Genomic DNA, 57,671 nt, shown 5'->3' on the forward strand with positions numbered 1-57,671 from the left:
GCGGCGGAGGTTGCGCGCGCGCGTCTGGAGATTGTCCGCGCCGAAGATCAGATGGCACAGCTTGTCGCCAACCGTCAGATGGCGCTGTCGCAGCTCGCCTATCTCATCGGGCGCGATCCCGGCGGGGTCGCCGACATTCCCGCGCTCGGTTTCGCGGAGATTTACAAGGACGCCGCGCGACTGAAGACAGCCGTGCGTATTTCCCCTGATTATATTGCCGCCCGCGCTGCGGCGGACGAGGCCGAAGCCGGTGTCGAGACCGCAAAAGCCGCGCGTTTCCCGACGATCTCGCTTCAGGCGCAGGGGCGTGTCGATCTCGATGGTGGCAACAGCCGCACGGCGGTCGGGATTGCGACCAGCATGAATCTGAGTTCGAGCGGTCTGGGGCGGCGCGAAGTTCAGGCGGCGGAGCTGGAGCTGGCCGCGGCCCGGTCGACGATGAGCGGGGTCGAGAAGGATCTGACCAATGCCGCGACCACCGCGCTGGTCAGCCTTGAGATGCTGCGTCGGAGCGAAATGTCCCGCGCAGCGCAACTGACGGAATCCCAGCGGGTCCTCGACACCTATGAACAGCAGTTCATCGGCGGTCAGCGCGAATTGATTGATCTGCTGACCACGGGGCGCGATCTCTACGATGCCGAGATTGAACAGATCGACAGTTATGATGAACGCAAACGCACGGAATACGAGACCGCGCGCGACCTTGGTGTGCTGGGGACATTGATCCTGTCGTCATCGGTCGGACAATGAGGGCTGGGAGAGGATTGGACCTTTGAAACAAGAACAATTCATATCAGACCCACTTGTCCTCGGGTTGATCGAGCTATGCCGGGTTCAGGGCGTTTCCACATCTCTGGCGCAACTCACCGACGGTCTGCCGGCGAAGGCCGGGGAGCGTATGAGCCCCGATCTGGCGCCGAGCGCGCTGCGGCGCGCCAATATGAGCTGCCGGATCAGTCATGAAAGCCTCAGTGCCTTCCCGACACACAGCCTGCCGGTTCTGCTGTTTCTGAAAGAGGGGCACATTGTCGTTCTCGAGGCCCTGTCCGACACCGAGGCCAAGGTCATCCTGCCGGAAGCCGGCGGTGGGCGCGCGATCTGGGATCGGGCGACGCTCGAAGAGCGTTTTGACGGGCGCATCCTGATCTCGAAGCCGCTCGATATCGTGTCCAATCGACTGGACCAGAAGAAGAAGGACGGGCGTCACTGGATTTTCGGCCCGGTGATGGAAAACTGGTGGGTGTACCGCGATGTGATGCTGGCCTCTCTGGCGGCCAATATTCTGGCGATCGCGACGGCGCTGTTTTCCATGCAGGTCTACGACCGGGTGGTGCCGAACAACGCCTTCGACACGCTGTGGATTCTCGCCAGCGGCGTCGGCATCGCCATTGTGCTCGAAGTGGCGCTTCGGATCGTGCGCGCCTCTCTGGTCGACGTGTCCGGGCGTGATCTCGATCTGCGGCTCTCGGCGCAATTGTTCAACAAGGTCGCCAATATGCGTCTGGCGCATCAGCCCGGCTCGTCTGGCGTCTTTGCCAATCAGGTGCGTGATTTCGCGACGGTGCGGGAGTTTTTCACCTCCTCCACCGTGACCGCGATCTGCGATCTGCCTTTCGTGCTGATCTTTGTCGGCATCATCGCCTTCATCGGCGGGCCGATTGCCCTTGTCGTTCTGGCCGGTGTCATCCTGACCGTTCTGCCGGGGATTTTCCTGCAAAAACGTCTGGCGGCAGCCTCGCGCGAAAATACCCGTGAAGGGGCGGCGCTCAACGGACTGTTGCTGGAAACCATCTCGAACCTCGAAACCGTCAAGGCCGCGCGCGCCGAGGGCCGGTTGCAACGCGCCCATGCGCAGTTGACGGCCACCATGGCGACCACCGCCGTGCGCACCCGCGAGATCACCTCGCTGATGACCAACATGGTCAGCGCGGTGCAAAAGGTCGCCTATGCCGGGGTGATCATCACTGGCGTTTATCTGATCAGTGCCGGGGAACTGACCGTTGGCTCGCTGATCGCCTGTACGCTTCTGTCGAGCCGGACTATGTCGCCGATGGGGCAGGTCTCCGGGCTTCTGGCGCGTTGGCAGCATGTGCGGGCCGCGATGGAAGGGCTCGACAAGATCATGTCGCTTCCGGTCGAGCGCCCGTCCGACCGCCATTTCGTGCGTGCGCCGAACCTCTCGGGGGCGTTTGCTCTCGAAGAGGTGACCTATCGTCACGATCCCTCCGCGCCGCCGGTGATCTCCATTCCCGCGCTCGAGATCAAGGCCGGGGAGCATGTCGCGCTCCTGGGCGGCAACGGGGCGGGCAAGTCGACCCTGCTGCGTCTTCTGTCCGGTCTGACCGATCCGGCCACCGGCAGCGTTCTTCTGGACAATCTCGCGATGAGCCAGATCGACCCGATCGACCGGCGCCGCCAGATCGGCTATCTGCCGCAGAGCGTGGCCCTGTTCCAGGGGACGCTGCGCGACAACCTCCTGCTCGACCACGGCACCCATAGCGATGACGAGCTGCTTGAGGCGCTGGATGCCGTCGGGCTGGGCGAGTTCGTGCGACGCCATGTGCGCGGGCTCGATTTGCAACTCACCGGCAACAGCAATGTTTCCGGCGGGCAAAGACAGTCGATCGGTCTGGCCCGTATCCTGTTGCAGGACCCGAAGATCGTTCTGCTCGACGAGCCGACCTCCGCCTTCGATCACGTCACCGAAGCCAAGGTGATTGCGCATCTCAAGGAATGGCTGCAAGGGCGCACGACGATCATTTCGACCCATAAACGGGAATTGCTGAGCCTGACCGAGCGGGCGATCGTCCTCAAGGAGGGCCGTGTGGCACGAGATGGCGATCTCTTGAAAATCCTCAATGCCGCCCGTGCGACTTCCGTACAGAAACATCCGGTTAAAGCTGTGACATGAGCACCAGTCATACAGACCTGATCGAAACCAGCTACATTGACGGCAGCTATCGCCGTCAGACGCTGAAAAAGGCCCGGCTTACGATCAAACTGATCGTGCTGTCGATTGCGATTGCGATCGGCTGGGCCGCTTTGGCACAGGTCAACGAAATCACCCGCGGTGACGGTCGGGTCATCCCGCTGCGCCGGATGCAGACCATTCAGAGCCTCGAAGGCGGGATCCTCGCCGAGCTTCTGGTGCAGGAAGGGGACATCGTCGATGAAGGGCAGGTTCTGGTGCGGCTCGACCCGACGCGTTCCGAGTCCGCCTTTCTTGCAACCCAGTCGGAAATCGTGGCCCTGAGCGCCGAAGTGGCGCGTCTGGAGGCGGAGGTGCTGGAACGTCCGGTGCTCGATTTCGGGGACGACCCGAATGAGGCGGAGGCGACCGAATTGCGCCTGTTCGAGGCGCGGCGCACCAAGCTGGAGGCGTCTCTTTCGGCGCTTGAGGCGGAACGGGCGACGATCCGGCAACAGATCGACATCACCAGCCCGCTCACGGCGCAGGGGGCGGTCAGCCGCATCGACCTTTTGCAGCTCGAACAGAAATTCGCGGAGCTGGACGGCAAGATCAACGAGACCCGCAATGTCTATGTGCAGGACGCTTACAAGGATCTGGCACAGCGGCGCGCCAAGCTGATGTCTCTGGAACAGGACCTGGTTCAGAAGCGCGATGAATATCAGCGCACGGAACTGCGCTCTCCGGTGGCCGGGCGGGTGAACAATATCGAGGTCACCACGCTGGGCGGCGTGATCAAACCGGGCGAACCGATCATGGAGATCACGCCCACGGACGATCAGCTTCTGATCGAGACCAAGGTTCTGCCACGGGATGTCGCCTTCGTGGCGCCGGGCATGCCCGCGAGCGTGAAGATCACCGCCTATGATTTTTCCACCTATGGCGATCTGCGTGGCACGGTGACGCAAATTTCCGAGGACACGGTGGAAGAAGACACCGCGCAGGGGCCGCAGGATTTCTACCGGGTCATGGTGCGGACGGAACGCAGTTATCTCGAACGCTACGGCGAGCACTACGCCATCCGCCCCGGCATGCTCGCGCAGGTGGACATTGAAAGCGGTAAGCGCTCGGTTCTGAGCTATTTGACCCGTCCTCTGATCAAGGCGCGTCTGCGGTAAGCGCCATTCCTGACATCTGACGAAGAGAGTTCCCAACGTGTTGCAGTTCAAACAAGGCCTTCGCTTTGGCCGTCCCGGTTCTTTCGGTGCGCTTGCCACCTGCTGCGCGGTGCTCAGCGGCACCGTGTTGTCCGGCCTGCCGGCCTGGTCGAACGTGGCTCAGGTCGTCGAGGTGCGGGGGGCGGAATTCATTCCCGCCGACGACATTCAGGCCACCTGTGGCGTTGAGGCCGGGGTGGCCTATTCCGCGCTTGAGTTGCGTGCCATCGAGGGCTGTCTGATGTCGACCGGGGTGTTCGAAACTGTGCGCCTTTATACCGAGGCGCAGACGCTGGTGATCGAGGTGCAGGAACTCAACACTCGTCCGGGCAAGATCGAAGCCATGCTGGCTTACGACTCGCAGGACGGGCTTCTGGGGAGCCTCGCTTTCGAGCAGTACAATTTCCTGCCGAAAACCTTCGCGACGCTGAGCCTCGATTACAATGACGAGGTGGAGCGGATTTCCGGTGCGCTCTATCGTGCGGATGCTTTTGACGCTCACACCGATCTGGGGCTGCGCTTCTCGGCGATGCGGCGCGAGTATGACGATGTCAGCTACACGCAGGAGCAAATCCTGGGCGAGGTCTTTGTCGCCTGGACGCCATCCGATGCGCTTCGGATCGAGACCGGGATCGGCTATCGCGACTATCGGCTTTTCGATGTCGAGGCCGGGGCGAGCGCGCTGTTGGTTCAGGAGGAGACGGACAGCATTTCCGAGCCTTTCCTGCATATGTCGCTGTCCTACGGTGAGCCGATCTTCGGCGGGCAGGGGGCCTATCGCCTTCGGCTCGACCAGTACCTCTGGAATTACGGTTCCGATGAGCGCCTGCTCGACACCCGGGTTCAGGCCAATGCCACGCTGCCGCTCGCGGACGGGTTGAGCCTTCTGGTCGGGCTGAACGGCGGCAAGGTTCATGGGCTGGACGACAATGACACGCGGGGGATCGACCGCTATTTCCCCGGCGCGAACACCTTTCGCGGCTTTGCGCCGCGCGGGATCGGGCCGCGCGACAGCGGCGATGCCCTAGGCGGCAATCAGTTCTTTGTCGGGTCTCTGGAGCTGCAACAGGAATTCGGCGATGTCTGGAATGCCCCTCTGCGCGGCGGCGTCTTCCTCGACAGCGGGGCGGCCTGGGGGCTGGACAATACCCTGTCGGGAGGCATCGACGACGGTTGGCATCGGCGCACGAGTGTGGGGCTGACCCTGACGCTCGATGTCGGAAACACGCCCGTGTCGCTTTATCTGGCCAAGCCACTGGAACAGGAAGACGGGGACGAGACCCAGGCCTTCGGGTTCAGCATCAGCACCCGTTTCTAACCTGCCGAACGGGCGCGCCGGTTGTCCATCGCGAGGCGGAAGAGCCGCATGTAGCGCGGGGCGACGGCGGCCAGGCTGTAGGCCTGTCGGGCCAATTGGCGCGCCGCGGTGCCATAGCGGTAGCGGCGTGCCGGGTCGTCCATCAGGGCAAGGATTTCCGCGATCCACGCCGCATCGTCATCTGGCAGAAGCCGTCCGTTGACGTCATCCTGAATGAGCTCGGCGGCATAGCCGCGATCCGGGGCGATCACACAGCCGCCCCGTCCGAGGATTTCCACCAGCCCCCAATTCGCCACACCGTATTTGAGCGGATAGAGAAACAGGTCGATCCCGGAGATTTCGCGGACGAACTCATCGTAAGGCAGCTTGCCGGGGAAGCGGATCTTCTCTGCCGCATGAGGGTAGACGCGCAAAAGGTGATCGCGGAACGAGGCCACGGCCCCGTCGTAGTGACGCGCGACCCATTGCGCTTCAAAGCCGTAGGTTGTGGCCTCGGCGTCTCCCAGAGCGATGAACTCGGCCTCGACGCCGCGCGCGACAAGCTGGTCCACGAGGCGCACATAGGTCTCGAAGCCTTTCGCGCTCGACAGATCGCGCGCGGAAAAGCCGATGGTGAAGGGGCGCGGGGCGTCCGCAGGCTCCGGTGTCGGATCGGAGGCGAAATCGAACCCTTCGAGCTGCACTTCGATATTCGATCGCAGGGCCTGCGGGAACATGGATTTGGCATGATGGCTCGGGCAGATCACCAGATCGCTGCACAGCGCCTGGTGGAAATGCAGCATTTCCATGTTGCGATCGCCGATCCGTTGCGCCTCGTCTGGCGGGTAGGACGGGTCCCAGCCATGCGCACGATAGCTCGGGAATTCGATATAACTGACAATCGCGGCGTCGATCTCATCGTAAAGGAAATGCGGTGCGCCCCACAGCGAATGTGTGACCACGACGTCGATCTTCTTATGTGTCTCGAAGGTTTTGAGCGCCTTCAGGAGCCCGCGTGAAATACGCGCGGAACGCTCGACCTTTGCCGAATAGTAATAGCTTTGCGGTCCGACGATTTTGCCGTCGGGGGTAAAGCCCAGAATATGCGGCCCGTGGTGCAGATTCTTGTTTCGATACCCCGGTGTGGTCAGGAAATAGCTGTCTGCCAGGCCATTGCTGCGCAGATAATCGCAGAGCCCGCCGAATTGCCCGGGGTAGACGGAGCCGGCGAAGACGATTGTGGGCTTGGTCATGTCTGTTCTCTTTATGTGGCGGCTTCCAGAAAAGCCTGTTGGCAGAAAATATGCCACCCCAAAAGAGAAAAAAGTATACATACTTAAGATATAGACCTAACCTAAAGACATGATTTAGATGCGTGTGATTCGTCCCTGTCACGAACGAGAGAAATGAGATCCGGTATGTACCAGCCCCAGATTGTCATCCCGTCCGTCACCCAAGGCGCGCTTTTTGCGAAGGCGCCGAAAGAACGTCTCATGCTGGTTTTGGCAGACTGGCTGCATCTGCCCTATGAATTGAGCCATCCCGGCACCGGGTGGAAAGCATGCCTTTTACGGTCGCAAGAAGAGAGCAGAGCCCTGACTATGGTGCGCCAATTTGCAGGATGTCTTGAGGCGCTGGTGATTGATGAAGATTTCTTCGGGTCGCCAGAAGACACTGCGGACGTATGTTACCAAATTCGCCGGATGGTGCCCGGCATTCGTATTTTGGCCATCGCAACGGAAATGTGGGTGGATGGTGCCCGGCTTCAGGATCTCGGAGCCAGTGACGACACCCTCCTCAGCCGTTGCCCGATGGGCATACTCGAGACGTTGCAAGCCGATGATGATTCATCTCACCACTGAACAGGTCAGGCCCCCAGCCCGCAAAAGTTCGCCCCTCCGTGAACTTTAAGCCTGATCGTTTCCCCCTCATCGGCTTGCAACGGCCTGTGCCAGCAAACAAAATCGTCCGCTGAGGCTCAGCCTCCGCGGACGATCCCTGTTAGATCCTTGTCTGGCTGCGGTGTCAGATCAGGTTCATGTCGCGCGCCACAATCACCGCCTGTGTCCGGTTGTTGGCGCCCAGTTTCGAACAGATGGATTTGACGTGCATCTTCACGGTGGCTTCCGCGATGCCCAGAGTTTCGCCGATGTCACGGTTCTGCTTGCCCTCGGACAGAAGATCGAGCACTGCCATTTCGCGGTCGGACAGGGTGGCATTGCCGGTTTCGCGCGATTTGACTCTTTTCTGGTCGATCAGTTCGACGGGAACATAGCGTCCACCGGCGGCCATGAAGCGGATTTCATTGGCCAGGTCTTTCAGAGAGGCCGTCTTGAGGATCACACCGGCGCCGCCCAGAGACAGGATTTCCGAAACGACATGCGAGGAAGGGTTGCTGGTCAGGAGGCCGACGGGTTTGCCCGCGTTGTGTTCCAGAGCTTTCCCCAAGCCGGACACTCCGTTCATGCCGGGCATGTTGAGATCGACAAGCACGAGATCGAAAGCGCCATTGCGGTCGATTTCCGCCACGGCTGCATCGAGATCCGGCGCTGTGTGAGCTTCCATATCCGGCAGGTTTGAGAGGTATTGCTTGAACATCTCAAGGACCATTGCGTGATCGTCGGCAATCAGAATGCGAAGTTTGGTGGGTTCAGATTGTGTCATATCTCTCTGCGATGGGGTTGGGGCGCTGTTGCTGATATTATTTTTTTCACCAGGGGCGTGCGCAAGATCTCCCGGCAGAGAGAGTGCGCCGTGCTTTGTGTCAATGTTCAAAAATGTATTCACCCTTGTGCTTGTGGTCGTGAGCTTATTTCCTCAATCGCCTGAAAAGTCGAGTCCAAAGCGTTTTCAAAGGAAGCAGCCAGTGCGTTAAGATTAGAATGCCTTTCGTCGACGGCAAGTTCCAGGGCCCGCAAGTTTTTTTCTATGGCGGCCAGTCCGGTCAGACCACAGGCCCCCGTTGCCGCATGAAGGCGCCGACCGGTGTCCGCTGTGATGCCGTCTTCCCGAATGCTTTCGAGAATTGCGCGGGCTTCCTCATGCGCCCTGAGCATAAAGGATTTGGTGCCTTCAACCCCGAGTTGATCCGTCAGGTCGTGAACCGTATCCAGAGCCAGAATGCCACAGGTGGAGGGCGGGCTGCTCTCCTGTGTCGGGACGGCAGGGGGGCATGTTCCGGTCTGAGATTTCGTGCTTTCGGTGACGTCCTTGAGGGCTTTCAGAAGTAGCTGTGGACGAATGGGCTTGTCGAGAACACGGACAATTCCGGCCTCCTGACAGGCTTTTCGGATGCGCGCGTCGATATGGGCCGTCAGCCCCACAATCGAGCCGGACCACTTTAGGCGACCGCTCCGGAGTTTTTCCCGGATGCGCCGGGCCAGTTCGACGCCGCTCATGAACGGCAGGGTCATGTCGGTGAGAATGAGATCAATGTCTTTCTGACGCTCTTCCTGGGCCAGCAGGGCCAGCGCCTCCATGCCATTGCCCGCAGCGTAGACGGTCGCGCCGCCCTTGCGCAAAATATGCGTGAGCCAGTCACGGCTTGAGGGGCTGTCCTCGACCAGCAGGACGGAGATGCCCCGCAGAAGTGTCGTGGTCGCGCCGGCCTTCTCGGGTTCGGTTTTGAGCCGCGGTTCAGCCCAGTTGAGATCGAAGCTCGCCGTGATCGTCGTGCCGATGATCTCCGCATGTTCGGCGGAATCTTCCGTTGCGTTCCGGTAGCGGTCCCGCACGGTGATGCGCCCTCCCAGTTGATGCAGGGCATGGGCGAGAACATTCAGGCCGGCAGAGGTGCGTTCCGGGGGCGTGCTGGGCGGTTCGCCGGTTTCCTCTTGGCCTTTCAGATCAATGCTTTTCGGGCCGAGCGCGCGACGCAAGCGAAGCTTTTGGTCATCCGGCAGGCCGCCACCCAAATCCTGGACGTCCAGAACGATGCGCCAGCCCGTCTGGGCATCGGGGGCGGGCGTGGCAAAAAGGGCCTCGCAGCGGACCGTGATCTCGACGCGTGGCCCGCCATGTTTGACGGCATTGTCGAAGATGTTCTGACACAGGGCGCGGACGAAACGCACGGGCCCATTGACCCATATATCCTCCGCCGGTTCAAATCGCACCCGGATTTCCGTCTGCTTGGTTTTGGCGATCGGAAAGATCATCGCAAGAATGGCGCGGATCTCTTCCATGAGGCAAAAATCTTCGTCCTGCTGCAACCCGCTCGCGCTTTGTTCGCCCCGGATGACCGCAAGCACATTATTGATGTGATCGAGGGCGCGTTCCGCCGAGGCATGGAGCTGCGCACGGGTGGTGCCGATGTCCTGCCGCGGGCTGTCTCCGGTCGTATCGAGGACCGCATCTGCCGTTGCGAGAAGAGATTGGATGGGCGTGCGCAAGTCATGTGCAACCCGCAGCAGGGTCGCGGCGCGTGCCCGGTTCTCAAGCCAGGTGGATTCCTGCTCCGTTTCCGCCAGACGCAACAGAAAGCCGTTCGCCCCGTTGAGCGGAAGGTGCACGAGTTCCCCGGCGTGAGAGGTGGCGTCGACCTTGAGCGAAAGGGCGACACTGCCCGCCCGCAGGGCCTGCTGACACAGCAGAGGCCAGTCGAGTTTGTGCCGCAGGACATCTTCGCTCAGGCCAAGTTGCCTGGCGGCGGCGTTGGCGAGAAGCAGTTTGGCCGTCTCCGACAGCAAAGCCGCGGGCCGGCGGTCGGTTGCGATCATGCGGGCGATGGTCTGAAGAACGGGACGCGTGGCATTTTGTGCCGCGAGCTGGGCCTCGTTCGTGTCCCGGAGTGCAGCGGCGGGTGTTTCCGGGGGTGTCTGGCCTTTGTCCGGCGCGGGGGAATCGGTCACGATGGGCGCCCTCTTCTTGATGTCTCGATCCGTGTGATCTGCGTTGGGGAGCTTGTTCGGGGGATTGGAGAGAAACGCTTTTGGCAAACATTTCGCCGCAATCGTTTCGCAGGGGTGAACAGTCGCATATCTTCTTTAGTATTGGCGCAGAGCCTAGCCCGAAACAAGCTTGTGCCGTGGTTTTGCTACAACATTTTTCTAAGACTTTCTGTATAATATATCCTTACGTATATTGATCGAACTAAAGTATAGTGTATGACCATAGCCAAAGGGGTGTAATGCTCCCCCGTGATCTTTCGGCCGTTTCCGGCCCGAACCACCAGAGGACGTTAAAATGGCCAAAACCGTTGTTAAGGCAAACGCTGCTGTCGATGTGATGATCGGCGCTGAGAAGGGCGACATCAGCCGCTACATCAAATCCGGGGACGATCTCGTCGTCGAACTGAAAGGCGGAGACCGGATTACGGTCAGCGACTTTTACATGCCTGCGGCCGATGGCAGCGCCCACCGGCTGATGCTGGCGGACGGGTCCTTCAGCGGGGTCGAAGGAATTTTTGACGGTGAAGAAGAGGCTGTTGGCCTCGGTGCGGGGATCATTCCGGATGATGTCGGTGCCGTTGCGGCCGCGTTCGGCGCCGCACTTTTGGCGGGGGGCGCGAGTCTCGGAGGCGGAAACGATGATGACGATGACGACAATCCGACCGATGAGCCGGGGCCGACGGATGAACCCGGCCCGACGGATGAGCCGGGCCCGACGGACGAACCGGATCCGACGGATACGGCGGAAGCTGGCGTGCTCGATTCCCTGGTCGGAGACGAGGGCCTTCTTGGTGGCTTGACCGGCAACGAGGGCACCCTCGGGGCGATCACCGGCTCCGAAGGGCTTTTGGGCGATCTGATCGGCAACGACGGTCTTCTGAGCGCCATCACCGGCGCCGGTGGCCTGCTCGGTGCTTTGACGGGCAGTGGCCTTCTGGGCGACGGCTCCTCGGTCAGCGACGACCCGCTGTCCAGCGTGACCTCGGTCCTGACGGACAGCAGCGGCCTGCTGGGAGGTCTGCTCGGCTCCACCGGCCTCACCTCCGCGCTGTTGGGCGACACCGGTCTTGTCGGTGGCCTGCTGACCGAAGACGGTCTTGTCGGTGGTCTGCTTGCAGAAGACGGTCTTGTCGGTGGCCTGCTTGACGAAAATGGTCTCGTTGGCGGTCTCTTGGCTCCGAGCGGCCTCGTGGGCGGGCTGCTGTCCGGGATTACCGGCCCCGGCGGTCTTTTGGACGGTCTGCTCGGCGACAACTCCCTGGTGGGTGGCCTGTTGGGCGACGAGGGCCTTGTCGGCGGTCTGCTTGACGGCGTGATCGGTGAGGACGGCCTCGTCGGTGGCCTCCTTGGTGAAGACGGGCTTCTGGGCGGCGTGACCGGTGATGACGGTCTGCTCGGCGGTCTTCTCGGGGGCGAAGATGGTCTGCTTGGCGGGCTGACCGGCGAAGATGGCCTTGTGGGAGGTCTTCTTGGTGGCGATGACGGCCTGCTGGGTGGCCTTCTGGGCGGCGAAGATGGCTTGCTTGGCGGATTGACCGGTGACGATGGCCTTCTCGGTGGGCTCCTTGGTGGCGATGACGGCCTGCTCGGTGGCCTTCTGGGCGGCGAGGATGGCTTGCTTGGCGGATTGACCGGGGATGATGGCCTTCTTGGCGGGCTCCTTGGTGGCGAAGATGGTCTGCTTGGTGGCCTGACCGGTGACGATGGTCTCCTCGGAGGTCTGCTTGGCGGCGAGGACGGGCTTCTGGGCGGTGTTTCCGGCATCGTGGACGGTGTGCTCGAGACCGCAGGTGCCGAAGATGGCCTGTTGGACCCGGTGATTGCCGATGGCGGTCTTCTCGGGGACGTGACCGGGAATTCCGGCCTGCTGGGCGATGTGACGGGCTCCGAAGGATTGCTGGGCGATGTGATCGGTGACGAGGGTCTGCTTGGCGATGTTACCGGGGCGGACGGGCTTGTGGGCGATCTTCTTGGCGTCGGCCTTCTCGGCGATGGCACCGAAGGCGATGGTCTTCTGGGCGGTCTGACCGATGGCTTGCTTGGGGACGATGGTCTTGTCGGCGGTCTGCTCGGTGGCGAGGACGGCTTGCTTGGCGGTCTGCTCGGGGATGATGGCCTTTTGTCCGGCCTCGATCTTACAGACGATGGGCTGATCTGATCCGCGACCACGCGGTAAACTCAAAGGCTCCGTCGGTGACGGGGCCTTTTTTTATGGCGGAAACCGCCGGACGAAAATGGAAACAATGCGTTCTCTGTCAAAAATTGCAATTATTCGTTTGACTAGGTCTTTTGGAGTAAGGATATATACTTTAGATGTAACTAATGCTTTTGTTTGGGCAATGGGAGCCCGGCAAGAATGAGGAGACAGACACATGGCCACCAGCTCCATTCAAGCGGGACAGGAAATCGGCATTCACCTTGATGTGCTGCGCGAAGATGTGCTTCGCTACACCCGCAAAGGGGATGATCTGATCATTGATCTGAAGAGCGGGGGGCAGATTCTGGTCAATGATTTCTATACTCCGGCAGAGAATGACTCCCTGCACAGTCTGGTTTTCGCAGACGGAACGGTGATGGGGGCCGAAGGCGCGATCGCTGCGGCCGGGTTGGGGACGGGCATGTCCGATCAGGCTCTGGCCGCGGCGGCATTTGGCGCACTCGGCCTTGGTCTGCTGGCTTCCGGTGGCGGTGGCGGTGGGGATAACCCGACGGACAGCACCGACCCGACGGACAGCACCGATCCGACGGACAGCACCGACCCGACGGACAGCACCGACCCGACGGACAGCACCGATCCGACGGACAGCACCGACCCGACGGACAGCACCGACCCGACGGACAGCACCGACCGACGGACAGCACCGACCCGACGGACAGCACCGACCCGACGGATAGCACCGACCCGACGGATAGCACCGATCCGACGGACAGCACCGACCCGACGGACAGCACCGACCCGACGGACAGCACCGACCCGACGGACAGCACCGACCCGACGGATAGCACCGACCCGACGGATAGCACCGATCCGACGGACAGCACCGACCCGACGGACAGCACCGACCCGACGGATAGCACCGATCCGACGGACAGCACCGACCCGACGGACAGCACCGATCCGACGGATAGCACCGACCCGACGGATGGGGCGCAGCAGGGCTTCCTGGATCCGCTGATCGGGGATGAAGGTCTCCTGGGGGATTTGACGGGCAATAACGGTTTGCTGGGCGATATCACGGGGTCCGAAGGACTGCTGGGCGATCTCGTCGGCGCCGACGGGCTGCTCGGCGACCTCGGGACCGCGCTTTTGGGGCAACCGATTCTCGGCGATGGCATTGTGAGCGAGGACACAGGGCTGCTGGATGCGTTGGTGTCCGATACCGGTCTGCTCGGTGGGCTGACGGGCAACAGCGGCTTGCTTGGCGATGTAACGGGCTCCGAAGGGCTTCTGGGCGATCTGGTCGGCAATAATGGTTTGCTCGGGGATGTCACCGGGGCGGATGGGCTTGTGGGCGATTTGATCGGCACCGGCCTGCTCGGCGCAACCGATGAAACCGGCGGCAGCGAAGGTGGGCTTCTGGGCGGGGTCCTGGGGGATGAGGGTCTGCTCGGCGGCCTGACTGGTGACGATGGTTTGCTGGGCGGTCTGCTTGGCGGGACCGACCTGCTTGGCGGCCTGACCGGTGATGACGGCTTGCTGGGCGGTGTGCTCGGAGGGGCGACGGACGGCCTTCTGGGCGGTCTCACCGGCGAAGACGGCCTCGTGGATGGCCTTCTCGATACCGTGCTTGGCGACGATGGTTTGCTGGGCGGTCTGCTTGGCGGGACCGATCTGCTTGGCGGCCTGACCGGTGATGACGGCTTGCTTGGCGGCCTGACCGGTGATGACGGCTTGCTGGGCGGTGTGCTCGGAGGGGCGACGGACGGCCTTCTGGGCGGTCTCACCGGCGAAGACGGCCTCGTGGATGGCCTTCTCGATACCGTGCTTGGCGACGATGGTTTGCTGGGCGGTCTGCTTGGCGGGACCGATCTGCTTGGCGGCCTGACCGGTGATGACGGCTTGCTTGGCGGCCTGACCGGTGATGACGGCTTGCTGGGCGGTGTGCTCGGAGGGGCGACGGACGGCCTTCTGGGCGGTCTCACCGGCGAAGACGGCCTCGTGGGTGGTCTGCTCGATACCGTGTTGGGCGACGAGGGGCTGGTCGGCGGGCTTCTCGGGGGAGCGACCGATGGGTTGCTGGGAGGCCTGACGGGGGGCGACGATCTTCTTGGCGGGCTTCTCGACAATTCCGGTGAGGCGTAACCACGTTGCCGGACGACCTTCGCAAACAGGAAAATGAGCTTCGGCTCATTTTCCGAACCTCTGTTCTGGACGGCATTCTCTTGCATGTCCGGTCCAGTGCCTTCTGGGGGAGAGCGTGTCGGGGGACTGTGGTCCGTCGCGACGATGACTCTTCCGCAGACCCGAAACCCGGTTCCGGAGTTTGAAGACGCATTCCGACATGTGCTTCGGGACCTCACGCGTGACCCAACCGTGGATGGACGAGCCTCATGAAACAGGCGCAACCGTCAAAATTCGATGAGAATGCCCATACGAGAGGTCTGAGGGCCTTCCAGTATGAGTTGCTGACGGCAGCGTCGGTGGCCGCTGCGGATGGGTTCGAAGGGGTGGCGCGGGCGTTTCTTTGTCTCGCCGAAAGTGGGTCTGTCAAACCAAACTCCGCTTTCGAAGAGACGGTGGATCGCAGACCGAAGAACGCTCCTTGAGGCGGTGCTGATCCGCAGGTGCGGGGGCGGATGGCATCGCAGAAGCGGCGGCTCTTCTGTCCGGGGCGGGACGCGTTCGGATTGCTCTGACCCGCCCTTTCTCTTTTCGTTTGCCATGATCTGAAGGCTGGCCCGCCAGCCGGAGCGACGATGCCGGTAAAAACTCACCGGCCCCGTTTCATGCGCTGTCGCCGTTCCTGTGCCCGTATGAGCACCGCTCAGGACTTGCGGCGCAGCTCGTGGCGCAGGACGAGGGCGGTGCCAAGCGCCACCACGACGGCCAGCGAGAACCACGTCAGCGCATAGCTCAGATGGGCGTTGCGGAAGCTCACCACGGTCTGTCCGCCGCGGGGCCAGCCGGTGGGGTCGGTCAGCTCCTGATCGACGAAATAGGGGGCGGCTTGCGTGAAGCCTTTCGCTGCGGCGATCGAGGCGATGTCGCGGCGATACCAGCGGTTGTTTTCAGGATCGTTGTCCTGCGAGAACAGCCAGCCCTTGTCCTCAGTGATCCGCAAAAGCCCGGTGACGGTGGTTTCGCCGTCGACATGGCTGAACTCGCCGGACAGGGCGCGGTCCTGTGGCACCACACCCCGGTTGACCATGACGATGGCGCCATCCGCCAATTGCAGCGGCGTCAGCACCCACATCCCGGGGCCGAAATCCGAAGGTGTATAGATCAGCACCTCGTCCTCGTTGAGAAAGGTGCCGGTGAGGGTGACGCGGGTGTATTCGTCTGTCTCGCGGGCGATCGTAGGCCAAAGGTTCGGGCCGGGGGCAGGGACGGGGGCGGCATGGATACGGGCCTCGACCCGCTCGATCAGGTCGAGCTTCCAGTGAAGGCGGTTGACCTGCCAGATGCCGAGGCTTGAGAACCCGGCGATGCCGAGGGCGGCGAGGATCAGGACGATGAGAAGGCGCAGGCGCATGAAGGGTCCCCTTGATAGCAAGCCGGGGCCACGCGGGCCCCGGCGAAAGTTTATGTCAGAGAAGATCAGCCCTGCTGGGACTGAAGGCTCTTCATCTGTTCGAGCTGCTGCTCCATGTCGTGTTTCGGCATCATGTTCTCGTTCATGTTGTGCATGACCCAGAGCGAGCCTGCCAGAACGATGAACAGGATGATCACGGCGAGCACGGTCGCCATGAAGGTGCTGCCCTCTTCCGAGGAGGTGTTCAGATGCAGGAAGAACACCAGATGCACGATGATCTGCACGGCGGCAAAGGCCATGATGATGCCGATCAGCGTGGTGCGGCTCATTTCCACCTCGCCCATGACGAGACCGAAGGGCACGATGGTCAGGATCGCGGCCAGCGCGAAACCGATCATCAGTTGCGACATGGTGCCGTGGCCGGAGCCGTGGTCGTCATGCCCGTGATCGTGCCCGTGTGCGGAATGCGTATCGTGACCCATCAGACCAACCTCACCAGATAGACAAAGGAGAAGACACCGATCCACACGAGATCGAGGAAGTGCCAGAACATCGACAGCGCACCGAGGCGGCGCATGTTTGCCGTGCCCAGACCGTGTTTCGCGATCTGCACCATCAGGGTGACGAGCCAGATGATCCCGCCCGTGACGTGCAGCCCGTGGGTGCCGACGAGGGCGAAGAAGGACGACAGGAAGGCCGACCGGCTCGGACCCGCGCCGATGTGGATCAGGTGATTGAACTCATAGAGTTCCATCGCGATGAAGCCAGCCCCGAACAGGCCGGTGATCGCCAGCCACATCAGCGTGCCGCTCTGGTCCTTCTTGTCGGCGCGCAGCATGGCGAGACCGAAGGTGATCGAGGAGATCAGCAGAAGCGCGGTTTCGATGGCCACGAAGCCCGCTTCGAACAGATCCTTCGGGCCGGGTCCGCCAGCAAAGCTGCCGCCGAGAACCGCGTAGGTGGCGAAGAGCGAACCGAAAATGATGCAGTCGCTCATCAGGTAGATCCAGAACCCGATGGGGGTGGGGCTCTGGTGGTGAACGTCGTGGTCGACGACGCTCACACTTGCGGGGGCGGAGTGGCTCATGCCGCTGCTCCTTTTGCTTCCGTCGCGCTCACTTCCTCAGCGGGAATGTAGTAGTCGCGTTTGTAGTTGAAGGTGTGGAAAATCCCGAGGCCGATCATGCCGACAAAGGCGAGGATCGCGAGCCACCAGATGTACCAGACCATGGCAAAGCCGAACACCAGCGCCAGACCGGCGATCAGCACACCGAAGGCGGTGCCTTTCGGCATATGGATCGGTTTGTAACCGGTGGTCGGCCAGGTGAAGCCCTGTTGCTTCATCGTCCAGAATGCCTCGCGCCCGGTGATCTGAAGATCGAACGGGAAGTTATACGGCGCGGGCGGGGACTGGGTCGCCCATTCCAGCGTGCGCGCATCCCACGGATCGGTGCCACAGGCGAGCTGTTTGCGATCGCGGATCGAGACGTAGAAGTTGATGAAGGTCGAGACGATGCCCAGAAGGATCAGCACCGCACCGAAGGCCGCGACGATGAAATAGGGCTGCCAGCCCGCATCCGGGTATGTGGCGGTCCGGCGGGTCACACCCATCAGGCCAAGCGCATAGAGCGGCATGAAGGCGACATAGAAACCGGTGAACCAGAACCAGAAGCTGCGGCGACCCCATTTGTCGTTCATGCGGAAGCCGAAGGCTTTCGGCCACCAGTAGGAGACCGCCGCATAGACCGCAAACACCACGCCGCCGATGATCACGTTATGGAAGTGCGCAATCAGGAAGAGCGTGTTGTGAAGCTGGAAGTCGACCGGCGGCACGGCCAGCAGCACACCCGTCATCCCACCGATGGTGAAGGTGATCAGGAAGCCAATGGTCCAGAGCATCGGAACCTCAAGCCGCACGCGGCCCTTGTACATGGTGAAGAGCCAGTTGAAGATCTTCACACCGGTCGGCACGGCGATGATCATCGTGGTGATGCCGAAGAAGGTGTTGACGTTGGCGCCGGAGCCCATGGTGAAGAAGTGGTGCAGCCACACCACGAAGGACAGTACCATGATGCAGGCCGTGGCCCAGACCATCGTCTTGTAGCCGAAGATCGGTTTGCCTGAGAAGGTCGACACGATTTCCGAGAACACGCCGAAGCAGGGGATGATGAGGATATAGACCTCGGGGTGACCCCAGATCCAGATCAGGTTGATATACATCATCGCGTTGCCACCAAAGTCATTGGTGAAGAAGCGGAAGTCGAAATAGCGGTCGAGCGTCAGCAGCGACAGGGTGGCGGTCAGCACCGGGAAGGCCACGACGATCAGCACGTTGGTGATCAGCGTCGTCCAGGTGAAGATCGGCATGTCCATGAGCTTCATGCCCGGCGCACGCATCTTGAGCACGGTGGCGATCATGTTGATGCCCGACAGCGTCGTCCCGACCCCTGCGATCTGTAGCGCCCAGAGGTAGTAATCCATCCCCGGTCCGGTACTGTAACTTGCCCCCGACAGAGGCGGGAAGGCCAGCCAGCCGACCCGGGCGAATTCGCCCACGAAGAGCGAGATGTTCACCAGAAGCGCGCCCGACACCGTCATCCAGAACGAGAAGTTGTTCAGGAACGGAAAGGCCACGTCGCGCGCGCCGATCTGCATCGGCATGACATAGTTCATGATCCCGGTGATGAACACCATGGCCACGAAGAAGATCATGATCACGCCGTGAGCGGTGAACACCTGATCGAAGTGGTGCGGCGGCAGATAACCTTCGGCCCCGCCTGCGGCCATCGCCTGTTGTGCCCGCATCATCAGCGCATCGGCAAAGCCGCGGATCAGCATGATGAAGCCCAGCACCATATACATGATGCCGATCTTCTTGTGGTCGACCGTCGTCACCCAGTCCCGCCACAGCGGCACCCAGAGTTTGAAATAGGTCATCAGCGCCAGCACGACGAGCCCGCCAAGGGCCACGCCTGCGAAGGTCGCGATGAGGATCGGTTCGTGATAGGGGATCCAGTCGAGCGTCAGACGCCCGAAGATCGGCGAGAAGGTCTCGGCCGGTTGCACGTATCCGTCAGCCATTGTCTTTTTTCTCCGTGCTCAGGTAGCCGTTGATGATTTCGGGACCGCAGATGGCCGCCGGATCGTTGAAGAAGGCTTCGTGGAAGGCTTCGAGATCCGGGGTCGGCAGTTCCGGCAGTTCAACCGGGTTGCCGAAGCCGTCGATGGTGCGGGCACGGTCGTAGCTGTAGGCATTCGCCGCCGGGATACCCTCGAGGCCACCGCCGCCAAGCTCGTCCTGCATCATCATGTGACCCATGCAGACCTTGCCCTCTTCGACGCACATCTCGACGACGCGGTCGAACAAACCGGCTTCGACGGAGGCGTAGTAGCTCACCGGTTCGTCTATGGTCGGTTTCTCGAGCGCCAGATAGCTGGTGCGGGTTAGCTCACCGCCTTCGGCTTTGGCTTTCTCGATCCAGGCGTTGAAATCTTCATCCGTCATCGAGAGCGTGTCGAAATGCATCTGAGAGAACCCCGGGCCGGAGTAATGTGCGGACCGGCCAAAGAAGGTGCCGGTGTTGTCCGCGATCAGGTGCAGCTTGGTTTCCATGCCAGTCATCGAATAGACCATGCCGCCCAGAGCCGGAATCGACAGGGTGTTCATCACCGTCGAGGAGGTCAGGCGGAAATTGATCGGACGGCCTTCCGGGATCGCCAGCTCGTTGACCGAGGCGACACCGTATTCCGGGTAGATGAACAGCCATTTCCAGTCGAGCGACACCGCCTGAACCTCGACCGGTTCGCCCGCATTCAGGTGATCGAGCGAGCGGTAGGGGTCGAGCCGGTGGGTGTAGACATAGGTTAGCCACCCCAGCGCGATGATGATCAGGATCGGAATGCCCCAGACCGCGACTTCGATCTTGGTCGAATGTTCGAAGGTCGGATCGTAATCGGACTGGTCACTGCGGTCGGCGCGGTACTTCAGCGGGAAGTACACGGCCATGATCAGCACCGGGACGATCACGATGAGCATCAGCCCCGTCGCGATCAAAAGCAGGTTGCGTTCCTGTCCCGCCACCCAGCCCTGGGGCGACAGAACGTCGTACTGGCAGCCGGAAAGCGCAAATGCGCCGGCCAGTGCCAACAGTATTTTCGTTGATGTGTGCAATGCGTGCGTGCCTCTTGATGAGCTTTTCCGGACACGGCGGCGGGTCGGAAACCCGGAGCCGGGCACGGTTGCGTCATCCGCTAACGCGGCGCTGCGGCATAGTGCTCTGTGTCATTCTGTCGCATGGTCATGAAACTTGGTTTTTCAAGCCGATCCTCACGTATTTGTGACATCGGTCAAAAGATACATATTTAAAATATGTTTATTTGTGCGCTTCTGTTGCACTTTTGGATGAAATCGAGTCGCTTGCGCGGATTCGCACGCTTTCGTGATGTGTCACAAGAATTTGCTCTCACATCTTGCCCCGCGCCCCGCGGCTGTCCTATGACACGGCAAAACGCATCCCAAGGATGCAGCGCACATATCAAAGGCATCATGAGATGAGGACGCAGACGATCACCGATCCGACGCTCACGCAGGCTATGAGCGACCCCCGACCGGCCCGGCCGGGCGATTATATCGTTCTTCTGAAACCGCGAGTGATGTCGCTAGTGGTGTTCACGGCGCTTGTGGGCCTTCTGGTCGCGCCCGTGCCGATGGACCCGATCCGCGCCGTGCTCTCGATCCTCTGCATCGCGCTGGGCGGTGGCGCCTCTGGCGCGCTCAATATGTGGTGGGATGCCGACATCGACGCCAAGATGCGCCGCACCGCCAATCGTCCGATCCCGGCGGGGCGGGTGGCCCCGCGCGAGGCGCTCGTGCTCGGGCTGGTGCTCTCCGTGCTCTCCGTCGGCGTGCTGTCGCTGGTCGCCAATCCGGTCGCGGGCGGGCTTCTGGCCTTCACCATCTTCTTCTATGTCGTGATCTACTCGGTTCTTCTGAAGCGCGCGACGCCGCAGAACATCGTGATCGGCGGGGCCTCCGGTGCGCTGCCGCCGATGATCGGTTGGGCCTGCGCCACGGGCGGCATCTCCGTCGACAGCCTCCTGATGTTCGCGTTGATCTTCATGTGGACGCCGCCGCATTTCTGGGCCTTGGCGCTGTTCGTGAAATCCGATTACGGCCGCGCGGGCGTGCCGATGCTGACCGAAACCCATGGTCGCCCTTCAACCCGCCGTCATATTCTGGGTTATACGCTGGTGCTGATCCCGACCTCTCTGGCACTGGGGCTGACCTCGATCGGCGGGCCGGTCTATCTGGCTGTGGCGGGCGTGCTGAACCTGCGCTTTCTGATCGGCGCATGGGCGGTGTTCCGGCGCACGGAAGACCAGGCCGAAGCCGACAATCAGCGCGCCGAGCGGCGGTTGTTCCGCCTCTCGCTCAGCTATCTCTTCCTGCATTTCTGTGCCCTTCTGCTCGAAGCCCTGCTGCACGCCCAAGGCCTGTCCGGCTGGTAAGCAGTCTTCCTGCGGCTTCAATCGGTTGACGCACGACAGGGTCACTGAGCGCCTTGCCCTTAAGCTCCGCCTCGCGCAGCACCGTCACACGGTCGCACAAGTGCATGATTTCCGGCATTTTATGGCTGATCAGCACGATGATCGTTCCCTCCGCACGCAAACGGTGCAGCACGGTGGAAGAGCACCAGCGTGCGCGCCGTCCCAGAGCGCCTTGAGGGTTCCAACCTTCTGACGCGCGCCGACCGGGAGTGTCGAGAGCTTCGCTGTGGGGGCGATACTGGCATCAGAACCGCGGACAGGACCCCTGCGACGGCCCGTGTCACCGCGTCTGCGCCGATGATGCCGACACCGATCCAGTCCGCTCCCATGCAGCCGGAGGCGAGTTTCCAGCGCCCGGGGAGCTTTCAGCCCCCCCCCGCGACGCGCTCGGCCTGCTGCAACGGGTAGAGGCCCCCCGCGTAGACCTGATCGGGGCCGTCGGCATAGATCATCGCCTGTGCGTCGTCGGGCGGGGCGGCGATATAGGTGTTGGCGGAGCCGAAGATCGCGACCCAGGCCGCCGAGCAGTCCACCTCGCCGGTTTTCTCGACCATTTTGAGGAAATGATGCGGGGCACAGGCGTTTCGCGAGTATCTCGGCGCGCCGGATACGCACCTCCTCAATCGTCTTTCCGGCTGAGGCCGTTCTCTGCTAGGGCTGGTGCGACCGATATGTGCAAGAGGAGCGGGAATGCAGGGCTGGAGCGGTTTCATCGCGGCATTCGTCGTGTTCTTCCTGTCACACGCGTTGCCGGTGCGCCCACCGGTGAAGCCTTGGCTGGTGGCGCGGCTGGGCGCGCGCGGCTTCACATGGCTCTATTCGGCCCTCTCCGTGGCGGTGCTCATCTGGCTGATCGTTGCCGCCGGACGGGCCCCTTTCGTGCCGCTCTGGCCCGCGCCGGAGGGGCTGCGTCACATCGCTCTGACGGCGATGCTCGGGGTTTGCCTGATCCTCGCTCTTGCCTTGGGGCGGCCCAATCCCTTTTCCTTCGGCGGCCTGCACGATGACCGTTTCGATCCGGCGCATCCGGGGATCCTGCGGTGGATGCGTCATCCGCTGCTTGTCGCACTCGCGCTCTGGGCGGGGGTGCATGTCCTCGTGAACGGCGATCTGGCGCATGTGATCCTGTTCGGTGCGTTTGCGGCGTTTGCAACCCTCGGCGGGCGGATGATCACCCGGCGCAAACGGCGTGAAATGGGCGCGCTCCATGACCGTCTCAGGGCCGAAACCCGGACCGCGCCGTACCGGCTCGCCCCGTCCTCCGGCACCGCGCTGCGTCTCGTCGCGGGGCTGCTCCTTTACGGCGTTCTGATCGCGCTTCACGGTCCGGCTCACGGCATCAACCCGCTGCCGTGAGCCGGCGGCAAACGCCCGGCCTCCACAAAACTGTCACGCTTGCGTTCTAGGAAGGGGGAGAGTGTCGGGGCATCACACTCATGAGAGGAAATTGCGTAAAACTCTGGCATGTTTAGCGCGTTTCACGATAGGGGTGCTGCAGCGCAGCCAAAAACGGGAACTGTGCCTTGCCACGGGAATTAATAGAGTTTTAGCTAACTATAAACGATTGTTCCTCTGTCTGAGTTCGAAACCCTCTTTAACTTGCATAAGGTGACACATGGCGCGAAAAGTCCGCACATCCTCCGAGTTCCGCGATGCCCTTCTCAAGCATCTCACCTACACGATGGGGAAAGACCCGGAGCATGCGCAGTTTTTCGACTGGCGTATGGCGCTCTCGCACGCGATCCGCGACCGGATGGTCGATCATTGGGTGGATTCGACGCGCAAGACCTATGAGCAGGACGGTAAACGGGTTTACTATCTCTCGATGGAATTCCTGATCGGGCGCTTGCTTGAGGACGGCATCGTCAACCTCGAAATGGTCGAAGAGGTCGAGGACGCGCTGGATCATTTCGGCATGGACATGCGCACCATCCTGAACGACGAACCGGACGCGGCGCTGGGCAATGGCGGTCTCGGCCGTCTCGCCGCCTGTTTCCTCGACAGCCTCTCGACCATCGGCTGCCCCGCCATGGGCTATGGCATCCGCTACGAGAACGGGCTGTTCAAGCAGAGCTTCGTCGATGGCCGTCAGGTGGAGAGCCCGGAAACCTGGTTGCAGGAACCGCATCCTTGGGAGTTCGAGCGCCCGGAAGTGCGCTTTACCCTGGGTTTTGGCGGCGATGTCATCTACGAAAATGGCAAGACGCTCTGGCGCCCCGCCGAGCTTATTCAGGCCGAGGCTTTCGATACGCCGATCATCGGCTGGAAGGGCAAATGGGCCAACACGCTCAGGCTCTGGGCCGGGCGCGCGGTTGATCCGTTCGATCTCGGCCTGTTCAACGCGGGCGATTTCGCCGCCGCCGCCGAGCACGAGGCATTGGCACGGACGATTTCGCGCGTGCTTTACCCCGAGGACAGCAACGAGGCGGGCAAGGAGCTGCGGCTCAAACAGGAGTTCTTCTTCTCCGCCGCCTCGATCCGCGACATCCTGCGCCGCTTCGACAGCCAGCACGACGACATTCGCCTGCTGCCGAAAAAGGTCGCGATCCAGCTCAACGACACCCACCCTGCGATTGCGGGGCCGGAATTGCTGCGCATCCTGCACGACGAGCGCGGCCTGTCCTTCGAGGACGCGCTTGAGATTGTGCATGGCTGCATGAACTACACCAACCACACGCTTTTGCCGGAGGCTCTGGAGCGCTGGGACGAACGCCTGTTCGGTCGCTTGCTGCCGCGGCACCTGCAAATCATCGACCGCATCGACGACGCGCATTTCAAGGCCCACCCGCAGCGCACGCTCTCGGCGCGCTCGGACGGACAGGTCAAGATGGGCGAGCTGTCCTTCATCGTTGCCAATCGTGTGAACGGCGTCTCCGCGCTGCACACCGATCTGATGAAACAGACCGTGTTCAAGGAGCTGCACGCGCTGCACCCGGACCGCATCGTCAACGAGACCAATGGTGTGACGCCGCGCCGCTGGCTGCACAATTGCAACCCGGGCCTGTCGCGGCTGATCACCGACACGATCGGCGATGGCTGGGTCGACGATCTCGAACAGCTCGAAAAGCTGGAACCCTCGATCAGGGACAAGGTCTGGATCGAACGCTTCGAAGGCGTCAAAGCCGCCAACAAGCAGGCACTGGTCAGCTATGTTGCCCAGACCCATGGCGTCAAACTCAACCCGGCGGCGATGTTCGACATCCAGATCAAGCGGATGCATGAATACAAACGCCAGCACCTCAACATCCTCGAGGCCATCGCCCATTGGCAGGAGATCAAGGACAACCCCAACGGCGACTGGACGCCGCGGGTCAAGATCTTTGCAGGCAAGGCGGCACAGGGCTACCATTTCGCCAAGGACATCATCCGGCTGATCAACGACGTGGCCAAGCTGGTGAACGCCGATCACGCGACCCGCGATTACCTTCAGGTGATCTTCCTGCCGAACTACAACGTCACGCTCGCCGAACGGCTGATCCCGGCCGCCGATCTGTCGGAACAGATTTCGACGGCGGGCAAGGAGGCCTCCGGCACCGGCAACATGAAATTCGCGCTGAACGGGGCGCTCACCGTCGGGACGCTCGACGGCGCCAATGTGGAAATTCGCGAGCGCGTCGGCGACGACAATTTCTTCCTCTTCGGCATGCTCGCCGATGAGGTGATGCAGCGCCGGATGATGCATGACCACGCGCAACAGGCGATCGCCGCCGACCCGCGTCTGGCACGCGCGCTCAACGCGCTGCGCGACGGCACGTTCAGCCCGGAAGATCCGGGGCGCTATACCCATATCGCCGATAATTTGACCTGGTCCGATTATTTTCTGGTCTGTTCCGATTTCACCGACTACTGGCGCGCCCAGCGGGAGGTCGATGCGGCCTACAGAAACCCGGACAAATGGGCCGAAATGGCGGCTTTGAACGTGGCGCGGTCGGGGTGGTTCTCCTCTGACCGCACAATTCGCGGCTACATGTGCGATATTTGGGGAGCTGAGAGCCTTCTTGCCTAAAAATCAAAGAGTTGATCAGGCCTGAGAATCTCCTAAGCTCCCCCTAACCAAAGGAAATCGCATATGTCCCCGCTGATTGAGAACGACTTCGCAGACCCCAAAGTGCTGACCCAGATCTGCGAGGGACGCCATGATGATCCTTTCTCCATTCTCGGCCCGCACAAGATCGGTCGCGTGCGCCATGTCACCGTCTACGATCCCGGTGCGGAGGCGATGGCGGCGCTCTCCGGCGGCAAACGCTATCCGCTCGCGCGGGTCGAGGGGTTCAAGGGGCTGTTCCACGGCAAGGTCACGGGCACGAAACCCTATCTGCTCGAAGGCAAATCCGGCAAGGAAGTCTGGAAGGTCGACGATGCTTACCGCTTCGGGCCGGTTCTGGGCGAGATCGACGAATACCTCTTGGGCGAGGGCACGCACCACCACATCTGGAAGGCGCTCGGCGCTCATGTGATGGAGCACGAGGGCACCATGGGTACGCATTTCGCGGTCTGGGCGCCCAATGCCCGCCGTGTCTCTCTGGTCGGGGACTTCAACGCCTGGGACGGGCGGCGCCATGTCATGCGCCGTCGCGGCGCCACCGGCGTCTGGGAGATTTTTATGCCGCTCCTCGGCGAGGGCACACCCTATAAATTCGAGGTGATGGGCGCTTATGGCGACATCCGGCTCAAGGCCGACCCGGTCGGCTTCGGTTCGCAACACCCGCCGGAAACCGCCTCCGTGGTGCGCGACATCTCCGGCTATGGCTGGTCAGACAAGGCCTGGATCGACACCCGCGAGAAATTGCAGGGCCGCGATCAGCCGATCTCGATCTACGAGGTGCAACTCGGCTCCTGGCGGCGCAAGGAGGCTGCCGACGGTGGTTCCCGCCCGATTTCCTACAAGGAAGCCGCCGTCGAGCTGGTGGATTACGTCAAGCATATGGGCTTCACCCATATCGAGTTGATGCCGATTTCCGAATATCCGTTCGACGGCTCCTGGGGCTATCAGCCGGTCGGCATGTTCGCGCCGACCATCCGCTTCGGTCCGCCGCACGAATTCCGCGATCTGGTGAACGCCGCGCACAAGGCGGGGCTGGGCGTGTTGCTCGACTGGGTGCCGGGGCATTTTCCGACCGACAGCCATGGCTTGGCGCATTTCGACGGCACGGCACTCTATGAGCACGCCGATCCGCGCGAAGGCTTCCATCAGGACTGGAACACGCTGATCTACAATTATGGCCGCACCGAGGTCGCCAACTTCCTGACCTCCAACGCGCTCTACTGGCTCGAGGAATACCATGTCGACGGGCTGCGTGTCGATGCCGTGGCCTCGATGATCTACCGCGACTATTCGCGCGCCGAGGGGCAGTGGATTCCCAATTCCCAGGGCGGGCGGGAGAATTTCGAGGCGATCTCCATGTTGCAGACCATGAACACGCTCGCCTATGGCGAAGTGCCCGGCGTGATGACCGTGGCGGAGGAAAGCACCGCCTATGCGGGTGTCTCCGCCCCGGTCGACAGCGGCGGTCTGGGCTTTGGCTTCAAGTGGAACATGGGCTGGATGAACGACACGCTGGACTACATGTCCCGCGAGCCGATCCATCGCAAATACCACCACCACCAGATGACCTTTGGCATCCATTATGCCTTCTCGGAGAATTTCATCCTGCCGATCAGCCATGACGAGGTGGTGCACGGCAAACAGTCGATGCTGTCGAAGATGCCCGGCAACGAATGGGAGAAATTCGCCAACCTGCGCGCCTATTACGGCTTCATGTGGGGGCATCCCGGCAAGAAGCTGCTGTTCATGGGGCAGGAATTCGCCCAGTGGCAGGAATGGAACCACGAGAAGGAAATCGACTGGGCCTGTCTCGTGTACAATATGCACGAAGGCGTTCAGCACCTGGTGCGCGATCTCAACACGCTCTACCGCGACACCCCCGCGCTCTACGCCAAGGATTGCGAGGACGGCGGCTTCCAGTGGATCGAGGCCAACGATGCCGAGGCCTCCGTCTATGCCTGGGTGCGCCGCGGCCAGCCGGGCGATCCCGAAGTGGTCGTGGTCTGCAACTTCACGCCGGTGGAGCGTATGGAGTACAAGCTTGGCTTCCCGTCGGAAGGCAGGTGGATCGAAGCGTTGAACAGTGACGCGGAATGTTATGGCGGCGGTGGCCGCGGCAACATGGGCTCCGCTCTCGCCAGAGCGGACGCCTGGCAGGGGCAGCCCGCAGCCGCCGTGATCACCCTGCCTCCGCTTTCGACCATGATTTTTGTTAAAGACGACGCGTGAACGCCGAGGCGGTCAGCCCGCGGGCAGGACTGCCCGAAAACGCACCAGAGAGGACAGACATGCCAAATTCGAGAAACAGGCTGGCACCGCGCACCATGGCGTTCGTGTTGGCTGGCGGCCGCGGATCGCGGCTCAAGGAATTGACCAATGATCGGGTGAAGCCTGCCGTCTATTTCGGCGGCAAGAACCGGATCGTCGATTTCGCCCTCTCGAATGCGCTCAATTCCGGCATCCGCAAGATGGCGATCGCGACCCAGTACAAGGCGCATTCGCTCATTCGCCACATCCAGCGCGGCTGGACCTTCTTTAGGGCCGAGCGCAACGAATTCCTCGACATCCTGCCCGCCTCGCAACGCTACGAGGAAAGCACCTGGTATCGCGGCACCGCCGATGCCGTGGCGCAAAACATCGACATCATCGACAGCTACAATGTCGATTACATCCTGATCCTTGCTGGCGATCACATCTACAAGATGGATTACGAGGTGATGATCCGTCAGCACGTCGACACCAATGCCGACGTGACCATCGGCTGTCTGACCGTGGACCGCAAGGAAGCCTCGGCCTTTGGGGTCATGGGCGTCGATGCGACCGACCGGATCACCTCTTTCCTCGAGAAACCCGTCGATCCGCCCGCCATTCCCGGCGAGCCGAGCAAGTCTCTGGCCTCGATGGGCATCTATGTCTTCAACTGGAAATTCCTGCGCGAACGTCTTCTGGAGGATATGGAAGACCCGAACTCGTCGCACGATTTCGGCAATGACCTGATCCCCGAGCTGGTGAAAAAGGGCAAGGCCCAGGCGCACCGCTTCACCGACAGTTGCGTGCGTCCGGAAGGCGCCGAAGCCTATTGGCGCGACGTAGGGACCATCGACGCCTACTGGAAGGCCAATATCGACCTCACCGATTTCACCCCGGAGCTCGATCTCTGGGATCGCGAATGGCCGATCTGGACCTATTCCGAACTGACGCCGCCCGCGAAGTTCATCCACGACCGCCCCGATCGTCGCGGCTCCGCCGTGAGTTCCATGGTCTCCGGCGGCTGCATCATCTCCGGCACGGAGATCCGCGAGAGCCTGCTGTTCACCCATGTGCGCACCAATTCCTATTCCTCGCTCGAACGCGCGGTGGTGCTGCCCTATGCCAATATCGCCCGTCATTGCCAGCTCAAGAACGTGGTGATCGACCGCGGCGTGCAGGTGCCCGAGGGGCTTGTCGTCGGCGAGGACCCGGAAGTCGATGCCAAGTGGTTCCGCGTCTCGCCCGGCGGCGTGACGCTGATCACCCAGGAGATGCTCGACCGCAGAGCGCAAGGTTTGTGAGGAACATCCGATGATCAAGGTTCTGTCGGTCACGTCTGAATGTGTGCCATTGATCAAGACCGGGGGGCTCGCCGATGTGGCGGGCTCCCTGCCGTCTGCACTGGCCTCCCACGGGGTCGAGATGCGCACGCTTCTGCCCGGCTATCGCCAGGTGCTCGCCGCCCAGCCCGAGGCCGAGACCGTGTTCGAGGTCTGGGACCTGTTCGGGGGCTTCGCTCGCATCCGCCGCGGCACGCTGGGCGAGGGCAAACACGCCACGCCGCTTTATATCCTCGATGCGCCGCATCTCTACGATCGCGACGGCAAGCCCTATAACGGCCCCGACGGCCATGACTGGTGGGACAACCCCCAGCGCTTCGCCGCCCTGTCGCTGGCCGCCGCGATGATCGCGGCGCATGGCATCGAACAGTGGTTCCCCGATGCCTTGCATCTCCATGACTGGCAGGCGGGGCTGACCCCGGTCTACCTGCGTGAGCTGGGCGCGGCCGAACGGGTCAAGACCCTGATGACCATTCATAACATCGCCTTTCAGGGCTGCTATGGTGCCGACATGGTCTACACCCTCGGCCTGCCGCCGCAGGGCTTTACCGCAAGCGGGTTCGAATACTGGGGGCAGGTCTCGACGCTCAAGGCGGGCATCATGGCCGCGACCAAGGTTTCGACCGTTTCCCCGACCTATGCGCGCGAGCTGATGGACGGGTCTTTCGGCATGGGGATGGAGGGCGTGCTTGCCGCCCGGGGGGCCGATTTCACCGGGATCCTCAACGGCATCGACCTCGATCTCTGGAAACCGTCGTACAAATCGCCCAAGGGCAAGGAAAAGTTCAAAGCCGCGCTGCGCGAAGAGCTTGGCCTGCCCGAAAGCGACGGGCCTTTGTGTGTGGTGATCTCGCGGCTGACCGGGCAGAAGGGATTCGATCTTCTGCTCGAGGCGCTGCCGACGCTGATTGAGCGGGGCGGTCAACTGGCGTTGCTGGGCTCCGGCGAGGGCTATTTCGAAAGCGCCTTCCGCGATGCCGCGCTGAAATATCCGGGCGTTTCCGTGCGGATCGGCTATGACGAGGCCTTCGCCCGCCGTCTGATCGAGGGTGGCGACGCCATCCTCGTGCCCTCGCGTTTCGAACCCTGCGGTTTGACCCAGCTTTACGGGTTGCGCTTTGGCACACTGCCGCTGGTGTCGCTGACCGGCGGTCTTGCCGACACGGTCATTCAGGCCAACCCTGCGGCGCTCTCTGCCGGTGTGGCGACCGGGCTGCAATTCACGCCGATCACCACCGAGGCGCTCGAAGTGGCGATCCACCGCATGTGCGATCTCTATGCCAAGCCGAAGGTCTGGCATCAGATGATGAAAAACGCCATGGCGCAGCCGGTGGGGTGGGACACCTCCGCCGAAGCCTATGCCGATCTCTTCCGGGAGATGGTCGGTGAGGGGACAGACCCCGAAGCGGATGAGACGGACGCGTAACCATGAGCTCGATGACGATCCTTGGCGGTCATGCCGCGCCCCTCGGGGCCACCTTCGATGGCGAAGGCGTCAATTTTGCCGTGTTCTCCGAACATGCCCGCCGGATCACGCTCTGTCTCTTTTCGCCCGACGGGCGGACCGAAACCCACCGCATCGACCTGCCGGAGCGCGACGGCGATGTCTGGCACGGCTATGTCCCCGGCCTGCGCCCCGGCCAGATGTACGGGCTGCGCGCCGATGGTCCCTATGCGCCCCACGAAGGCCACCGGTTCAACTACAACAAACTGCTTCTCGACCCCTATGCCAAGCGTCTGACGCGCCATCCTGAATGGCACGACGCGCTGATGGGCTACCGGGTCGGGCATGCCGATATCGACCTGTCCTTCGACCGCCGCGACAGCGCACGTTACATGCCGCGCTGCGTGGTCGAGGACGTGCTTTTTGCCTGGGGGCGGGACAAGGCGCCGCGACGCCCGACCTCGCAGTCGGTGATCTACGAGGCCCATGTCAAAGGCATGACCCAGCTCCACCCCGATGTGCAGCACAAGGGAAAATTCCTCGGCCTCGCCTCCGATGCGGTGCTCGATCACCTCGTCAAGCTCGGCATTACCGCGATCGAGCTTTTGCCGGTGCAGGCCTTTCTCAACGACCGCTTCCTCATCGAGAAGGGGCTGGTGAATTACTGGGGCTATCAGACCCTCGGGTTTTTCGCCCCCGATCCGCGTTACCTTGCCCACGACCAGATCGCCGAGTTCCAGCATATGGTCGCACGTCTGCATTCGGCGGGGATCGAGGTCATCATGGATGTGGTCTACAACCACTCCTGCGAGGGCAACGAACTTGGCCCGACGCTGTCGTTCCGTGGCCTCGACAATCGCAGCTATTACCGTCTCGCCGACGATCCGCGCTATTACATCAATGACACCGGCACCGGCAACACGCTCAATATCGACCACCCGATGGTGCTGCGCATGGTGCTCGACAGTCTGAGATACTGGGTCGAGGAGATGCATGTCGACGGCTTCCGCTTCGATCTCTGCACCACGCTTGGCCGCACGCCCACCGGCTTTGATCGCGGCGCGTCCTTCTTCGATGCGATCCGGCAGGACCCGGTTCTGACCCGTGTGAAGCTCATTGCAGAGCCTTGGGACATCGGTCCCGGCGGCTACCGGGTGGGGGGCTTTCCGCCGCCCTTCCTGGAGTGGAACGACAAGTTCCGCGATGGTGTGCGCCGCTTCTGGCGCGGCGATGCGGGCCACGTGGCCGTGCTCGCCGACCGCATCACCGGATCGGCGCTGCAATTCGACCACTCGGGCCGTCCCGCCACCACCTCGGTTAATTTCGTCACCGCCCATGACGGTTTCACGCTCATGGACGTGGTCAGCTACACCCAGAAGCACAATGAGGCCAATGGCGAGGGCAACCGCGACGGCCACAATGACAACGCCTCCGACAACATGGGCGTCGAAGGGCCGACGGACGATCCGAAAATCCTCGCGGTGCGGGCGCAGCGGCGGCGCAACCTGCTGGCCACGGTGTTGTTCTCGCAGGGCACGCCGATGATCCTGGCGGGCGACGAGCTGGGCAACACGCAATGGGGTAACAACAATGCCTATTGTCAGGACAACGAGATCGGCTGGCTCGACTGGTCGGATTACGACGCGGATTTTCTCGATTTCGTGCGCCGTCTGATCGCGTTCCGGCGGGAACACCCGATCCTGCGGCAGAAACGCTTCCTGCATGCCCGCGAACGCATCGTCGACGGTCTCGAAGACCTGTTCTGGTGGCGTGCCGACGGGCGTCCGATGCGCGACGAGGACTGGGGCGCGCCCGAACTCAAGACGCTCTGTGCCGAAATGCGCATCGCCTCGGGCACGCCGATCTATGCGCAGCGCGAGGAGGCGCTGTTCCTGGTGTTCAACCGTGGTCCCGATGTCGAGGTCAAGCTGCCGGAAGCCCCGGATGGGCGGCGCTGGCGGCTCTGGATCGACACCGGACGGCCGGAAATCGACGGCAAGGTGATGACCTTGCCCACTGTGTTCGCGGGATGCGAGACGACGCTGATGCTTGAGCTGGAGGCCTATAATGACTGACCCGAGGCTCGAACTGGCCTATGCCCGTGGCATCTACGCCGAATATTACGACCAGATGGGCGTGCATCATGTGACCTCGGTGGAGACTGCCGTCGCCCTTCTGGCCGCGATGGGCATCGAGGCTGCGACCGAGGCCGAGGCGCGCGTGCATCTCGAAGAGGGCGACGGGGTTCTGCCCTGGGATGTGGTCTGCGAAGCGGGGGCCAAGCCCTGTGTCGACATTGGCGACGCGCCTTGGGAGCTGATCTTCGAAACCGGCGAAATGCTCGAAGGGCAGGGGGCCGATGCGCTGCCGGAGTTGCCATTGGGCATTCACAAGCTGATTGCCGCATTCCCCGACCGGGCGCAGCGGATCACGCTTCTGGCCGCCCCTGCGACCATTCCGCTGCCGCCGCGCGGCTGGGGCATGACCGTGCCGCTCTATGCGCTCTCCGATAAGGGCATCGGCTCTTACGGCGATCTTATGCCCGTGGTCCAAAGCCTCGGTGCGAAGGGCGCGGGCTTTGTCGGCATGAACCCGGTGCATGCCGGCTTCCCCACCGATCCCGGCCTGTTCTCGCCCTATACGCCGTCGCACCGCCGCCGTCTCAACGCGCTCTACCTCGCCACCGACACCGGACGGAGCGGCTCGCTGATCGACTATGTCAAAGCCGGTCCGACCCGGCTCAAGAACCTGCGCAAGGTCTTCGACAAAACCACCCCGGCCCCGGCCTTTCTGGCCTATGTCGCCGCAGAAGGTCCGGCGCTCGAAACCTTCGCCCTGCATCAGGTGCTTTCCGAGATCCACGGGCCGTTCTGGTGCCATTGGCCCGCCGAGTATCAGGATCCCGAAAGCGAAGCCTGCGTGGCGGCGCGCGCCGAACTGAAAGAAGAAATCCTGTTCTGGTCCTGGCTGCAATGGCAGGCCGAGGAAGCCCTGAGCGAATTGCAGGACGAGGCGAAAGCCTCCGGCATGGCGCATGGCATCTATCTCGATCTCGCGGTCGGCACCCACCCGCATGGCGCCGAAACCTGGGAGGATCGCGAGGTCTTCGCTCTGGGCGCCTCCCTTGGCGCGCCGCCCGATGCGTTTGCCGCCGAGGGGCAGAACTGGGGCCTCGCGCCGTTCAATCCGATCACGCTTCGGGACCGAGCCTATGCGCCTCTGGCGGACACTTTCGCGCGTCAGCTCCGGGTCTCCGGCATGCTGCGGATCGACCATATTCTCGGGTTCGAACGTACCTTCTGGGTGCCGCAGAACGCGCCCGGTTCTTATGTCGCCATGCCGCGGGACGCCATGCTGGCCGTCGCCCGGATCGAGGCGGCACGGGCCGGAAACGGCGCGGGCGGGGTCATCGTCGGCGAGGACCTCGGCAATATCCCCGACGGGTTGCGCGAGGCTCTGAGTGCCTCGGGCGTGTTGGGCTGCCGTGTTGCCATGTTCGAACGCTGGACCTGGGACAACCCGGAATTCAAACCGGCGGAGGCCTATGACGAAGCCGCTGTCGCGTCATTCTCGACCCATGACCTGCCGACCTGGCTCGGCTGGCGGCAAGGCGCGGAGATCACCGCGCGGCGCAAAGCGGGCGGGATCGACGCCGCGCAGGAGGCGGAAAGCCTTGCGCATCGCACCCGCGAAGTGGCGGCGATCGACCGGGTTATGCCCGGCACGGATCAGGACGCGCTGCACGACTTTCTCGCACGCACGCCCTCGCGTCTTGTCGCGGTGCAAGCCGAGGTGATTCTTGATATGGTGGAACAGCAGAACCTGCCGGGCACCACGAGCGAATATCCCAACTGGCGCATTCGCCTGCCGGGAGGGGGAGAGGCGCTGGCCTCCCATGAGAAACTTGAGCGCGTGGCCGAGATCATGCGCCGCAACGACCGTTGAAAGAGGAAGACACCATGACCCGCACTGTGGTTGCCACGACCCCGATCGAAGGCCAGAAGCCCGGGACCTCCGGCCTGCGCAAGAAAACTCCGGTTTTCATGCAACCGCATTATCTGGAGAATTTCGTCCAGTCGATTTTCAACGCCACCGGCGGTGCGGAGGGTAAGACCTATGTGCTGGGTGGTGACGGGCGCTATTTCAACGACCGCGCGGCGCAGGTGATCCTGCGCATGGCGGCGGCCAATGGGGCGAAAAAGGTCATCGTCGGCGTGAATGCCCTGCTGTCGACCCCGGCCGCCTCGAACCTCATCCGCAAACGCAAGACCGATGGCGGCATCATCATGTCCGCCTCCCACAATCCCGGCGGTCCGACCGAAGATTTCGGCGTCAAGTTCAACAGCGACAATGGCGGTCCCGCGCCCGAGGGCATCACCGACAAGATTTTCGCCGAGACCCGGAGCCTCAGCGAATATGTCATCTGCGAGAGCCACGATCTCGATCTCTCCGCGCCGGGCATGACGACGCTCTACGGCATGGAGATCGAGGTGGTCGATCCGGTTGTCGATTACCATCTGATGATGGAAGAGATTTTCGATTTCGAAGCGATCCGCACGCTTTTCGCCTCCGGCTTCACCCTGCGCTTCGATGCCATGCATGCCGTCACCGGCCCCTATGCCAAGGCGATCCTCGAAGGCTCGCTTGGCGCGCCCGAGGGTTCCGTGGTCAATGCCGTGCCCTCGCCGGATTTCGGCGGTGGTCATCCGGACCCGAACCCGATCTGGGCCAAGCCCCTGATGGATCTGATGTTCTCCGGCGACGCCCCGGATTTCGGCGCGGCCTCCGACGGCGACGGCGACCGCAATATGATCGTGGGCCGCAACGCCTATGTGACCCCCTCCGACAGTCTCGCCGTGCTGGCCGCCAACGCCACTTTGGTGCCGGGCTACAAGGGCGGGCTTAAGGGCGTGGCGCGGTCCATGCCGACCTCGCGGGCGCTCGACCGGGTGGCGGAGGCACTTGGCATCGGCTGTTACGAGACGCCGACCGGCTGGAAATTCTTCGGCAACCTCCTGGATGCGGGCCGTGCGACGCTGTGCGGTGAGGAAAGTGCCGGTACCGGTTCCGATCACGTTCGCGAGAAAGACGGGCTCTGGGCCGTGCTGTTCTGGCTCAACGTGCTCGCCGTGCGACAGCAGAGCGTGGCGGAGATCATGGCCGATCATTGGGCCAAATACGGTCGCAACTACTATTCCCGCCACGATTTCGAGGCGGTTGACAGCGACGCGGCCCACGGGCTGATGCAGGCGCTGCGCACCCGTCTGCCGAACCTGCCGGGCCGTGAGGTCGAGGGCATGACCATCGAGGCGGCCGACGAGTTCGCCTATGACGATCCGGTCGACGGGTCGCGCTCCGAAGGGCAGGGCATTCGCATCCTGTTCAAATGCGGCGGACGGATCGTGTTCCGGCTCTCTGGCACCGGCACCGAAGGCGCGACGCTCAGGGTCTATCTCGAAAAGGTGGAAACCAACGCGGCGGCTCTTCAGGACAATCCGCAGAACGCGCTCTCGGGTATTGCCGCCGCCGCGGACAGCCTCGCGGAAATCCGGGCCCGCACAGGGCGGAATGCCCCGGATGTCATCACCTGAGACGGTTTGACCGAGATGAGAAAGGCCGGGGATTGCCCCGGCCTTTTTGCGTTTCACCCCTCGAGAAACGGGATGGGCACACCGAAAGCCCCGGCCAGAAGGATGAAATTGAGGCTCAGGACGGCGATGGCGCCGAGGATCGCCAGCATGCGGATCAGTGGTGAGACGGTGAACACCCCCATGATGTCGCGGCGGGCGACGAACACGATCAGCGCGATCATCGGCACCGGCAGGGCGATGGAGAGGATCACCTGTGACACGACGAGCGCCTGTGTCGCGTTCACGCCCAGGGCGACGACGACAAAGGCCGGAACCATGGTGATCAGGCGGCGCAGCCAGATCGGGATACGGATGTGCAGAAAGCCCTGCATGATCATTTGCCCGGCCATGGTGCCGACGACGGAGGACGACACCCCCGAGGCGATGAGAGAGGTCAGAAAGATCGCCGCCGCCGCGCCGCCCAGCAAAGGGGTGAGCGTGTGATAGGCGGTCTCGATCTCGGAGACTTCGGAATGGCCCTGGTGAAAGGCGCTCGCCGCCATCATCACCATCGCCATGTTGACCATCCCCGCCACCGCAAGCGCCAGAACCACCTCGGTGTTGGAAAAGCGCACCAACTTGCGCCGGTCGCTGTCGTCGCGCGGCGCGGCGCGGGACTGGGTGAGGCCCGAGTGCAGGTAGATCGCATGCGGCATGACCGTCGCGCCGATGATCCCCACGGCAATCGTCAGCGCGGCATGATCGGGCAGGGCGGGGCTGACGAGGCCAAGCCCGGTGGCCTGCCAGTCGATCGGTGCAATGAGGATTTCCGCGAGGTAACACAGGCCGATCACCCCCACCATCGCGCCGATGATCAGCTCCATCGGGCGAAAGCCGCGGCCCTCGAACAAGAGGATGCCATAGGTCACGAGGGCGGTGATCGCCATGCCGACGATGAGCGGCAGGTTGAACAAAAGCGACAGGCCGATGGCACCGCCGAGGAATTCGGCGAGGTCGGTGGCCATGGCGGCGATCTCGCTCACGAACCACATCACCAGAACCACGGGTTTGGAAAAATTGTCGCGCGACAGTTCGGCGAGGTTCTTGCCGGTGACGATGCCGAGCCGGGCGGAGAGTGCCTGGAACAGCATGGCGATCAGGTTGGCGAGCAGCACGACCCACAGAAGCGTATAGCCATAACCCGCCCCGGCCTGAATGTTCGTGGCGTAATTGCCCGGGTCCATATAGGCCACAGAGGCGATGATCGCGGGGCCTGCGAACAACAGCCGTGCGCGCAGCCCGTGACGCTCGCCCCGAAGGACGGCGGCAATGCCTGTGCGGGTGTTTCCGGAAAGATCGTGCATGATGTCGGGTCCTGTTCTGGCGGTCCTGGTCCGGTCGCGCATTGCGACTCGGGGATGTTCTTTTCTCGACTTATAGCCATTGCTATATTTCTTGCAAAACACAATTTTATGTGCAGGTATATTTATGTGTGCGGACTGGTGCTTCGGACCGGGTCTGGCTATATCTTCGGCAAAGAGGAGGCGCCCATGACCGAGATCGACGGACAGGTTCCCGAACGCTTCGCCCGTGCGCGCGAGGCGCAATCGGTGGCGCTTCTGGAAGATTATGTGGAAATGATCGGCGATCTGATCTCCGAGCTGGGCGAAGCGCGGGTTGCCGACATCGCCGAGCGCATGGGGGTCGCGCAACCCACGGCGACCAAGGCGATCTCACGGCTCAAACGCGAAGGCTTGGCCACCGCACGGCCCTATCGCGGCGTGTTCCTGACCGAAGAGGGCGCCGATCTCGCCGACCGGGTGCGGGCGCGTCATCGCACGGTGGTCGAGCTTCTGGTCGCGGTGGGCGTGCCCGAAGAGGTTGCCGAGCTCGATGCCGAGGGGATCGAGCACCATGTCTGCGACGAGACGCTGGCTGCCTTCGAAGCCTTTCTCAAAAGCAGGTGAGCCCCAGAAGACGCAAGCGGGTGGCAAGAAAAAAGGCCGGGCAGAGTGCCCGGCCTTTCGTTTGTGTCTGTCGCGCTTCCGTCAGGCGGCTTTCTTCTTGCTGCCGAAGACCTTGCGCACGATGACGAAGAACAGCGGCACGAAGAGAATGCCCAGCACGGTGCCGGTGATCGTCCCGCCGAGAACGGCGGCGCCCACGGCCCGACGACCGCCCGCACCCGCGCCGGAGGAGAGCACCAGCGGCACAACACCCAGCGAGAAGGCCATGGAGGTCATCACGATCGGGCGGAAACGCTGTTTCGCCGCCGTCAGCACGGCCTCGAACAGATCCTTGCCGGCATCCACCTGCTCGCGGGCGAACTCGACGATCAGAATGGCGTTCTTGCCGGTCAGACCGATCACGGTCAGAAGGCCGACCTGGAAGAACACGCCGTTGTCGAAGCCGAAATGCCAGGCGGTGAACAGCGTGCCGAGAATCCCCACGGGCATGGCGAGCATGACGGAGAAGGGAATTGCCCAGCTTTCGTAAAGTGCTGCGAGACAGAAGAAGATCGCCGCCAGCGACAGCATGTAGAGCATCGGTGCCTGAGACCCGGAGTCCTTTTCCTCAAGCGACAGACCGGTCCAGGCCACCGAATAGCCGCCGGGGATCTGGCTGACGAGATTCTCGATTTCCGCCATCGCCTCGCCGGTCGATACACCCGGAGCCGGAGAGCCCTGGATCTGCATCGAGGGTGTGCCGTTGTAGCGGTTCAGACCCTGCGGACCGTTGACCCAGCGTTCGGTGGTGAAGTTCGAGAACGGCACCAGTTCGCCAGAGGAGTTGCGCACCCGCCATTTCTGAAGGTCCTCCGGGGTGGCCCGGCTGTCGGCATCGCCCTGGACATAGACGCGCTTGGTGCGCCCATTGTCGTTGAAGTCGTTGACATAGGACCCGGCCATGGCGATCGACAGCGTGTCGCCGACGTCGCCCGGATCAATGCCCATGGCCCCCGCCGCGCGCCAGTCGATGTCGAGCTTGAACTGCGTCGCATCCTCGAGGCCGGAGGGCCGCACGGAGGCGATCAGCGGGCTTTGCCCGGCCATGCCCAACAACATGTTGCGCGCTTCCAGGAGCTGTTCGTGGGTCTGACCGCCCTGCGCCTGCAGGTAGAAGTCGAACCCCGAGACGTTGCCAAGCTCGATCACCGCAGGCGGCACGATCGGGAAGGCCATGGCTTCCTGAATGCCCATGAAGGCGGGGAAAGCCCGGCCCGCGATGGCCTGCACCGATTGTCCCGGCCCGGTACGTTCCTCCCAGTCCTTCATGCGGATAAAGGCCAGACCGTTGTTCTGCCCCTGACCGGAGAAGGAGAAGCCCGCGATGCTGAACACCGCTTCGACATTCTCGCTTTCGGCGGTCAGGAAGTAGTCCTTGATCTGGGCGTTGGCCGCGAGCGTGTTCTCGGCAGTGGAGCCCGAGGGGCCCTGTACCAGCGCCATCATGATGCCCTGATCCTCATCCGGAAGGAAGCCGGTCGGGGTCTGCATGAACAGCCAGGCGATGCCCGCCCCCATGCCGCCATAGATCACGAGCATGCGCAGCGGACGCCGGATCATGTAGCCCACGGTCGAGCCATAGCCGCCGGAGAGCTTGTCGAAGGCGGTGTTGAACCAGCCGAACGGTCCGCGTTTGGCGTGATGGGCGTCCTTGCCGCGCAGGATTGTGGCGCAAAGCGCCGGTGTCAGCGTCAGAGCGACCACCACGGAGAGGAGCATGGCCGAGACGATGGTGATCGAGAACTGGCGATAGATCACCCCCGTGGAACCCCCGAAGAAGGCCATCGGGATGAACACCGCCGAGAGCACGAGGGCGATGCCCACGAGCGCGCCGGTGATCTGGTCCATCGACTTGCGTGTGGCCTCGCGGGGGCTGAGCCCTTCCTCTTCCATGATCCGTTCGACGTTTTCCACCACCACGATGGCGTCATCGACGAGAAGACCGATGGCGAGCACCATGGCCAGCATGGTGAGCACGTTGATCGTGAAGCCGAAGACCGCAAGGATCGCGAAAGTGCCGAGGATCACGACCGGCACGGCCAGCGTCGGAATGAGCGTCGCGCGAATGTTCTGGAGGAACAAAAGCATCACGAAGAACACCAGGACGATGGCCTCCATCAGGGTCTTCTGCACCTCGTGGATCGAGATTTCGATGAAGGGGGTGGTGTCATAGGGGATGACATAGGTCATGCCCTCGGGGAAGTATTGCGCATACTCGTCGATCATCGCGCGTACCCGTTTCGAGGTGTCGAGCGCGTTGGCGCCCGGCGCGAGCTGGATCGCCATACCCGAGGCGGGCTGGCTGTTATATTGCGAGATCGTGGAGTAGTTTTCCGCCCCGACTTCGACCCGGGCGACATCGTCCAGAAGCACGAGCCCGCCGTCGGATTCCGACCGCAGGATGATGTTGCGGAAATCGTCCGGCGTCTGAAGCAGCGATTGCGCGGAGATCGTGGCGGTAAAGGCCTGTCCCTCCGGCGAGGGCAGTGACCCGAAGGAGCCTGCCGAGATTTGGGCGTTATAGCCCGAGACGGCCCCGACCACATCCGACGGTGTCATGTCGAACGCCGCAAGTTTCGACGGGTCGAGCCAGATCCGCATGGCGTATTTCGCGCCGAACACCTGGGTGCCGCCGACCCCTTCGATCCGGCTGAAGGCGTCCACCATATTGGTGTTGAGATAGTCGGCGAGGTCGGCCTGATCCATGCTGCCGTCCTCGGAGATCACCCCCAGAACCATCAGGAAGCCAGCGGAGCTTTTCTGTACCGTCACCCCCTGGCGCTGCACCGCATCGGGCAGCAGCGCCGTGGCCTGGGACAGTTTGTTCTGTACCTGCACCTGGGCGATGTCCGGGTCCGTGCCGGTCGCAAAGGTCAGCGTGATCGTGGCAGACCCCGCCGAGGTCGAGCTTGAGGACATATAGCGCATGCCGTCGAGCCCGGTCATCTGCTGTTCGATGATCTGGGTCACGGTGTTGGCCACCGTCTCGGCGGATGCGCCGGGATATGTCGTGCGGATCGACACCGAGGGCGGTGCGATCTGCGGATATTGCGCCACCGGGAGCGTGAAGACCGACAACAGGCCGACCCCCATGATCAAGATGGAAATCACCCAGGCAAAGACCGGGCGGTCGATGAAAAAACGAGCCATATTCTCAGGTCCTTATGCCGGTCATTCGCTGGGCTGGGCGTCTTGGGCGGCGGGCGCCTCGGCCCCCTGTTCCTGCGGTGCCACTGTCGCACCGGCTGCGGTCTTTTGCAGACCCGCGACGATCACCCGTTCGCCTTCTGCAACCCCGCCGGTCACGATCCAGTTGTTGCCTTGGTCGCTCACCACGTCGAGTACGCGGCTTTCCACCACGTTCTCGCCATTCACCACCAAAGCCATCGGACGGCCGCGCCGGTCCCGCGTCACCGCTTCCTGCGGCACGAGCACCGCGCCGGGGACCACGCCCTGCGGCATCTCGACCTGGACATACATGCCCGGCAGAAGGAAATGATCCGGGTTCGGGAAGGACAGCCGCAGTACGATCGTGCCGGTGTCCTCGTTCACATAGGGTTCGGCGGCGGACAATTCGCCTTTGTACTCATAGGAGCTGCCATCGGCGAGCGTCAGCGACACGGTCTGGCCGAGCGTCTCGGAAAATTCCGCACCGTTGCCCATCCGCCGCCAGCGCAGCATTTCGGAGGCCGCCTGCGTCACGTCGACATAGACCGGGTCGAGGGCCCGGATCGTGGTCAGCGCGGTCGATTGCCCGGAGGTCACAAGCGCCCCCTGGCTCACCGCACTCAGCCCCACGGCGCCGGAAATCGGTGCGCGGATCTGGGTCCGCTCGAGGTCGATCTCCGCCGAAAGGAGATTGGCCTCCGCCACTTTCACCGCCGCGAGGGCACTGTCGCGCGCGGCAATGGCGCTGTCGAGGTTCTGCTGCGCCACGACGTTGCGGCTTTTCAGTTCCTGCTGGCGTTCGTATTCGATTTCCGCCGATTTCAGCGCCGCTTTCGCCTGTGCAAGGCTCGCCTCCGCCACGGCCTTCACCGCTTCATAGGTCGCCGCGTCGATCTGATAGAGCGGATCGCCCTCGCTGACCGTGCTGCCCTCGTCAAACAGGCGTTTCTGGATGATGCCGCCGACCTGCGGACGGACTTCGGCCTCGGCGGAGGCGGCGACCCGGCCGGGCAGCGGGCTGCTGAGCGTCACGTCTCCCGCATTCAGCGTGACCACGGTCACGGGCGTGGGCGGCGGGGCGTTCTGGGCCAGAACGGGCTGGCCCGCCATCAGGGCAAGGGCGAGCAGGGCGGCGCTCCGGCGGGGCAGGACAGGGCGTGGGCAGGGCATGAAAATCTCCGGCAAAACAAACCCCGGACCGTTTCGGTCGGGGGCGAGGGGTTTTGAGGGGGCGCGAATGCGCGGCGGTCAGGGCATGTTCCGGGTGTTTGTCATCTGTGCATTGGAACATGACTTGAATTTTGATTAAAGAAACCCGATAGTTTTGTAAAGCGCGCCGGATGTGCGCATCTGAGCAGGGAGTTGTGGGCTGTCGCAGGTGTCTAAATATGAGGCAGAGCCGGAGGAGGCCGCCGCGCAGGAGACCGGAGTCCGCAAGCGCGGGCGGCCGGTGCAGATGGATTTCGAGGCGCGTGAGACGGTGATCCTCGACGCCACCCACGCGCTGATGATGGAGCGTGGCTTCGATCACGTGACCATGTCGGCCATCGCCCGGCGCGCAGGCATGTCGAAACGCACGCTCTATGCGCATTTCGACAGTCAGGAAGTTTTGCTGGGCCGCGTCATCGCCCGCATCAGCGCCTCGATTTTCCAGCCCCTGCCCGAAGAGGATCAGGACAGGCCGTTTTCCGAGCGGCTCGATCTGCTTTTGACCTTCAACAAACCGCCCGGATCGGACCGGCACAAATTGGAATTCCTGCGCACCATGGTGGCGCGGGCGCAGACCTATCCGGCGCTGGCGCGTGGGTTGGTGCATGAGGGGCGCGGGCGGTTGACCGGCTATGTGCGCGACGAAATCATGCGCGAAATCACGGCGGGGCGCCTGTCGCTTGCCCCGGATCAGGCGGCGCTGTCGGCCGATCTCATTGTCAGCATGGCTTTCGGCGATCCTCTTGTGCGCCTGCTCGATCCCGAGTTCGCCGAACCGACGCCCGAGCTTTTGGCGGAGCGGCGCGCTCTGGCAATCCGGCTTTTCCTGACGGGCTGTGCCGTAAAAATGGGCGATGACGCCTGAATTTGCAGGCCCGCCCCGGCTGCACTCGCGCGTGCTCTCGAACCCTCCGGCTTTCGTCGCTAGGATTTTGGGACGAGACAGCAACGGGACGAACGCATGCCGATCTATCGCACCACCCTTGGCGGCGAGGTGTTTCGCTTTTCCAACCTCGCGGAGGTGATGGCCAAGGCCACGCCCGCGCGCTCGGGCGATGCTCTGGCCGGGCTGATCGCGACAAGCGATGTCGAACGCGTCGCGGCGCAGATGGTTCTGGCCGATCTGCCTCTGAAAACCTTCCTCGAAGAGTTGCTGGTTCCTTATGAAGAAGACGAGGTCACGCGTCTGATCTTCGACACGCATGACGCGGCGGCTTTTGCGCCCGTCTCGCATATGTCCGTCGGTCAGTTTCGCGACTGGCTTCTGTCCGACGCCGCCACACCCACCGCGTTGAAGGCGCTTGCTCCCGGTCTCATGCCGGAAATGGCCGCCGCCGTGTCGAAGATCATGCGCAACCGCGACCTGATCGCCGTTGCCCGCAAGATCACCGTGGTCACAGCCTTCCGCTCCACTCTGGGTCTTGAGGGGCGGATCGGCTCGCGTCTGCAACCGAACCATCCGGCGGATGACCTGAAGGGCATCGTCGCCTCCACCCTCGACGGTCTGTCCTACGCGGTGGGCGATGCGGTGATCGGCATCAACCCGGCGACCGACAACATTCCGACCGCCATGACGTTGATCTCCATGCTCGACGATCTGCGTGGCCGTTACGACATTCCGACGCAAAGCTGCGTGCTGACCCATGTCACCAATTCGATCGAGATCATCAATCGCGGCGCGCCGCTCGACTTGGTGTTCCAATCCGTCGCGGGCACCGAGGCGGCGAATGAGGGGTTTGGCGTCACCCTGTCGATCCTCAAGGAATCCCATGATGCCGCGCTCTCGCTAAACCGCGGCACGATGGGGCAGAACGTCATGTATTTCGAAACCGGGCAGGGGTCTGCACTCTCCGCCGACGCTCATCACGGCATCGACCAGCAAACCGTCGAGGCCCGTGCCTATGCCGTCTGCCGCGCCTTCGATCCGCTGATCGTCAACACGGTGGTGGGCTTTATCGGGCCGGAATATCTTTACGACGGCAAAGAGATCATCCGCGCCGGTCTTGAGGATGTGTTCTGCGGCAAACTCCTTGGCCTGCCGATGGGCTGTGACGTGTGTTACACCAACCATGCCGAGGCCGATCAGAACGACATGGACGTTTTGATGACGCTTCTCGCCAATGCCCGCGCACAATTCCTGATCGGGGTGCCGGGGGCGGATGACATCATGCTCAACTATCAAAGCCTCTCGTTCCACGACATCGCGTACCTGCGCAATTCGCTGGGCCTCAAAGCCGCGCCGGAGTTCGAGGCTTGGCTCACCGCCATGGGGCTTGTGTCCGAAACCGGCCATCTGCTGCAAAGCGATCTTGGCGCGGCACGGCTTTTGGAGGCGGCGCAATGACGGATGTGATGAAAGATCCATGGGCCAAACTGCGCGCCGCCACCCCCGCCCGCATCGGTCTTGGCCGCAACGGGGCGGGGCTTCCGACCGGCGCCAATCTTGAGTTCCAGTTCGCCCATGCCCGCGCCCGCGACGCGGTGCATTCCGGCCTCGACGTGGACGCCTTGGCTGCCGAGCTGTCGCCTTTCGAGGTCATCCGCGTCACCTCCGCCGCTCCCGACCGCGCAAGCTATCTGCGCCGCCCGGACCTTGGTCGCAAACTTGCCCCCGGCGAGGCCGACACGCTCAACGCCCGCACGCCCTGCGACGTCGCCTTCGTCATCGCCGACGGCCTGTCCTCCGCCGCCGTGCAATCCCATGCTGCCGCCGTGGTTCACGCGGCAAGCGCCAAACTCGAAGGCCTCACCCTCGGTCCCGTCGTCGTCGCCACCCAAGCCCGCGTCGCCATCGGCGACGAGATCGGCGCAGCGCTCGGTGCGAGGCTCGTGGTCCTCTTGGTCGGCGAGCGTCCCGGCCTGACGGTGGCCGACAGCCTCGGCGCGTACCTGACCTATGGCCCGCGACCGGGCCTCAAGGACAGCGCCCGCAACTGTCTCTCGAACATCCACGGCAAGGGTGGCATGTCCTATGATCAGGCCGCGACGAAAATCGCATGGCTCACCCGCGAGGCCCTCAAACGCGGTCTGACCGGCACCGGCCTCAAAGAAGAAAGCGGGGTGCTAGATCAAGAAAACGCCCCGCACATCGGCGAGGCGTAATCTTTAGATTTCAATACGGTGAGGGGCGATCTTACATCGCCGCTGCAACCGTGGTCAGGGCGTTGTCGACAGCGGTCAGGATCTCGTCGATGTCGTCCGCTTTCGAGATCAGCGCCGGCGAGAAGCACAGCGTGTTGTTGAACCCCGGCAGCGAGCGCATGGTCGCGCCGATGATCACGCCCTGCTTGTCGCACTCGGCCACGACGGCCTGAACCAGCTTCTCGGAGAGCGGTTCTTTGGTCTCGCGATCCGCCACCAATTCCGCGCCGCAGAACAGGCCCAGACCGCGCGTGTTGCCAATGAGCTCATGCTTGTCCTCAAGCGCGGCCAACCCGTCCAGAAGACGCTTGCCCATCACCTTGGTGTTGTCCAGAAGGCCCTCTTCCTCGATGATCGCCACGTTCTCAAGCGCCGCCGCCGGGCCGCCGGTGCAGCCGCCAAAGGTGGAGATGTCGCGGAAGTGGTTCAGCGGGTCTTCGGGCTTGTCCTTGAACATGTCGAACACCCGGTCGGATGCCAGCATCACGGCAATCGCCGCATAGCCGGAGGCCACGCCTTTTGCGGTGGTCACGAAATCCGGCTCGATGCCGTAGTTCTGATAGCCGAACCACTCGCCCGTGCGCCCCATACCGCACACCACCTCGTCGATGTGCAACAGGATGTCATACTTGCGGCAGATCTCCTGAATTTTCTCCCAGTAGCCTTTCGGCGGCGTGATCACACCACCGCCCGCGGTCACCGGCTCAAGGCAGATCGCGCCCACCGTATCCGGGCCTTCGCGCAGGATCACCTCTTCGATGGCCTCTGCAGCGCGTTCGCCGTAATTCTCGACATCCCACTGTTTGCGGTACTCAAGGCAATGCGGCACCTCGACGAAATCCGGCACGAAGGGGCCGTAATGCGCGGCGCGCTGTTGCTGGCCGCAGGCCGAGAGCGTGGCGATCGTCGTGCCATGGTAATCGCGGTCGCGATAGAGGATTTTCGACTTCTTGCCGCCATAGCGCTGCGCCGAAATCTGACGCACCATTTTGAAAGCCTTTTCATTGGCTTCCGAGCCGGAGTTGCAGTAATACATGCGCGACAGGCCGGGGGTTTTCGCGGTCAGAACCTCGGCGAATTTCGCCGCCGGAATGGACCCCGCGGAGCCCGCGAAATAGTTCATCTTGATCAGCTGATCGCGCACCGCATTGGCAATCCGTTCGCGGCCATAGCCGACGTTCACCGTCCAGACGCCGCCGGACACGGCATCGAGAAATTCGCGGCCGTTCTGGTCCCAGACCCGCATGCCCTTGCCCTCGACAATGATCCGGGGATCGCGGCTTTCCAGAAGCTGGTGTTGGAACATATGGTGCCAAACATGGGCGCGGTCGGCCTCGATGATGGCGGAAAGATCATTGTCGTGCATGGCGGGAGACTCCGTAATTCTCGGCATAAGTAAATCACCGCTTGCGGGCGGGGCCTATAGGGCCAGAGCTTTAGATTTATCGGGCCAGTGATTTTTTATATCAAACGGTCAAAATGTGGGCGCAGAATATCTGGACTCATTGTTTTGAAATGCTGGTATCTTTGCCGGGCCCGATTTTCGCGCAATGCAAGAGGCATGAGCCAGATCGCATGCCAATTTCCCGACCCGCAGGCCGTCATCGCGGCTTATCACAACCTCAACCTCGTGGGCGGTGCCCGTGTGCCGACCGCCGCCGGTCTCGACGTGCTGAACCCGGCCACCGGGGCGCTTTTGGGCAGGGCCGCCGCCTCCGGTCCGGTCGAAACCGACGCGGCCGTGCAGGCGGCGAAAGCGGCGGGGGCGGCCTGGGCCGCGATCCCGGCCCGCGAGCGCGGCAAACGCGTCGCCGCCGCAGGGCGTGCGCTTTTGGAGAATTTCGAACTGGTGGCTCAGGTGCTTGCCCGCGAGACCGGCAAAGCGATCCGCACCGAGTGCAGGGGCGAGGTGAAGACCGCCGCCGACATCCTTGAATTCTATGGCGGATTGGGCTCGGAACTCAAAGGCGAAACCATCCCCTATAGCCCGCGCATGTTGACCATGACCACCCGCGAACCTCTGGGGGTGGTCGCCGCCATCGTGCCGTGGAACGTGCCGCTGGTCCTCATGATGCTCAAAATCGCCCCCGCTTTGGTCGCGGGCAACACGGTCGTCGTGAAGGCCTCCGAGGACGCGCCCTTTGCCACCTATCTCGCCGCCGAGATCGTGATGGAGCACTTGCCTGCGGGCGTCTTGAACGTGATCAGTGGCGACGGCCCGAATTGCGGCGCAGCGCTCACCGCCCACCCGGATGTGGCGAAAATCACCTTCACCGGATCCGAGGAAGTGGGCGAGATCGTCTACAAAGCCGGGGCCGAGCGCATCGTGCCGGTCTCTCTCGAACTCGGCGGCAAAAGCCCGATGATCGTCTGCGCCGACGCCAAACTGTCCAAAGCCGTGCCGGGGGCCATCTCGGGCATGCGTTTCACCCGTCAGGGCCAAAGCTGCACCGCCTCCTCGCGCATCTATGTCCACGAAAGCCTTTATGACGCCTTCCTTGACGCCCTTGTCGCCGATCTGAACGCGCTCAAAATCGGCGATCCTTTGGACGAGAGGACCGACATCGGCACGATCATCAATGCCAAACAGGCCAAGGTGGTCTCCGATTACGTCGCCAAGGCGGAGGCAACCGCCGGCGCCAAAGTTGTCCGTTGCGGCCAGATGCCTGCGGATGCCGCGCTCTCGCCCGATCTCTTCGCCATGCCGACGCTTTTGCTCGATCTGCCCGAAGATCACCCCTGCCTGCGCGACGAAATCTTTGGCCCGGTCGCCGCGATCCAGAAATGGTCCGACTACGAGGATGTGATCGCCAAGGCCAACGACAGCCGCTATGGCCTTGCCGCCTCGGTCTGGACCGAAGACCTCTCCACCGCGCTCGACGCCACCTCGCGCCTCAACGCGGGCTATGTGCAGGTGAACCAGAACCTCACGATCCAGCCCAACGTCTCCTATGGCGGCTTCGGCCGTTCGGGTCTGGGTAAGGAAGCGTCTTTGGAAGCCATGCTGGCGCATTTCACCCGTTCGAAGACGATTGTGATCGCGATGGACTGAGGGCCGTTCGGGGCGTCGGAGGGGCATCGCAAAGTGCCCGACAAAAGTCCGACGCAAGTCCGACACTTTGCCGACAGGGAAAATTCAGCTTTCGGGGCAGTTCCGTACCGCCTCGATCGCGGCTTTCAGCTCCGCAATCCCCGGCGCAATCTTCGCCAGATCAATCGCCCCGAAGCCAAGCCGGAGCCGGTTGCGCGGGGCATCCGCGCGCAGGTAATGCGGCGTGCCGTCCTCGACCAGCACTCCGCGCGCTTCGGCCTCCGCCTTGACCGCACCCGCGTCCATGCCCTCCGGCAGGGCCAGCCAGACGCCCGAGCCGCCGGTGGTCATGGTCAGCTCGCAATCGGGCAGTTGCCGGTCGATTTCTCTCAATATTTCCCGCCATTTATCGGCCATACCCCGGCGGTGGCGGCGGATATGGGCGTCATAGTGCCCCTCAGAGAGGAACAGCGCCATGGTCCGTTGTGCCAGTGCCGAAGGGTGACGATACATCAAACGGCGGAGCACCCGTATCTCGCGGATCACCTCCGGATCGGCGGCGATAAAGCCCAGACGAATGCCGGGAAACAGCGGTTTGGTGAGCGATCCGACATGGATCACACGACCCGTGCCATCGAGCGCCTTGAGGGTCGGATGCTGCGCGCCGACGAAGTTCAGTTCATGTTCGTAATCGTCTTCGAGAATGAGGAAATCATGGGTCGAGGCGGCCTCCAAAAGCGCCAGCCGTCGCTCCATCGGCATAGTGATGTTGGTCGGGCTCTGATGGCCGGGGGTGACGTAGACAAGGTCTGCTCCCGCGAGATTGTCACCGGGTTTCAAGCCCTTGCGGTCCACGGGCGAGGGGATGACGGTGGCCCCTTGGGCCGCGAAGATATTGCGGGCATCGACATAGCCGGGGTCCTCGACATGGATCACGCGCCCGGGTGCCAGAAACAGGTTGGCGACCATCCAGATCGCATTCTGCGCGCCCACGGTGATCAGCAATTCGTCGGGACCGGCGCGAAAGCCGCGCTGCGGGAGGACGCGACGGGAGATTTGTTCGAGCAAAAGCGGATCGTCGCTGTCGAACAGATCGTCGGCCCATGTGCCGACATGGCGCGTGGTGCCCGCCCGGCGCAGACAATCGCGCCAGCGGGCGACGGAAATCTCGTCGCGCCCGACCTGACCGTAGATGAACGGGTAGGGAAAGCGCCGCCAGTCGGCGCGTTTGGCGATGTTGAGCTGTTCCGTGAAACGCCGGGGCAGGAACCGGTCGAAATCGGCGCGTGTCCCTGAGCCGATCTGGCGCCTTGGCGGGGCGACATTGAGTTTCTCGCGCACGAAATTCTCGTCGATGAAATAGCCACGCCGGGGTTTGGCCGTGATGAACCCGTCCTGATGCAGCCGCTCATAGACGATGGAGATCGTGTTGCGCGAGACCTTCAGCGTTTTGGCGAATGCGCGGGACGACGGCAGCGGATCGACCGGCGAAAGCGCGCCATCGAGGATCGCCTGAATGAGACGTTCCTGAATCTGGTGCTGGAGCGAGGCGCTCTGATCGAAGGGCTGTTCGAAATAACGGTCGAGCATGGGGCCTCTCATGGGGGGCGGGCGTGGTGGGTCGGGTGCGGTTCCGATCCTGCCTTGAGGCGGGCAAAGGGTGGGCGCAAGCGCCACTCTATTGTGCAGCACGAAAGGCGACAGGAGGAAAGCCCTTCTGGCACTATAATTTGCCACTTCTGGCTCTAAATTGAGCAAAAGACCGGCCCCTAGGCTTTTGCATGTGCGGTGCCGGACTCGGTCCGACCGCCCGCAACAACCAGAGAACAAGACACCGACAGCAACGAATACGTTCACGGGGAGTGACATGACGAAGATCAAAACCACCGGTGGCCTCAAGCGCCGCTCGTTCCTGAAAGGCTCCGCAACCCTCATGGGCGGCCTCGCGGCGCCCGCCCTCGTGAGCCGCGCGGCGCTGGCCTCTTCCGGCGAAATCAACGTGATGATGTGGTCCGACTATTTGCCGGAAAGCTTCGTGACGGCGTTTGAGGGCTCGACCGGCATCAAGCTGAATTTCACCGGCATCGGCTCCAACGAGGAAATCATCAATAAGCTCAAAGCCACCGGCGGCGAAGGGTTCGACATCGTCTCGCCGACCGTCAACCGCAATCTTCTATGGGCGGAACTCGGCCTTTTGCAGCCCTTCGACATGACGAAAATCGCCATTGAAAAGGTCAACCCGGCGATGGCTCTGGGCGAAAAACACTGGAACTTCGGTGGCGAAGGCACGTTTTGGGTGCCGCATATCTGGGGCACGGAAGGGGTCGCGTGGCGCACCGATATGTTCACGCCGGCGGGCGAATTCCCATCCTACTACGACATCTGGGACGATACCAACGCGGGCAAAACCATGGGGCGCGGTCACTCGATGCTTTTGGGGCTGGGGCTTGGCATGGAACGCCTTGGCATGATGGAACCCGGCTCGATGTGGGCGGCTTATGAAACGCCCGAAAAAATGACCGAAGTCTGGACCATGCTGGTCGAGCACGCGATTGAAAAGAAAGGCAATATCAAGCTGATCTGGAACGACGCCGACACCCAAAAGAACGGTCTTTTGAACGAGGGCGTCATCGTCGGTCAGACATGGGACGGCCCGCCGATCGCGCTGAAAAACGAAGGCGAGCCGGTGATGTACCGCGCGCCGGTCGAGGGGGCGATGGCTTGGGTCGATGGTATGGCGATGCCGACGGGGGCGACCAACATCGAACAGGTCTATGCCTTCATCGACGCCTGCTACAACCCGGAGTGGGCCGGTGAGGCGATCAAGACCCACGGCTATAACTCGCCGGTTCTGGGCGCGGACGCCTTCGGTGGTGAGATTTATGCCAAGAACTTTGCCGACGCCTATCCGGGCGAGGCCTTGGCGAACCTCAACGCCTGGCCCGCGGAGGCGCCGTGGTATTCGGAAATGCGCACCGAATTCACCAATAAATTCCTCTCCGCCTAATTTCGATCAGGCCCCGCCGTCGCACGCGCGGGGCCTTTTCACGTTCAATTCATAAGAGAGGCAACATGCCCGACCAGACCCCGGACCGCTCCGTTCTCCTCGATCACGTTTCCATCCGCTTTGGCAATTTCACCGCCGTCGATAACGCCAATCTGAAAATCAATTCCGGCGAATTTTTCTCCTTTCTCGGGCCGTCTGGCTGCGGCAAGACCACGATGCTGCGCTGTATCTCCGGCTTTTCCGAGCCGACCGAGGGCAAGGTGTTAATTGGCGGCAAGGATATGGCCGGTGTCGGCCCGAACAAACGCCCGACCGCGTTGATTTTCCAACATTTGGCGTTGTTTCCGCTGATGACGGTGGCGGAGAATATCGCCTTTCCTCTGGAGGTGCGGGGGCTGTCCAAGAAAGAGCGGCGTAAAAAGGCGGACGAGCTTTTGGAGATGATCGCCCTGCCGGGGATCGGTGACAAGAAACCGGGAGAACTGTCGGGTGGTCAGAAACAGCGCGTGGCGATTGCCCGCGCGCTGGCCGTTGAGCCGGATATTCTGTTGCTCGACGAACCTCTCTCCGCGCTCGATCTCAAGCTGCGCCAACACATGCGGACGGAGCTGCGCGCGATCCAGAAACAGGTTGGCGTGACCTTTATCTACATCACCCACGACCAGGGCGAGGCGTTGACCATGTCCGACCGCGTGGCCGTGATGAGCCGCGGTGTGATCGAACAGGTCGGCGAACCGGATCGGATTTACAACCGGCCTCGGTCGGCTTTTGTGGCCTCTTTCGTCGGCGAAAATAATGCGTTGCAGGGCATCATCAAAGGCCAGTCGGGTGACTTGGCAGCCCTTGAGACGCCGATGGGCACCTTCGAGGCCCGTGTCGGTGGCGGGCGAAAATACAAGGCAGGTGACGAGGCGCTCTTGTTTGTGCGGCCCGAACAGCTCATCCCCGGCGCGACAGAGAACGCCTTTCACGCCATGCTCACAAGGCAGGAATTCGAGGGAGCCGCCAACCATGTCTTCGCCAAGGCCGGAGACAGTGAATTGCGCATCTCCATGGTCAATGCGGGGCTGGCGGGCAGCCTGCCGGGGCAGGGCGAAAGCCTCTCTCTGGGCTTTGCTCCGATGAATGGCACCATCCTTCCGGTCGGACATATGGCGAGTGACTCATGAAACAGTTGAAACTCGCCTACACCAGCTTGCTCGCCAAACACGGCATGGGCGCGGCGCTCTTCGTCGCCATTTCCGTGACGCTCTGGGTCGTCGTGTTCATCACCCTGCCGCAGCTTTCGATGCTGGATTATTCCTTCCGCTTCAACCTGCCCGCCGATCAGATCGGCACCGAGGCGGATCACTACACGCTGGAGCAATATCACAGCTTTTTCTTCAACTCGGACGGATCCTTCAACGCGCTCGACATCACGATCCTGATCCGGACCCTGATTGCGGCGCTGATCGTGACGATGATCGATGTGCTGATCTGCTATCCCATCGCCTATATCCTCGCCCATGGCGCCAAAGGTGTCGCCGCGCGGCTCATGGTGATCGGGCTGATCATCCCCTATTGGATCAACGAGATTCTGCGCGCCTTTGCCTTTCGCGTGCTGTTCGGGTCCACGGGTGTCGTGAACACCTGGGGCATGCAGATGGGGCTTTGGGACGCGCCGGTGGATTTCATCCGTGCCGATGTGGCGCTCTATTGTGGCCTCGCCTACGCCTATATTCTCCTGATGGTTTTCCCGATGTACAATGCCATCGAAGCGCTGGATCACACACAGGTCGAAGCCGCCCGCGATATGGGCGCGCCTCTCTGGCGGGTGCATTGGCGGGTGGTCTTGCCGATGGCGAAACCGGGGATCGTCTCAGGGGCGACCATGGTCTTCATGCTCACCGCAGGTGCGCTTGCCGCGCCGCAGATTTTGGGCGGGCCGTCGTCTCTTTGGTTCACGCAGCTCATCTATCAGTGGTTCAACGAGTCCTCGAACTGGCCCAGAGGTTCGGCCTATGCCGTGGTGCTTTTGGTGACCTGTATCAGTTTCGTGTTGCTGATGATGCGCGTGTTCAAGGTCTCCGTCGGGGAGATTGGCAAATGAACAGGCACACGCTTTTCGGCGGCGCCTATGCGCTTGCCTTCTTCGCTTTCCTCTTCGGCCCGCTGGTTATCATGGCGACCACCGCTTTCAACTCCTCGCGCTTTCCGCGTGTGGCGCCATGGGAATGTTTCACCACAGGCTGGTTCGGCGAGTTGTTCGGCAATGCCCGCCTGATGGAAGGTTTGATGAACTCCGTGATCATCGGGGTGGGTGTCGTGGCCTTGGCCGTGCCCATCGGGCTGGCGGGGGCTTTGGCTTTGTCCGAACTGCCGGCAAAGCTACGCTCGATGCTCTACACGGTCTTGATCTTGCCGATCCTGATCCCCGGCGTTGTGCTTGGGATTTCGACCATCGTGCTCTGGGGACAGATCACGCGCGGCACGGGCGCGGGGTTCTTGTATAACGGCTATTTCCTGACCATCGTGGGCCAGATCACCTTTGTTTCCGCCTATGCCATGTTGGTGTTCATCGCGCGATTGCAACGCTTTGACGCGACCCAGACCGAAGCGGCGCTGGATTTGGGTGCCACGCCCGGTCAGGCGTTTCGCAAGATCCTCTTGCCTTTCATGGCGCCCGCCATCGGCTCGGCGGCGTTCATCACGCTTTTGGCCTCCTTTGAGAACTACAACACGACTGTGTTCACGGTTCTCTCGGAGAGCACCTTCACCACGGCGCTGGCCTCCAAAGTGCGCCACGGCACGGACCCGTCCTTGTCCGCGCTGGCGGTGATCATCATCACCATCACCTTGGTGGGGGCTTTGACCAACGAAGCGTTCCAGCGCCGCAAAGAGGCCGAATCCGGTGGCCGCGCCTCGCGTTCGCCTCTTTATGCCAATCCGGTGACCCGTGCGCTGACCCATCCCGGTATCGTCTTTGCGATCCTCGTGACGGTGATCGGCGGGATTTCCTATGCAGGCTCGCAATATGACAGTTCGGTCTGTGAGGCCGCCGTGTTGCAGGAGAAACTGGATCGTCAGGAAGAGCTGCGCGCCGAACAACGGGCGAGGATCGAAGCGCAGGAAGCGGAGCAGGGCGTGACCGTGCCGAAACCCGACAGCGCCTTTGGTGGGGCCTTCGGGGGTGTTGGGACACCTGCCGCTCCGGCGGCTCCGAAGCCCGAAAGTCCGTCGGCTTTTGGTGGGGCGTTTGGGGGGATCACGGCGCCTGAGGTGGATGAATAGGAAAGGGGGCCAAATGGCCCCCTTTTTCTTCGCCCGAATAGCACCGTAGGTGCCGGGCGAGCGCCTGCCCGTTCCGGCGGGCTGGCGCTTTTCTGTGTCAAACGTCGCCTCACCGGACTGCGGATTTGGCTGGCATAAACTGCACTGCTCAAAGGGTGGAGCGCCACCCCACGGGCAGGCGCTCGCTCTTTGCGAAGTCGATCACTCCGGAATCGTCCGCGCGTATCCTTCGGTCGACAAATCGCGCAACTCCTTGAGCATCTCAACAAAGCCCGCCACCTGATGTGCACAGGTGGCCGCGCCTTTTTCAGCCGTCGCCAGATGCGCCTCGCCCACGGTGCCTTTCGGGTTCAAATCCTTTGAGACCCAAGCGAGGTTCACCGGACCAATCGGAGAAATCGGCGCGGTCTCAGCCGTCGAACGGAAATCCTCGGCCTTCTCCATATCCACCAAAGCGGGCTTGAAATGCAGCATCAGGGAGGTTTCAAGATCGCCGCCATGGATGCCAAAATTGCTCTCTTGCGCGCTATACATCCCCTCCGGCTTGCCAAAATTGCCCCATTGGCATTTCACGACCATCATGCCCGCCTGCACGCGCAATTCACGCCCCAGAATGGAGATCAGGTCCAAGTTCCCGCCATGGGAATTGACGATCACCATCTTCTTGAGACCCGCGCGCGCCACGGAAAGCCCGATCTCGGTCCAAGCGTCCAAAGCGGTCTTGGCCGTGTAGGTCAGCGTGCCCTTGGCATGAATATGCTCGTTCGATTTGCCCACCGCCTGCACTGGCAGAATGAGGATGTCGAGATCGTCGGGGCAGGTGGCGCGCAACTGGGCCAGCATGCCCTCGTTGATGTAGGTGTCCACGCCGACGGGCAAATGAGGCCCATGCTGCTCCACGGCCGCCGTGGGCAGGATGACGATGGTTTTTTCGGGGTCGAAGTCGGCGAATTCCGTGGTGCGGAACTCGGCCCAATCAAAGCGTCTCATTTTACGTCCTTCGGAGTATAGGTCGCGTCCAGCCGCGACCGCAGATAATCGGCGCCGGTGACGGCGGGGTATTTGGCTTTGCCCGTGCCCGGCAGCGCAGCAATCACGCTGTCGGGGTTCGGGTCGAGGAAAAAGGCGATGGAGCGGCGGGCGGTTTTGGGCGGCAACACCCGGTGCGGGGTCGAGACATAGATGTCATTCGACCAGCGCATCAGGCAATCGCCGATGTTGACCACGTAAGCCCCTGGCACATGCGGCACGTCGATCCAGTCGCCGCCGCGTGGTTTGACTTGGAGGCCGCCGACGCCATCGGTCATCAGCAGGGTCACAGAGCCGTAATCCGTATGCGCACCCGCGCCGATGCCGTCTCCGTCGGGCGCTGCCGGATAGGAGAGAACGCGGAGCGTTGCCATAGGCTCGGTGAAATGCGGCGGAAAGTAGCCTTCGGGCAGGTTCAGATCCATCTCGAACGCCCGGTGCAGCGCGACCGAGAGGTGCAGCACAGCGTCGTAATAGTCGAGCATAGTCTCGCGAAATCCCGGCACGTCAGGCCAGACATTCACACCGCGAAACGGTTCGCCAGCCAGCACACGCGGATCGTCAGAGGGCAGGTCGAAACCGACGTTGAAGGCCTCTTTGCGGTCCATCTGGCCGGAGGTCTCGTCCAAGGCCTCCGAGCCCTGACAGGCCCAGCCCCGGTTGTGCGGGTTGCCCCGGATGTCGATTTTCGCTTTTTCCGCCATGGGCAGCGCGAAGAAGGCGTCCCCCTTGGCGAAGACATCTTTGACCAAATCCTCTGGGATGCCGTGGTTCGACACGAGGAAGAACCCCGTGTCGCGGCTGGCCTTCCCGAGGTCTTGCACAAAGCCGTCGACATCTGAGCCTGTGGCAAAGCGGCTCCAATCGAGAACAGGTATCTCCATTTATCCCTCCTTCGGTGTGGGTGCCGCGATCAGCTTATCGAGCCGGTTCTGCACCCGTGACAGATGCTTGGCGCGGCTTTCGGGCGTCGAGCTGTCCATCAGAAAATGCGCGGCGAAGGCGGTTTTGCACCGCTTGGCCAAGATCACCCGAAGCCCGCGCATCAGTGTGCGTTTGCCCGGCGCGCCGACAAAGAACGTCAGCCAGCGCGAGGCGCCACAGGTGGTGAAAACGCCCAGTTTGGTGATGTGCGTCAGGCCGGGCTTGATGTCATCGCCGTCTTTTTGCGGCATGATGAAGGCCACGCCCGAGACCATGGTGCGGTCGAGCCAGCCCTTGAGCATCGCGGGCAAGCCGTACCACCAGGTCGGATAGACGAAAATCAGGCTGTCACACCACTCAAGGTCGGTGCAATCGCGGTCCACGAGGATGCGATTTTCCGGCACGTTTTCGTAGATTTCGTGTTCGTGGGCGGAGAGCACCGGATCGAAGCCTTCGGCATAGAGATCGCGCAGGCGATACTCCACACCTGCGGTTTCAAGGCGCGCGACAACGAGGTCCCGAATGCCGCGGTTAAACGAGGTCTCGCGCGGGTGACAATAGACGACGAGGGCGCGTTGCATCACATGGCCTCCATCTCGCGCCGCACACGTTCGAGGTGGCGTTTGAGTTTCGGCTCTTCATTGCGGTTCATATCGTAACACGCGATGTATTTTTTCTTCGGCATGCCA

At 62.4% G+C, this 57,671-nt stretch carries 45 protein-coding genes (2 of these 45 cut by a window edge); 27 read left to right on the plus strand and 18 right to left on the minus strand.

The window, feature by feature from the left end:
• The 4 genes in view from CEW89_RS00515 to CEW89_RS00530 are tightly spaced (at most 37 nt apart) and all read left to right on the plus strand, a layout consistent with a single transcriptional unit that may run on beyond the window.
• Positions 1 to 750 carry the 3' portion of a TolC family protein gene (locus CEW89_RS00515; protein ID WP_096804507.1) on the plus strand. Its footprint begins 516 nt before the window's first position, so only the last 750 of its 1,266 coding nucleotides appear in the window; its start codon lies off the left edge, out of view; the stop codon is at positions 748 to 750.
• A 22-nt stretch (positions 751 to 772) separates the two neighbouring features.
• On the plus strand, positions 773 to 2,911 hold the full coding sequence (locus CEW89_RS00520; protein ID WP_096804508.1) for a type I secretion system permease/ATPase: 2,139 nt from the start codon (positions 773 to 775) through the stop codon (positions 2,909 to 2,911).
• Positions 2,908 to 4,086, plus strand: coding sequence for an HlyD family type I secretion periplasmic adaptor subunit (locus tag CEW89_RS00525; RefSeq protein WP_081423836.1), 1,179 nt, complete (start codon positions 2,908 to 2,910; stop codon positions 4,084 to 4,086). Before CEW89_RS00520 ends, CEW89_RS00525 begins: the two co-directional genes overlap by 4 nt.
• 37 nt (positions 4,087 to 4,123) lie before the next feature.
• The gene (locus tag CEW89_RS00530) at positions 4,124 to 5,443 is read left to right on the plus strand and encodes a BamA/TamA family outer membrane protein (RefSeq protein ID WP_096804509.1); all 1,320 of its coding nucleotides are present in this window, start codon (positions 4,124 to 4,126) and stop codon (positions 5,441 to 5,443) included.
• Here the strand turns inward: CEW89_RS00530 and CEW89_RS00535 are convergent.
• Complete coding sequence (locus CEW89_RS00535) at positions 5,440 to 6,675, minus strand: glycosyltransferase (protein WP_066705337.1); 1,236 nt, start codon at positions 6,673 to 6,675, stop codon at positions 5,440 to 5,442. The two genes, CEW89_RS00530 and CEW89_RS00535, sit on opposite strands and share 4 nt — an antisense overlap.
• A gap of 165 nt (positions 6,676 to 6,840) precedes the next feature.
• Between CEW89_RS00535 and CEW89_RS00540 the strand changes: the two genes are divergently transcribed.
• Positions 6,841 to 7,284 (plus strand): hypothetical protein, encoded by a 444-nt coding sequence (locus tag CEW89_RS00540; RefSeq protein ID WP_096804510.1) that lies wholly within the window; start codon positions 6,841 to 6,843, stop codon positions 7,282 to 7,284.
• Between the two features lie 163 nt (positions 7,285 to 7,447).
• Here CEW89_RS00540 and CEW89_RS00545 read toward each other — a convergent pair whose 3' ends face one another.
• Positions 7,448 to 8,086: a response regulator transcription factor gene (locus tag CEW89_RS00545; protein ID WP_066705333.1), complete on the minus strand. Its 639-nt coding sequence runs from the start codon at positions 8,084 to 8,086 to the stop codon at positions 7,448 to 7,450.
• 119 nt (positions 8,087 to 8,205) lie between these two features.
• A complete protein-coding gene (locus CEW89_RS00550; RefSeq protein WP_096804511.1) occupies positions 8,206 to 10,269 on the minus strand; it encodes a hybrid sensor histidine kinase/response regulator in 2,064 nt (687 codons plus the stop codon).
• A gap of 334 nt (positions 10,270 to 10,603) precedes the next feature.
• On the opposite strand from CEW89_RS00550, the gene CEW89_RS00555 reads away from it, so the two are divergent.
• The 4 genes from CEW89_RS00555 (at position 10,604) to CEW89_RS00570 (ending at position 15,075) form a co-directional block, all read left to right on the plus strand.
• Positions 10,604 to 12,466 (plus strand): BapA prefix-like domain-containing protein, encoded by a 1,863-nt coding sequence (locus tag CEW89_RS00555; protein WP_096804512.1) that lies wholly within the window; start codon positions 10,604 to 10,606, stop codon positions 12,464 to 12,466.
• A 214-nt stretch (positions 12,467 to 12,680) separates the two neighbouring features.
• The gene (locus CEW89_RS20625) at positions 12,681 to 13,484 is read left to right on the plus strand and encodes a BapA/Bap/LapF family prefix-like domain-containing protein (RefSeq protein ID WP_244906124.1); all 804 of its coding nucleotides are present in this window, start codon (positions 12,681 to 12,683) and stop codon (positions 13,482 to 13,484) included.
• Positions 13,485 to 13,510: 26 nt separating this feature from the next.
• Entirely contained in the window at positions 13,511 to 14,611 is a 1,101-nt protein-coding gene (locus CEW89_RS00565) for a hypothetical protein (RefSeq protein ID WP_096804513.1), read from the plus strand.
• Between the two features lie 248 nt (positions 14,612 to 14,859).
• On the plus strand, positions 14,860 to 15,075 hold the full coding sequence (locus CEW89_RS00570; RefSeq protein WP_096804514.1) for a hypothetical protein: 216 nt from the start codon (positions 14,860 to 14,862) through the stop codon (positions 15,073 to 15,075).
• A gap of 218 nt (positions 15,076 to 15,293) precedes the next feature.
• On the opposite strand, the gene CEW89_RS00575 is transcribed toward CEW89_RS00570, so the two are convergent.
• From CEW89_RS00575 to cyoA, 5 genes are all read right to left on the minus strand, one after another.
• Entirely contained in the window at positions 15,294 to 16,001 is a 708-nt protein-coding gene (locus CEW89_RS00575; protein WP_096804515.1) for an SURF1 family protein, read from the minus strand.
• Positions 16,002 to 16,066: 65 nt separating this feature from the next.
• Positions 16,067 to 16,483 carry a cytochrome o ubiquinol oxidase subunit IV gene (gene cyoD, locus CEW89_RS00580; RefSeq protein ID WP_096804516.1) on the minus strand — a complete coding sequence of 139 codons (417 nt, stop codon included), beginning with the start codon at positions 16,481 to 16,483 and terminating at the stop codon, positions 16,067 to 16,069.
• Positions 16,483 to 17,088, minus strand: a complete 606-nt coding sequence (gene cyoC / locus CEW89_RS00585) for a cytochrome o ubiquinol oxidase subunit III (RefSeq protein WP_066711263.1) — start codon at positions 17,086 to 17,088, stop codon at positions 16,483 to 16,485. Before cyoC ends, cyoD begins: the two co-directional genes overlap by 1 nt.
• A complete protein-coding gene (cyoB, locus tag CEW89_RS00590; protein WP_096804517.1) occupies positions 17,085 to 19,082 on the minus strand; it encodes a cytochrome o ubiquinol oxidase subunit I in 1,998 nt (665 codons plus the stop codon). Before cyoB ends, cyoC begins: the two co-directional genes overlap by 4 nt.
• Positions 19,075 to 20,148, minus strand: coding sequence for a ubiquinol oxidase subunit II (gene cyoA / locus CEW89_RS00595; RefSeq protein WP_244906125.1), 1,074 nt, complete (start codon positions 20,146 to 20,148; stop codon positions 19,075 to 19,077). Before cyoA ends, cyoB begins: the two co-directional genes overlap by 8 nt.
• Positions 20,149 to 20,552: 404 nt before the next feature.
• On the opposite strand from cyoA, the gene cyoE reads away from it, so the two are divergent.
• Positions 20,553 to 21,509, plus strand: a complete 957-nt coding sequence (cyoE, locus tag CEW89_RS00600) for a heme o synthase (RefSeq protein ID WP_425321017.1) — start codon at positions 20,553 to 20,555, stop codon at positions 21,507 to 21,509.
• A gap of 404 nt (positions 21,510 to 21,913) precedes the next feature.
• Here the strand turns inward: cyoE and CEW89_RS20980 are convergent, their stop codons facing one another.
• The gene (locus tag CEW89_RS20980) at positions 21,914 to 22,102 is read right to left on the minus strand and encodes a hypothetical protein (RefSeq protein WP_198403471.1); all 189 of its coding nucleotides are present in this window, start codon (positions 22,100 to 22,102) and stop codon (positions 21,914 to 21,916) included.
• 136 nt (positions 22,103 to 22,238) lie between these two features.
• Here CEW89_RS20980 and CEW89_RS00610 point away from each other — a divergent pair, with 136 nt between their 5' ends.
• The 8 genes from CEW89_RS00610 to CEW89_RS00645 all read left to right on the plus strand — a co-directional run bounded on the left by CEW89_RS00610 (position 22,239) and on the right by CEW89_RS00645 (position 36,218).
• The gene (locus CEW89_RS00610) at positions 22,239 to 22,904 is read left to right on the plus strand and encodes an NnrU family protein (RefSeq protein WP_096804519.1); all 666 of its coding nucleotides are present in this window, start codon (positions 22,239 to 22,241) and stop codon (positions 22,902 to 22,904) included.
• Between the two features lie 259 nt (positions 22,905 to 23,163).
• The gene (locus tag CEW89_RS00615; protein WP_096804520.1) at positions 23,164 to 25,554 is read left to right on the plus strand and encodes a glycogen/starch/alpha-glucan phosphorylase; all 2,391 of its coding nucleotides are present in this window, start codon (positions 23,164 to 23,166) and stop codon (positions 25,552 to 25,554) included.
• Between the two features lie 63 nt (positions 25,555 to 25,617).
• Complete coding sequence (gene glgB / locus CEW89_RS00620) at positions 25,618 to 27,822, plus strand: 1,4-alpha-glucan branching protein GlgB (RefSeq protein ID WP_096804521.1); 2,205 nt, start codon at positions 25,618 to 25,620, stop codon at positions 27,820 to 27,822.
• A 59-nt stretch (positions 27,823 to 27,881) separates the two neighbouring features.
• Positions 27,882 to 29,144, plus strand: coding sequence for a glucose-1-phosphate adenylyltransferase (glgC, locus tag CEW89_RS00625; RefSeq protein ID WP_066711252.1), 1,263 nt, complete (start codon positions 27,882 to 27,884; stop codon positions 29,142 to 29,144).
• 10 nt (positions 29,145 to 29,154) lie between these two features.
• Positions 29,155 to 30,609: a glycogen synthase GlgA gene (glgA, locus tag CEW89_RS00630; protein WP_096804522.1), complete on the plus strand. Its 1,455-nt coding sequence runs from the start codon at positions 29,155 to 29,157 to the stop codon at positions 30,607 to 30,609.
• Between the two features lie 2 nt (positions 30,610 to 30,611).
• Positions 30,612 to 32,702: a glycogen debranching protein GlgX gene (gene glgX / locus CEW89_RS00635; protein WP_096804523.1), complete on the plus strand. Its 2,091-nt coding sequence runs from the start codon at positions 30,612 to 30,614 to the stop codon at positions 32,700 to 32,702.
• The gene (gene malQ, locus CEW89_RS00640) at positions 32,695 to 34,572 is read left to right on the plus strand and encodes a 4-alpha-glucanotransferase (RefSeq protein ID WP_096804524.1); all 1,878 of its coding nucleotides are present in this window, start codon (positions 32,695 to 32,697) and stop codon (positions 34,570 to 34,572) included. Before glgX ends, malQ begins: the two co-directional genes overlap by 8 nt.
• Before the next feature lie 14 nt (positions 34,573 to 34,586).
• Positions 34,587 to 36,218 carry an alpha-D-glucose phosphate-specific phosphoglucomutase gene (locus CEW89_RS00645; RefSeq protein ID WP_066711245.1) on the plus strand — a complete coding sequence of 544 codons (1,632 nt, stop codon included), beginning with the start codon at positions 34,587 to 34,589 and terminating at the stop codon, positions 36,216 to 36,218.
• A 53-nt stretch (positions 36,219 to 36,271) separates the two neighbouring features.
• On the opposite strand, the gene CEW89_RS00650 is transcribed toward CEW89_RS00645, so the two are convergent.
• Positions 36,272 to 37,561, minus strand: a complete 1,290-nt coding sequence (locus CEW89_RS00650) for an Nramp family divalent metal transporter (protein ID WP_096804525.1) — start codon at positions 37,559 to 37,561, stop codon at positions 36,272 to 36,274.
• Between the two features lie 186 nt (positions 37,562 to 37,747).
• Between CEW89_RS00650 and mntR the strand changes: the two genes are divergently transcribed.
• On the plus strand, positions 37,748 to 38,164 hold the full coding sequence (gene mntR, locus CEW89_RS00655) for a manganese-binding transcriptional regulator MntR (RefSeq protein WP_066711243.1): 417 nt from the start codon (positions 37,748 to 37,750) through the stop codon (positions 38,162 to 38,164).
• An 81-nt stretch (positions 38,165 to 38,245) separates the two neighbouring features.
• On the opposite strand, the gene CEW89_RS00660 is transcribed toward mntR, so the two are convergent.
• Together CEW89_RS00660 and CEW89_RS00665 are read right to left on the minus strand one after the other, a co-directional pair.
• Entirely contained in the window at positions 38,246 to 41,353 is a 3,108-nt protein-coding gene (locus CEW89_RS00660) for an efflux RND transporter permease subunit (protein ID WP_096804526.1), read from the minus strand.
• 21 nt (positions 41,354 to 41,374) lie between these two features.
• Positions 41,375 to 42,541: an efflux RND transporter periplasmic adaptor subunit gene (locus tag CEW89_RS00665; RefSeq protein WP_066711238.1), complete on the minus strand. Its 1,167-nt coding sequence runs from the start codon at positions 42,539 to 42,541 to the stop codon at positions 41,375 to 41,377.
• A 208-nt stretch (positions 42,542 to 42,749) separates the two neighbouring features.
• On the opposite strand from CEW89_RS00665, the gene CEW89_RS00670 reads away from it, so the two are divergent.
• From CEW89_RS00670 to eutC, 3 genes are all read left to right on the plus strand, one after another.
• Positions 42,750 to 43,445, plus strand: a complete 696-nt coding sequence (locus CEW89_RS00670) for a TetR/AcrR family transcriptional regulator (protein ID WP_096804527.1) — start codon at positions 42,750 to 42,752, stop codon at positions 43,443 to 43,445.
• 96 nt (positions 43,446 to 43,541) lie between these two features.
• On the plus strand, positions 43,542 to 44,924 hold the full coding sequence (locus CEW89_RS00675) for an ethanolamine ammonia-lyase subunit EutB (protein WP_096804528.1): 1,383 nt from the start codon (positions 43,542 to 43,544) through the stop codon (positions 44,922 to 44,924).
• 8 nt (positions 44,925 to 44,932) lie between these two features.
• Positions 44,933 to 45,682 carry an ethanolamine ammonia-lyase subunit EutC gene (gene eutC, locus CEW89_RS00680; protein WP_244906126.1) on the plus strand — a complete coding sequence of 250 codons (750 nt, stop codon included), beginning with the start codon at positions 44,933 to 44,935 and terminating at the stop codon, positions 45,680 to 45,682.
• A 31-nt stretch (positions 45,683 to 45,713) separates the two neighbouring features.
• Here eutC and CEW89_RS00685 read toward each other — a convergent pair whose 3' ends face one another.
• Entirely contained in the window at positions 45,714 to 47,087 is a 1,374-nt protein-coding gene (locus tag CEW89_RS00685) for an aminotransferase family protein (RefSeq protein WP_096804530.1), read from the minus strand.
• Positions 47,088 to 47,282: 195 nt separating this feature from the next.
• On the opposite strand from CEW89_RS00685, the gene CEW89_RS00690 reads away from it, so the two are divergent.
• A complete protein-coding gene (locus CEW89_RS00690) occupies positions 47,283 to 48,773 on the plus strand; it encodes an aldehyde dehydrogenase family protein (RefSeq protein ID WP_096804531.1) in 1,491 nt (496 codons plus the stop codon).
• Between the two features lie 84 nt (positions 48,774 to 48,857).
• Here the strand turns inward: CEW89_RS00690 and CEW89_RS00695 are convergent, their stop codons facing one another.
• Positions 48,858 to 50,342, minus strand: coding sequence for an aminotransferase-like domain-containing protein (locus CEW89_RS00695; RefSeq protein ID WP_096804532.1), 1,485 nt, complete (start codon positions 50,340 to 50,342; stop codon positions 48,858 to 48,860).
• A 277-nt stretch (positions 50,343 to 50,619) separates the two neighbouring features.
• Here CEW89_RS00695 and CEW89_RS00700 point away from each other — a divergent pair, with 277 nt between their 5' ends.
• The 4 genes from CEW89_RS00700 to CEW89_RS00715 all read left to right on the plus strand — a co-directional run bounded on the left by CEW89_RS00700 (position 50,620) and on the right by CEW89_RS00715 (position 55,029).
• Positions 50,620 to 51,759, plus strand: a complete 1,140-nt coding sequence (locus tag CEW89_RS00700; protein WP_096804533.1) for an extracellular solute-binding protein — start codon at positions 50,620 to 50,622, stop codon at positions 51,757 to 51,759.
• Positions 51,760 to 51,824: 65 nt separating this feature from the next.
• Positions 51,825 to 52,928 (plus strand): ABC transporter ATP-binding protein, encoded by a 1,104-nt coding sequence (locus tag CEW89_RS00705; protein ID WP_096804534.1) that lies wholly within the window; start codon positions 51,825 to 51,827, stop codon positions 52,926 to 52,928.
• Positions 52,925 to 53,848 carry an ABC transporter permease gene (locus CEW89_RS00710; protein WP_066711215.1) on the plus strand — a complete coding sequence of 308 codons (924 nt, stop codon included), beginning with the start codon at positions 52,925 to 52,927 and terminating at the stop codon, positions 53,846 to 53,848. The genes CEW89_RS00705 and CEW89_RS00710 overlap by 4 nt, the downstream gene beginning before the upstream one ends.
• Positions 53,845 to 55,029 (plus strand): ABC transporter permease, encoded by a 1,185-nt coding sequence (locus CEW89_RS00715; RefSeq protein WP_096804535.1) that lies wholly within the window; start codon positions 53,845 to 53,847, stop codon positions 55,027 to 55,029. Before CEW89_RS00710 ends, CEW89_RS00715 begins: the two co-directional genes overlap by 4 nt.
• A 201-nt stretch (positions 55,030 to 55,230) precedes the next feature.
• Here CEW89_RS00715 and CEW89_RS00720 read toward each other — a convergent pair whose 3' ends face one another.
• The 4 genes in view from CEW89_RS00720 to CEW89_RS00735 are tightly spaced (each overlapping or abutting the next) and all read right to left on the minus strand, a layout consistent with a single transcriptional unit that may run on beyond the window.
• Positions 55,231 to 56,019: a creatininase family protein gene (locus CEW89_RS00720; RefSeq protein WP_096804536.1), complete on the minus strand. Its 789-nt coding sequence runs from the start codon at positions 56,017 to 56,019 to the stop codon at positions 55,231 to 55,233.
• Entirely contained in the window at positions 56,016 to 56,942 is a 927-nt protein-coding gene (locus tag CEW89_RS00725; RefSeq protein ID WP_096804537.1) for an isopenicillin N synthase family dioxygenase, read from the minus strand. The genes CEW89_RS00720 and CEW89_RS00725 overlap by 4 nt, the downstream gene beginning before the upstream one ends.
• A complete protein-coding gene (locus CEW89_RS00730) occupies positions 56,943 to 57,563 on the minus strand; it encodes an NAD(P)H-dependent oxidoreductase (protein ID WP_096804538.1) in 621 nt (206 codons plus the stop codon).
• Positions 57,563 to 57,671 carry the final stretch of an NAD(P)H-dependent oxidoreductase gene (locus tag CEW89_RS00735; protein ID WP_096804539.1) on the minus strand. The gene runs 482 nt beyond the window's last position, so only the last 109 of its 591 coding nucleotides appear in the window; its start codon lies off the right edge, out of view; its stop codon occupies positions 57,563 to 57,565. Before CEW89_RS00735 ends, CEW89_RS00730 begins: the two co-directional genes overlap by 1 nt.

Source organism: Celeribacter ethanolicus, from assembly GCF_002407265.1.
Classification (GTDB): Bacteria; Pseudomonadota; Alphaproteobacteria; order Rhodobacterales; family Rhodobacteraceae; genus Celeribacter; species Celeribacter ethanolicus.

What these genes read in the sequence shown, in the direction of transcription:
- CEW89_RS00525 (WP_081423836.1), top strand. Translation starts at nt 2,908, where the DNA reads ATGAGCACCAGTCATACAGACCTGATCGAAACCAGCTACATTGACGGC.
- CEW89_RS00535 (WP_066705337.1), bottom strand. Translation starts at nt 6,675, where the DNA reads ATGACCAAGCCCACAATCGTCTTCGCCGGCTCCGTCTACCCCGGGCAA.
- CEW89_RS00540 (WP_096804510.1), top strand. Translation starts at nt 6,841, where the DNA reads ATGTACCAGCCCCAGATTGTCATCCCGTCCGTCACCCAAGGCGCGCTT.
- CEW89_RS00545 (WP_066705333.1), bottom strand. Translation starts at nt 8,086, where the DNA reads ATGACACAATCTGAACCCACCAAACTTCGCATTCTGATTGCCGACGAT.
- CEW89_RS00555 (WP_096804512.1), top strand. Translation starts at nt 10,604, where the DNA reads ATGGCCAAAACCGTTGTTAAGGCAAACGCTGCTGTCGATGTGATGATC.
- CEW89_RS20625 (WP_244906124.1), top strand. Translation starts at nt 12,681, where the DNA reads ATGGCCACCAGCTCCATTCAAGCGGGACAGGAAATCGGCATTCACCTT.
- CEW89_RS00570 (WP_096804514.1), top strand. Translation starts at nt 14,860, where the DNA reads ATGAAACAGGCGCAACCGTCAAAATTCGATGAGAATGCCCATACGAGA.
- CEW89_RS00575 (WP_096804515.1), bottom strand. Translation starts at nt 16,001, where the DNA reads ATGCGCCTGCGCCTTCTCATCGTCCTGATCCTCGCCGCCCTCGGCATC.
- cyoD (WP_096804516.1), bottom strand. Translation starts at nt 16,483, where the DNA reads ATGGGTCACGATACGCATTCCGCACACGGGCACGATCACGGGCATGAC.
- cyoC (WP_066711263.1), bottom strand. Translation starts at nt 17,088, where the DNA reads ATGAGCCACTCCGCCCCCGCAAGTGTGAGCGTCGTCGACCACGACGTT.
- cyoB (WP_096804517.1), bottom strand. Translation starts at nt 19,082, where the DNA reads ATGGCTGACGGATACGTGCAACCGGCCGAGACCTTCTCGCCGATCTTC.
- cyoE (WP_425321017.1), top strand. Translation starts at nt 20,553, where the DNA reads ATGAGGACGCAGACGATCACCGATCCGACGCTCACGCAGGCTATGAGC.
- CEW89_RS20980 (WP_198403471.1), bottom strand. Translation starts at nt 22,102, where the DNA reads ATGGTCGAGAAAACCGGCGAGGTGGACTGCTCGGCGGCCTGGGTCGCG.
- CEW89_RS00610 (WP_096804519.1), top strand. Translation starts at nt 22,239, where the DNA reads ATGCAGGGCTGGAGCGGTTTCATCGCGGCATTCGTCGTGTTCTTCCTG.
- CEW89_RS00615 (WP_096804520.1), top strand. Translation starts at nt 23,164, where the DNA reads ATGGCGCGAAAAGTCCGCACATCCTCCGAGTTCCGCGATGCCCTTCTC.
- glgB (WP_096804521.1), top strand. Translation starts at nt 25,618, where the DNA reads ATGTCCCCGCTGATTGAGAACGACTTCGCAGACCCCAAAGTGCTGACC.
- glgC (WP_066711252.1), top strand. Translation starts at nt 27,882, where the DNA reads ATGCCAAATTCGAGAAACAGGCTGGCACCGCGCACCATGGCGTTCGTG.
- glgA (WP_096804522.1), top strand. Translation starts at nt 29,155, where the DNA reads ATGATCAAGGTTCTGTCGGTCACGTCTGAATGTGTGCCATTGATCAAG.
- glgX (WP_096804523.1), top strand. Translation starts at nt 30,612, where the DNA reads ATGAGCTCGATGACGATCCTTGGCGGTCATGCCGCGCCCCTCGGGGCC.
- malQ (WP_096804524.1), top strand. Translation starts at nt 32,695, where the DNA reads ATGACTGACCCGAGGCTCGAACTGGCCTATGCCCGTGGCATCTACGCC.
- CEW89_RS00645 (WP_066711245.1), top strand. Translation starts at nt 34,587, where the DNA reads ATGACCCGCACTGTGGTTGCCACGACCCCGATCGAAGGCCAGAAGCCC.
- CEW89_RS00650 (WP_096804525.1), bottom strand. Translation starts at nt 37,561, where the DNA reads ATGCACGATCTTTCCGGAAACACCCGCACAGGCATTGCCGCCGTCCTT.
- mntR (WP_066711243.1), top strand. Translation starts at nt 37,748, where the DNA reads ATGACCGAGATCGACGGACAGGTTCCCGAACGCTTCGCCCGTGCGCGC.
- CEW89_RS00660 (WP_096804526.1), bottom strand. Translation starts at nt 41,353, where the DNA reads ATGGCTCGTTTTTTCATCGACCGCCCGGTCTTTGCCTGGGTGATTTCC.
- CEW89_RS00665 (WP_066711238.1), bottom strand. Translation starts at nt 42,541, where the DNA reads ATGCCCTGCCCACGCCCTGTCCTGCCCCGCCGGAGCGCCGCCCTGCTC.
- CEW89_RS00675 (WP_096804528.1), top strand. Translation starts at nt 43,542, where the DNA reads ATGCCGATCTATCGCACCACCCTTGGCGGCGAGGTGTTTCGCTTTTCC.
- eutC (WP_244906126.1), top strand. Translation starts at nt 44,933, where the DNA reads ATGAAAGATCCATGGGCCAAACTGCGCGCCGCCACCCCCGCCCGCATC.
- CEW89_RS00685 (WP_096804530.1), bottom strand. Translation starts at nt 47,087, where the DNA reads ATGCACGACAATGATCTTTCCGCCATCATCGAGGCCGACCGCGCCCAT.
- CEW89_RS00690 (WP_096804531.1), top strand. Translation starts at nt 47,283, where the DNA reads ATGAGCCAGATCGCATGCCAATTTCCCGACCCGCAGGCCGTCATCGCG.
- CEW89_RS00695 (WP_096804532.1), bottom strand. Translation starts at nt 50,342, where the DNA reads ATGCTCGACCGTTATTTCGAACAGCCCTTCGATCAGAGCGCCTCGCTC.
- CEW89_RS00700 (WP_096804533.1), top strand. Translation starts at nt 50,620, where the DNA reads ATGACGAAGATCAAAACCACCGGTGGCCTCAAGCGCCGCTCGTTCCTG.
- CEW89_RS00705 (WP_096804534.1), top strand. Translation starts at nt 51,825, where the DNA reads ATGCCCGACCAGACCCCGGACCGCTCCGTTCTCCTCGATCACGTTTCC.
- CEW89_RS00710 (WP_066711215.1), top strand. Translation starts at nt 52,925, where the DNA reads ATGAAACAGTTGAAACTCGCCTACACCAGCTTGCTCGCCAAACACGGC.
- CEW89_RS00715 (WP_096804535.1), top strand. Translation starts at nt 53,845, where the DNA reads ATGAACAGGCACACGCTTTTCGGCGGCGCCTATGCGCTTGCCTTCTTC.
- CEW89_RS00720 (WP_096804536.1), bottom strand. Translation starts at nt 56,019, where the DNA reads ATGAGACGCTTTGATTGGGCCGAGTTCCGCACCACGGAATTCGCCGAC.
- CEW89_RS00725 (WP_096804537.1), bottom strand. Translation starts at nt 56,942, where the DNA reads ATGGAGATACCTGTTCTCGATTGGAGCCGCTTTGCCACAGGCTCAGAT.
- CEW89_RS00730 (WP_096804538.1), bottom strand. Translation starts at nt 57,563, where the DNA reads ATGCAACGCGCCCTCGTCGTCTATTGTCACCCGCGCGAGACCTCGTTT.